At 58.5% G+C, this 47,309-nt stretch carries 41 protein-coding genes, 2 tRNA genes and 1 pseudogene; 24 read left to right on the top strand and 20 right to left on the bottom strand.

The window, feature by feature from the left end; translation table 11 throughout:
- Positions 1-218: 218 nt before the first annotated feature.
- Positions 219-509 (top strand): hypothetical protein, encoded by a 291-nt coding sequence (locus OKC43_RS07980; RefSeq protein ID WP_042082561.1) that lies wholly within the window; start codon positions 219-221, stop codon positions 507-509.
- On the opposite strand, the gene OKC43_RS07975 is transcribed toward OKC43_RS07980, so the two are convergent.
- Positions 483-3,926 carry an ATP-binding protein gene (locus OKC43_RS07975; RefSeq protein WP_236271625.1) on the bottom strand — a complete coding sequence of 1,148 codons (3,444 nt, stop codon included), beginning with the start codon at positions 3,924-3,926 and terminating at the stop codon, positions 483-485. The two genes, OKC43_RS07980 and OKC43_RS07975, sit on opposite strands and share 27 nt — an antisense overlap.
- A gap of 122 nt (positions 3,927-4,048) precedes the next feature.
- Here OKC43_RS07975 and OKC43_RS07970 point away from each other — a divergent pair, with 122 nt between their 5' ends.
- Positions 4,049-4,687 carry a response regulator gene (locus OKC43_RS07970; protein WP_236271624.1) on the top strand — a complete coding sequence of 213 codons (639 nt, stop codon included), beginning with the start codon at positions 4,049-4,051 and terminating at the stop codon, positions 4,685-4,687.
- Here the strand turns inward: OKC43_RS07970 and OKC43_RS07965 are convergent.
- The 4 genes from OKC43_RS07965 to OKC43_RS07950 all read right to left on the bottom strand — a co-directional run bounded on the left by OKC43_RS07965 (position 4,684) and on the right by OKC43_RS07950 (position 9,606).
- The gene (locus OKC43_RS07965; protein WP_236271623.1) at positions 4,684-5,889 is read right to left on the bottom strand and encodes a hypothetical protein; all 1,206 of its coding nucleotides are present in this window, start codon (positions 5,887-5,889) and stop codon (positions 4,684-4,686) included. The two genes, OKC43_RS07970 and OKC43_RS07965, sit on opposite strands and share 4 nt — an antisense overlap.
- Complete coding sequence (locus OKC43_RS07960; protein WP_103250810.1) at positions 5,876-8,293, bottom strand: TcfC E-set like domain-containing protein; 2,418 nt, start codon at positions 8,291-8,293, stop codon at positions 5,876-5,878. The genes OKC43_RS07965 and OKC43_RS07960 overlap by 14 nt, the downstream gene beginning before the upstream one ends.
- Positions 8,294-8,357: 64 nt before the next feature.
- Positions 8,358-8,855, bottom strand: coding sequence for a CS1 type fimbrial major subunit (locus OKC43_RS07955; protein ID WP_103250809.1), 498 nt, complete (start codon positions 8,853-8,855; stop codon positions 8,358-8,360).
- A gap of 46 nt (positions 8,856-8,901) precedes the next feature.
- Positions 8,902-9,606 (bottom strand): hypothetical protein, encoded by a 705-nt coding sequence (locus tag OKC43_RS07950; protein WP_236271622.1) that lies wholly within the window; start codon positions 9,604-9,606, stop codon positions 8,902-8,904.
- Positions 9,607-9,885: 279 nt separating this feature from the next.
- Here OKC43_RS07950 and OKC43_RS07945 point away from each other — a divergent pair, with 279 nt between their 5' ends.
- The 3 genes from OKC43_RS07945 (at position 9,886) to OKC43_RS07935 (ending at position 12,491) form a co-directional block, all read left to right on the top strand.
- The gene (locus tag OKC43_RS07945; protein WP_270804007.1) at positions 9,886-10,623 is read left to right on the top strand and encodes an EAL domain-containing protein; all 738 of its coding nucleotides are present in this window, start codon (positions 9,886-9,888) and stop codon (positions 10,621-10,623) included.
- A 256-nt stretch (positions 10,624-10,879) separates the two neighbouring features.
- A complete protein-coding gene (trhP, locus tag OKC43_RS07940; protein WP_270804006.1) occupies positions 10,880-12,241 on the top strand; it encodes a prephenate-dependent tRNA uridine(34) hydroxylase TrhP in 1,362 nt (453 codons plus the stop codon).
- Between the two features lies 1 nt (position 12,242).
- Positions 12,243-12,491 carry a YfhL family 4Fe-4S dicluster ferredoxin gene (locus tag OKC43_RS07935; RefSeq protein WP_005334896.1) on the top strand — a complete coding sequence of 83 codons (249 nt, stop codon included), beginning with the start codon at positions 12,243-12,245 and terminating at the stop codon, positions 12,489-12,491.
- A gap of 74 nt (positions 12,492-12,565) precedes the next feature.
- Here the strand turns inward: OKC43_RS07935 and OKC43_RS07930 are convergent, their stop codons facing one another.
- Positions 12,566-12,958: a DUF1090 domain-containing protein gene (locus OKC43_RS07930; protein WP_270804005.1), complete on the bottom strand. Its 393-nt coding sequence runs from the start codon at positions 12,956-12,958 to the stop codon at positions 12,566-12,568.
- Positions 12,959-13,116: 158 nt separating this feature from the next.
- Here OKC43_RS07930 and OKC43_RS07925 point away from each other — a divergent pair, with 158 nt between their 5' ends.
- Both OKC43_RS07925 and OKC43_RS07920 read left to right on the top strand, forming a co-directional pair.
- The gene (locus OKC43_RS07925; protein ID WP_005334901.1) at positions 13,117-13,470 is read left to right on the top strand and encodes a DsrE/DsrF/TusD sulfur relay family protein; all 354 of its coding nucleotides are present in this window, start codon (positions 13,117-13,119) and stop codon (positions 13,468-13,470) included.
- 175 nt (positions 13,471-13,645) lie between these two features.
- Complete coding sequence (locus OKC43_RS07920) at positions 13,646-14,728, top strand: diguanylate cyclase domain-containing protein (protein ID WP_270804004.1); 1,083 nt, start codon at positions 13,646-13,648, stop codon at positions 14,726-14,728.
- A gap of 34 nt (positions 14,729-14,762) precedes the next feature.
- Here OKC43_RS07920 and OKC43_RS07915 read toward each other — a convergent pair whose 3' ends face one another.
- Positions 14,763-15,986: an MFS transporter gene (locus tag OKC43_RS07915; RefSeq protein ID WP_270804003.1), complete on the bottom strand. Its 1,224-nt coding sequence runs from the start codon at positions 15,984-15,986 to the stop codon at positions 14,763-14,765.
- Positions 15,987-16,186: 200 nt separating this feature from the next.
- On the bottom strand, positions 16,187-17,194 hold the full coding sequence (gene sohB / locus OKC43_RS07910; protein WP_236271618.1) for a protease SohB: 1,008 nt from the start codon (positions 17,192-17,194) through the stop codon (positions 16,187-16,189).
- 222 nt (positions 17,195-17,416) lie between these two features.
- Here sohB and OKC43_RS07905 point away from each other — a divergent pair, with 222 nt between their 5' ends.
- Together OKC43_RS07905 and OKC43_RS07900 are read left to right on the top strand one after the other, a co-directional pair.
- Positions 17,417-18,172, top strand: coding sequence for a YciK family oxidoreductase (locus OKC43_RS07905; protein ID WP_005334909.1), 756 nt, complete (start codon positions 17,417-17,419; stop codon positions 18,170-18,172).
- A 127-nt stretch (positions 18,173-18,299) separates the two neighbouring features.
- Positions 18,300-19,214: a LysR family transcriptional regulator gene (locus OKC43_RS07900; RefSeq protein WP_139463475.1), complete on the top strand. Its 915-nt coding sequence runs from the start codon at positions 18,300-18,302 to the stop codon at positions 19,212-19,214.
- A 14-nt stretch (positions 19,215-19,228) separates the two neighbouring features.
- Here the strand turns inward: OKC43_RS07900 and OKC43_RS07895 are convergent, their stop codons facing one another.
- A complete protein-coding gene (locus OKC43_RS07895) occupies positions 19,229-20,401 on the bottom strand; it encodes an MFS transporter (RefSeq protein ID WP_064335729.1) in 1,173 nt (390 codons plus the stop codon).
- A gap of 182 nt (positions 20,402-20,583) precedes the next feature.
- Here OKC43_RS07895 and OKC43_RS07890 point away from each other — a divergent pair, with 182 nt between their 5' ends.
- Positions 20,584-21,726, top strand: coding sequence for a MalY/PatB family protein (locus OKC43_RS07890; protein WP_236271617.1), 1,143 nt, complete (start codon positions 20,584-20,586; stop codon positions 21,724-21,726).
- A gap of 81 nt (positions 21,727-21,807) precedes the next feature.
- Positions 21,808-23,232 carry a TAXI family TRAP transporter solute-binding subunit gene (locus OKC43_RS07885; protein ID WP_270804002.1) on the top strand — a complete coding sequence of 475 codons (1,425 nt, stop codon included), beginning with the start codon at positions 21,808-21,810 and terminating at the stop codon, positions 23,230-23,232.
- A 124-nt stretch (positions 23,233-23,356) separates the two neighbouring features.
- On the opposite strand, the gene OKC43_RS07880 is transcribed toward OKC43_RS07885, so the two are convergent.
- A complete protein-coding gene (locus tag OKC43_RS07880) occupies positions 23,357-24,271 on the bottom strand; it encodes a LysR family transcriptional regulator (protein WP_042658174.1) in 915 nt (304 codons plus the stop codon).
- Between the two features lie 170 nt (positions 24,272-24,441).
- Between OKC43_RS07880 and OKC43_RS07875 the strand changes: the two genes are divergently transcribed.
- The 4 genes from OKC43_RS07875 (at position 24,442) to ygjK (ending at position 29,919) form a co-directional block, all read left to right on the top strand.
- On the top strand, positions 24,442-25,698 hold the full coding sequence (locus OKC43_RS07875; protein ID WP_005347796.1) for an adenylosuccinate synthetase: 1,257 nt from the start codon (positions 24,442-24,444) through the stop codon (positions 25,696-25,698).
- 196 nt (positions 25,699-25,894) lie between these two features.
- Entirely contained in the window at positions 25,895-26,431 is a 537-nt protein-coding gene (locus OKC43_RS07870; RefSeq protein WP_270804001.1) for a YbhB/YbcL family Raf kinase inhibitor-like protein, read from the top strand.
- 11 nt (positions 26,432-26,442) lie between these two features.
- Complete coding sequence (locus OKC43_RS07865; RefSeq protein ID WP_270804000.1) at positions 26,443-27,243, top strand: helix-turn-helix transcriptional regulator; 801 nt, start codon at positions 26,443-26,445, stop codon at positions 27,241-27,243.
- Positions 27,244-27,438: 195 nt separating this feature from the next.
- Entirely contained in the window at positions 27,439-29,919 is a 2,481-nt protein-coding gene (gene ygjK / locus OKC43_RS07860; protein ID WP_270803998.1) for an alpha-glucosidase, read from the top strand.
- A gap of 100 nt (positions 29,920-30,019) precedes the next feature.
- Here ygjK and OKC43_RS07855 read toward each other — a convergent pair whose 3' ends face one another.
- The 3 genes from OKC43_RS07855 to OKC43_RS07845 form a co-directional block, all read right to left on the bottom strand.
- Entirely contained in the window at positions 30,020-30,571 is a 552-nt protein-coding gene (locus OKC43_RS07855) for a hemerythrin domain-containing protein (protein ID WP_100653200.1), read from the bottom strand.
- Positions 30,572-30,641: 70 nt separating this feature from the next.
- Positions 30,642-31,319, bottom strand: a complete 678-nt coding sequence (gene ung, locus OKC43_RS07850) for a uracil-DNA glycosylase (protein WP_005353881.1) — start codon at positions 31,317-31,319, stop codon at positions 30,642-30,644.
- Between the two features lie 69 nt (positions 31,320-31,388).
- On the bottom strand, positions 31,389-32,129 hold the full coding sequence (locus tag OKC43_RS07845; RefSeq protein ID WP_270803997.1) for a substrate-binding periplasmic protein: 741 nt from the start codon (positions 32,127-32,129) through the stop codon (positions 31,389-31,391).
- Between the two features lie 368 nt (positions 32,130-32,497).
- On the opposite strand from OKC43_RS07845, the gene grcA reads away from it, so the two are divergent.
- The gene (gene grcA / locus OKC43_RS07840) at positions 32,498-32,878 is read left to right on the top strand and encodes an autonomous glycyl radical cofactor GrcA (RefSeq protein ID WP_005334936.1); all 381 of its coding nucleotides are present in this window, start codon (positions 32,498-32,500) and stop codon (positions 32,876-32,878) included.
- A gap of 117 nt (positions 32,879-32,995) precedes the next feature.
- Here grcA and OKC43_RS07835 read toward each other — a convergent pair whose 3' ends face one another.
- The 7 genes from OKC43_RS07835 to hemA all read right to left on the bottom strand — a co-directional run bounded on the left by OKC43_RS07835 (position 32,996) and on the right by hemA (position 40,095).
- On the bottom strand, positions 32,996-34,276 hold the full coding sequence (locus tag OKC43_RS07835; RefSeq protein WP_204482816.1) for a dicarboxylate/amino acid:cation symporter: 1,281 nt from the start codon (positions 34,274-34,276) through the stop codon (positions 32,996-32,998).
- Between the two features lie 301 nt (positions 34,277-34,577).
- On the bottom strand, positions 34,578-35,432 hold the full coding sequence (gene kdsA, locus OKC43_RS07830) for a 3-deoxy-8-phosphooctulonate synthase (RefSeq protein WP_005334937.1): 855 nt from the start codon (positions 35,430-35,432) through the stop codon (positions 34,578-34,580).
- Between the two features lie 97 nt (positions 35,433-35,529).
- On the bottom strand, positions 35,530-36,330 hold the full coding sequence (locus OKC43_RS07825) for a SirB1 family protein (RefSeq protein ID WP_005362204.1): 801 nt from the start codon (positions 36,328-36,330) through the stop codon (positions 35,530-35,532).
- Positions 36,331-36,342: 12 nt separating this feature from the next.
- Positions 36,343-36,726, bottom strand: coding sequence for a SirB2 family protein (locus OKC43_RS07820; protein ID WP_236271613.1), 384 nt, complete (start codon positions 36,724-36,726; stop codon positions 36,343-36,345).
- A gap of 56 nt (positions 36,727-36,782) precedes the next feature.
- Positions 36,783-37,634, bottom strand: coding sequence for a peptide chain release factor N(5)-glutamine methyltransferase (prmC, locus tag OKC43_RS07815; protein ID WP_270803996.1), 852 nt, complete (start codon positions 37,632-37,634; stop codon positions 36,783-36,785).
- A 61-nt stretch (positions 37,635-37,695) separates the two neighbouring features.
- Positions 37,696-38,784 carry a peptide chain release factor 1 gene (gene prfA / locus OKC43_RS07810; RefSeq protein ID WP_042061304.1) on the bottom strand — a complete coding sequence of 363 codons (1,089 nt, stop codon included), beginning with the start codon at positions 38,782-38,784 and terminating at the stop codon, positions 37,696-37,698.
- Positions 38,785-38,835: 51 nt separating this feature from the next.
- Positions 38,836-40,095, bottom strand: coding sequence for a glutamyl-tRNA reductase (gene hemA / locus OKC43_RS07805; RefSeq protein ID WP_201946230.1), 1,260 nt, complete (start codon positions 40,093-40,095; stop codon positions 38,836-38,838).
- Between the two features lie 126 nt (positions 40,096-40,221).
- Between hemA and lolB the strand changes: the two genes are divergently transcribed.
- The 8 genes and pseudogenes from lolB (at position 40,222) to OKC43_RS07765 (ending at position 47,308) form a co-directional block, all read left to right on the top strand.
- Entirely contained in the window at positions 40,222-40,800 is a 579-nt protein-coding gene (gene lolB / locus OKC43_RS07800) for a lipoprotein insertase outer membrane protein LolB (RefSeq protein ID WP_201972942.1), read from the top strand.
- Positions 40,800-41,670 (top strand): annotated as a pseudogene (gene ispE, locus OKC43_RS07795) (4-(cytidine 5'-diphospho)-2-C-methyl-D-erythritol kinase). The gene lolB and the pseudogene ispE overlap by 1 nt, the downstream one beginning before the upstream one ends.
- Positions 41,650-41,724, top strand: a tRNA-Gln gene (locus tag OKC43_RS07790). The pseudogene ispE and the gene OKC43_RS07790 overlap by 21 nt, the downstream one beginning before the upstream one ends.
- 197 nt (positions 41,725-41,921) lie before the next feature.
- Positions 41,922-42,869, top strand: coding sequence for a ribose-phosphate pyrophosphokinase (locus tag OKC43_RS07785; protein ID WP_005343846.1), 948 nt, complete (start codon positions 41,922-41,924; stop codon positions 42,867-42,869).
- A gap of 116 nt (positions 42,870-42,985) precedes the next feature.
- Positions 42,986-44,974: a bifunctional metallophosphatase/5'-nucleotidase gene (locus OKC43_RS07780; protein ID WP_236271610.1), complete on the top strand. Its 1,989-nt coding sequence runs from the start codon at positions 42,986-42,988 to the stop codon at positions 44,972-44,974.
- 218 nt (positions 44,975-45,192) lie between these two features.
- Complete coding sequence (pth, locus tag OKC43_RS07775; RefSeq protein WP_058059203.1) at positions 45,193-45,789, top strand: aminoacyl-tRNA hydrolase; 597 nt, start codon at positions 45,193-45,195, stop codon at positions 45,787-45,789.
- A gap of 116 nt (positions 45,790-45,905) precedes the next feature.
- Positions 45,906-46,997, top strand: a complete 1,092-nt coding sequence (gene ychF, locus OKC43_RS07770) for a redox-regulated ATPase YchF (RefSeq protein WP_100653192.1) — start codon at positions 45,906-45,908, stop codon at positions 46,995-46,997.
- A gap of 234 nt (positions 46,998-47,231) precedes the next feature.
- A tRNA-Met gene (locus tag OKC43_RS07765) sits at positions 47,232-47,308 on the top strand.
- Position 47,309 lies beyond the last annotated feature (1 nt).

The following is a 47,309-nucleotide window of genomic DNA, read 5'->3' as shown; positions in this document are numbered from 1 at the left end:
CCCGAGCGGCCAAAGGGATCAGACTGTAAATCTGACGGCTCTGCCTTCGAAGGTTCGAATCCTTCTCCCTCCACCATCATTCAAGAAAACCCGGTCTCGCGCCGGGTTTTCGCTTTATGCCATTCTCATCACACTTTTCCGACCTTGTCAGATCTGACAGTTGCAATTGCATCCCATCTTGCTCATCGTGGCATCATCGACATCAGAGTGTTCACATCATGTTTGAAGTCTGGGACGAGCATGGTCACGCCACCGGTCTGACACTGCAGGCGCTCAAAGTCAGAATCAGCAACGACTATCAGGGTGATCTGATGGTGCGCTACAGCAACAAGCTGGGACTCCCCACGACCCTCTTTCTGACCATTCATCAGGGCGTTGCCTATCAACGCTTCAAAGCGGGCTCGCCAAAACTGGATTGGGAATGGCTGGCCACCGCAGGCAATGGCCACAGCCCCCGCAATTTTATGAGCGAACAGTTCCCCTTACTCCAGCTCTCCCTCGATAACTGAATGCCCCTCTCTTTCGCTCAATAACGTCAATTCATCGATGATTTGCTGTAATTGGGTACGAAAGCGTGTCAGCTCATCGGTACAAGCTGGCGATCCAAACTGACGGATTTTTTCTTCCAATCGCCATGCCTGTTCAGCCAATTCCGGCGCCATCATCATGCTGATGGTCCCCGCCTGACGATGCACCCAATTGGCCAATGCATTGTCATCAAGTGGCTCCTGCACCATCGACTGTTCAAGCTCCTGGCGAAATAGTGGAAACATCTGCTGCAACTTGTCACCATGACCAAAAAATGCCTCCATAGCTGCAATATCAATCAAGGTTGGCGCGGGTAAGATCTGCCACTTCTGCAACATCTGGTGCAGAGCATCCAGCAGCACCGGTTTGCCCAACAGATCGTCCATGCCCGCGGCAAAACAGCATTCAGCCTGTTCTGGCAACACATTGGCCGTCATGGCGATGATCAGCTGCCGCTCGCCTTTCTCTGCAGCCCGTATCCTGCGGGTGAACTCATAACCATCCATCACCGGCATCTGACAGTCACAGAGCACCAGCTCATAGGCATGCTGCGCGACCATCTCGAGAGCCTGCTGGCCATGCTCTGCCACATCGCAGTTCATCCCAAGTTGCCTGAGCTGGCGTATTACCAGCGACTGGTTGAGGGGATTATCCTCCACCAGCAATACCCGACAGGGCTGCATGGGTGCGCTCTTTCGCATCGCTTTCGTTGCCGTCCCATCGCTCAAGCCAAGCTGGTGATAGCAAACTTCCCGCACGGCATGCCAGGTCATGGGATTGCTGTTGAGGGTGCAACCCTCCTCATCACAACGATAACCGAGGGGGGTTGCCAGCGGCAGCACCCGGATGACCCTGTTGCCCGCCAACTCATGGTCTGTGAAACGCAACTGAGCATCACCAGACTCCGACGTTCGTGTTACCCCCAAGGCATCAAGTTGCAACAACAGGGTGTGGCACAGCTTCTCGTCATGGAGATCGATGTGGGCTTGCACGCCATTGAGACGAGGATCCGGCTCTCGCTGTGCCAGCACTGGCAACGTGACCGTCAGGCTGATGAAAGTGCCCAGCCCAGGGGCACTCTCCAGCCGGATCTCGCCACCCATCAAGGTGGCCAGGGTCTGGCAGATACTCAGGCCCAAGCCGGTACCACCATAACTGCGGGTGGTGGAGCTCTCTGCCTGTTCAAAGGCATTGAAGATCCGGCCAAGCGCCTCTGGGCTCATACCGATGCCGCTGTCGCGCACACCGAAGCACAATTGCTGTTGCCCCTCCCCCTGCGACAGCAGTTGCACCGAGATCTCGATAAAGCCCCGCTCGGTAAATTTGATGGCATTGCTGACAAAGTTGAAGAGGATCTGGCGCAGACGCAGCGTATCACCGCTCACCCGGGCCGCCACACCGGCATCCGCCCAGAGGTAGACGCGCAACCCCTTGCGATGTACTTCGCTCACCGTCATGGTCAGCACGCCGTCAAGCAGCTCCCGGACAAGAAACGGCGCTTCTTCGAGTTGCATCTTGCCCGCTTCCAGCTTGGCGAAGTCGAGCACGTTGTCGATCAGCGCATGCAACCCCTGGGCACCGCGGTTGATAACCTCCACCATCTGGCGCTGATCCTGGGTCAATTCGGTAAAGGTGAGCTGTTCCGCCATACCGATAATGCCATTCATGGGCGTGCGAATTTCGTGGCTCATGGTGGCCAGAAACTCTCCTTTCTGGGTGGCGGCAGACTCTGCTTTGGCCTTGGCTCTGGCCAATGCAGCCTCAACCTGATGACGACGAACTATCTCCTGACGCAGCCGCCAGTAAGCCACCGACAACACCAGAATAAAGAGCGTGATTGCCACCCCGGCGGGCAGCAGGGTTCGCACCAGTTTCGCTCTGGGGATACCTTCGCTGTAATTGAGCGCCAGCCAGCTGTTGCGTATCTGGCGCTTCTCCTTGTCGCTCATGCTGGCAAGCACCCGGTTGACCAAGGGTAGCAAGGGGACGTAAGGCTCACGTACCGCAACGGCCAACTCATCCTTGAAGGGGGTGGGCGCGGCAATATGAAGTCGGTCATCAAACTGCTCGGTGATAAGACGGGAGACCACCACCAGATTGCCGATATAGGCATCTCCCTGCCCCGCAGCGACACGAGCAAGCCCCTCGTTGGCACTCTTGGTCGTGATCAGTTTAAGGTCAGGCACCATTGCCCTCAGCTGGGGGATCAGCATGCTGTCGGTCAGCAACAGCTTTTTACCAGCCAGATCAGAGAGATCCCCGATCGGAATACTACCGCGCGCCGTCACCAGCACCATCGGGAATGATGCGAAGGGTTCGCTGGCATGCCAACCCACCAGCCGCTCGATAATGCGAGCGGGTAATACCGCCAGGTCGACTTCGTGATGCAGCAGTTGCTGTTGCAGGTCAGGCCAATCCTTTACCGATATTCGGCTGTAAGCCAACCCCAACTTCTCTTGCAACACCTTCAGATAATCCGCTATCAAGCCGACCGAATTGCCCTCCTCATCGAGATGGGAGAAGGGCACCCAGCCGGGGATCAGCCCCAGCTTGAGCGGTGGCAGCATCGAGAGCCAGCCACGCTCATCAGGACGCAGTAAAAAATGACTGTGCCCCATAAAGTTGGGCTCCAGGCTCTCCCCCAACCAGCGTTTCTCCAGTTCACTGCGCGCCTCGACCGTTAGCGACTGAATGGCAGTATCAAGCCGGATGGCAAGAGTGTGTTTCTGGCTGGCGACGCCAAGATGCAGGGTTTCCATCAACAAGGGAGACTGGGCAACCACCGCCAACGCCGGGTGACGCTCGATAAACAGATTGGCCACATGAAGGTTACCGATGTAGGCATCTGCCCGACCTTGCTCAACCGCCTGCAATGCACGGTGCGTATCGACAAAGAGTCGCGGTGTGACATTGGGATAGTGCAGCTTGACCAGCTTCTCGGTCAGAAAGCCTTTTTCGATGGCAATGCTGGCGGACTGCAACTGGCTCACATCCCGAAACAGGGGGCTGTCCTGGCGCACCACCACCACAGTCGGCGAAGTGTAGTAAGGTAGGCTATAGGTGACACACTGACGCACCTCAGAATTAAATGCATCGAGCAGGATATCCAGCTTGCCACGGCAGGCATCGGCATACATGGTTTTCCAGTCAGGGTAAACCTGCCAGGCAATCCGGTAGTCAAGCTTTTTGGCTATTTCCTCCATCAATTCAACACTGAATCCAGCGGCGACCTTGCCGTCCCACTGCTGGAATGGTCCCCATCCGCCAGCCAATATGCCCACTTCAATCGTTGGTACAGAATGTACCTCCGCCGAAAATACGGAAGGCGTCAAGGATAAAACAGCGACAATAATTATGAATCGTTTGATTAATGACATAAGCGAACAATATATAGACATAACGATTCACATATATTTATAAAAAGATATATGCACCTGAAAAAATAGGGTGCGCACGGTAGTATAGAAATGTAAGCTTTGATAGCCTGAATATTATTCACCGTTTTATAAGAGGCTCATCCATGTCCTTCCAGATTATTCTTGCCGATGACCACCCCTTGATTCTGACAGGGATCCGCAGCCTGATTGAACAGATAACCCCTAATTGCGAAGTGGTCGCCGAGGCATATCAGGTATCTGATTTGCTTAATTTATTACAGCAACATCATTGCGATCTGTTGATCACCGATTTCAACATGCCTGGAGATATCCGCTGCGATGGTATGGTCATGATCCAGCAGTTGCGTCGGGATTATCCCAATATGCCCATTATTGTGCTGACCCAAATCCAGAACAACGCCATATTGCAATCTCTTATTCAGGCCGGGATAAATGGCCTAATATTGAAAAAATCGGTCGTCACTGAATTGGCAGATGCCATTCGTCAAATATTGCTTGGCCATCGCTATATTGGCCCTGCGGTAAAAGTACTGCTGGCCAATGCAGGCCTCGCCCATCACGACAACATCAGCCCACTGACAGCCAAAGAGAGCGAAGTTGTACGCCTGCTGGCCAGCGGCATGTCGGTCACGCAGGTTGCCGACTACCTTCATCGCAGCGTCAAAACCATCAGCACCCAGAAAAAGAGCGCCATGATACGACTAGGTATTACCAGCGATAGCGCCCTCTTTGACTATGCCAAAAGCAGCGGACTCTATTAATCAATAGCCGCATCAAATATCAGGGTAACATCACCTTTAAAGGAGGAGCCAGGGTATTTCATCATCTCGGCGACCGTCCCACCCACAATCTGAAATCGAATCGCTCTGGCAGCATTGATAACCGGAATTCCCTGTACAGGAAGTACAAATCTGGTTTTATTTGTAGTCAACAGAAATATTTCATTTATGCTGTTAACATAGTGCGTTTTTAAAGGCACTGTTCGCCCCTTGCTATCTTTTAATGCGCACTCGCCACTAGTAGACCATTGATATTGGCAACGCAGTGAGACAGTAAATGGGGCACTAAACCATATTCGAAAAGGAAGATCTTGCTGCAATATGCTTGGCTCTCGCTTTCCACTATGAATCCAATTACTCCACCCACCTGGTGGCAATAAGGTTACTTGGCTATGGCCATCGCTATCTCCTTTGGGAAAATCAACTTTCAATTGATGACGGACTGTCAGTGTAAATTTAAGTTCATGCTCTGTTCCCCCAGAATAAGTTGCATCACCCAGGTCAATATCCTTATTACGCCCCACCATTATTTTTAAACTACCGGTATACTTTCCGTTTGACATAGTCAATGGATTAGGTGCTTTGATACGAAAGCCATAATTCAGCCAATCGACAGAGTATGATGTTCCATCACCAAGTTGGCTATTGTGATAGCACTCAGACGCACCATTTTGAGCTAAATCATTAATAGAATATAAAAAAAGTTGCCCAGTTACTACAGACCCGAACCACCCCCAAGTACTAAAGCTTTGATAGCAATCACCACCAATAGTATGCATGGGCCATCTATTATTATTGACAATTGGATACTCCATTTTTATTACCTTGGCACCTATATTGGTTGGAATAAACGCCAATTCATGGTGTTCTCCATTGTTGCTGTTCGTCAACGTCACTTTTTTAGGACCAGAAAGTCGATAGTAACTTAGGTAGTTCTGTTTACCCTTCGCCGAATTTATTGTTTTTGCTATCGACACTGGGAGTTTTACTATAACCGATGACTCTAGCGGCTTCTGTGGGTCACAATAAGAAATCGGTTGACCGACATCGCACGGAGTGGTGTTGATAAAACGCCCACCACTCACTTCATAGCTCTCAGGTTTATAGTCTGCAGTAATATTAATCACATCAGCCAAAGAAGAGTGACTAAACATCAGTAGAACTAATATTTTAATGGTTTTCATTTTTTACAGTCACACCTGGTGAACATATTAACTCTCCCAATATAATAATCTCCGATGCCTCCGTGCGGCTCTGCACTCCTGATGAGTTGTTGCAATGGAGGGTACCATTGTGTTCCACGCTAAATTGCGGCTGTCGTCGGCTCGCTTCCAGCGCAAAGAAGCCATCATTTTCGGTAAATGCCCGCCCTATAGGGTTACTGACCATGGCACCACGCAGCGGCTGGCTTTGCTCGTCCAGCAGGCGACCAATCACAGTAACGGTGCTCACAGCATTCACCTGGCCATAACCCACCCCGCCGCGATTAAGATGGTAGGGGAGCACGGTGGGCTTGATGGTGAGTGGCATCCCCTCGTGGTCGGCCATCTCCAGTTGCAAGGCGCCACTTTGCAAGGCTGGCACCGAGACCAGATGACGACCGGGCCCAAGGGTCTGTACGCTGCCCAGATCGTCGTTGACCCGGATCCGCGCTGCCTCATCATCGGCCGCAATATCGAGGATCATCGCCGCCTCATTGCCCATGCCGCCCGTATCGCGGAAACCGAGCGCCAGATCCCCTTCATGCCCCAGCGCCAGCACACTCTCCAGGTTGACGCCGCCGGTCACCTCTGCGTTATAGGAGGAGTGCTGGGCAAACAGGTCGCCACCCAACCAGGACGACGCGAAACGACCATAGCCGGATAGACCGGTACCATAGCTGTCATGGGTGCTGCCCACGCTGACCTGACGCAGCGGCCCCCAATCCACCTCCTGCTGGTAGTTGAGATAGGCGCTGCGCTGGGCACCGCCCGAGCGTGAGGTATTGCTGCCCAGCCCCAGCGACAACTGGCGATCATCTCCCCCCAAGTTGATAGTGAGACTCAGCGTGCTACCGCGATCCCGCTGCTGCGCCGTGCTCTCGCTGCCGGGACGATCGAACAGGGTCACCCCCCAGGTCACCCAACGCCCCCACAACCGATCGCTATAGTGCCACCCCACATCAGCACCATTGCCACGACCAGACTGGTGAGAAACATAGAGACTGAGGGAGCCCCACTTTTCCAGCGACTGTTGCAGTGACAGACTGGACACCGCAGTTGCTTCAACCTGCTTGCGCAGATTACGCGAATGGCTGGCCACCAGACTGCTGTTGCCATGCCAGTAGATCCCCTGCAGATCGTAGCCCCACCCCATGCCAACACTCTGATTGAGAGAGGCAAAGCCGTGAAGCTGACTGGTCGCCTCCCAGTCGAGCGAGAGGGAGTGCTGAGCCCGTCTGTCCACATACTGGCTACCCGCCCCCACCACCAACGAAGGAAGCAACAGGTGGTTCACCGCTACGCCGCCACTGGCCCCCTCCAAATCGCTATCACCTTGGCGTACCAGCCAGCGGGTCTGGCGTCCGGCAAACAGGTTGAAGCGCCACGGCTCCTCTGGCGTCTGCCAGTTGGAGGGTTTGTAGATCATCTCGCGCCAACGGCGGGTCTCCTGACCATCCTCCAGCAACCGCAGTTCTACCTCGTAGATACCTCCGGGCAGCGATCGGGTATCAAGTGCCTGCAAACCCGATACGACCGGCTGGGACTGGATCAGGTTGCCGTCACGATAGATCTCCACCATGCCCGGCCGGGCCGGAGCCACCCGGATCGGCGCCAGACTGGGTACACCGCGCTCCCGGCGCAGCAGATCCGAACTGCCCCACATCATCCCGAGCACGGTGGGGGTCGCGCCACTGTAGTAGTTCGGCTGACGTACCAACCCCTGAGCTGAGGGAAAGAAGAAACCAAGGCGATAAAAATTGGCCTCATGGAGTCGCTCGCCATAAAGCTGAGCCAGGCCCACTTCACTCGATTGCCCCTCCTGCCAAGTGGCATCCCCCTCCATAAAGGGGGTCCACTGCCCCAAGCTGCCCTCCAGCTGCAGGTTGTAGTGACCGTTGCGCTGACTGCCCTGTACCAGGTTCAGCTGGTTCTGGACCAGCAACCCCCTGCTCTCTTGAGGCAATGCTATAAAGCGCTGATCCCGTGCCTCCTGTTCTACCTCACCGGTCAGCACCGAGAGCTGGGACTCCTCCAGGCTGTATTGCAACCCCACTATGCCTTCAGGACAGGTCCGGCCACACTCGCCGAGCGGCTGCTGGGCTCCCAGCTTGCTCAACCAGCGTTCACGCGCCCCCTCGTCAAAATCGCTCTCCTGCACATCCACCAGTGAAAGCAGCTGTACCGAGTTATCCCGCCCGAGCAGCACTTCCCCATCCCCCAGCAGGCGACCGTCGACGGTCACCCGCACCATCAGGGGAACACCAAAAAAGTGCGCTTCAAACCCTTCTGGCAACTGCCGCGCCTGTTGCAGCAACAGTGCCGGGTCTGCCGCCGCCAGTGAGGCAGAGAGCAACGACCCGAGCAAGAGAAGAAGAGAACGAACCATGAAGAACAACCTGAATGCCTGGAATATCAATTAAAGGGGGCCTGATGACCCCCACATACTCATGTCAGCTGCCTTGAGCAGGCGGTGCCGGCGGTGCCTCCGATTCAAACATCATGCTGACAATCCCCTGATAGTTGCCGGGCTTGTAGCCACCGGTTGGCGCCGCGGCCGGAATAATCTCCAGCCCTACCTGTTTGCCAGTATTGGCATCTGCCTGATTCAGCAAGTCAGCAGATGTAGTGGTCAGCGCAACGCCTGCCACCTTGACCGTCAAGTCGATACTCTCCTTGCCGCTGGCCATGGTTGCGGGATAAACCAGATAACCCTTGATGGGACCAATGGTGCTCTTCATCTCCAGCTGCTTGGCCAAGGGATCCAGCTTTTGGCTAAAGGGGTTGAAGGTCAGTTTCTGTGGGGTACTCATCCAGTCACCCACGGGTTGCACATAAAAGTGTTCGGTCGGGATCTGCGCCGTTACCGTCACCGTATGCTCGATGCGCTCGGCCGCCATCAGCGATCCGCTCGCCAGCAACAGGGCGGGAAAAAGCGATACCATCTTCATAGTCACTCCTTAAGGTGTGATTGTCGTTCTTGTGATATATCGGGATTCAGAGCTTGAACTCCCTGAATGCCGATTTTTTCCCTTCGATCAGTTCAAAACGAACCGTCCGGGTTGCCTCTTGACTGACCCGCATTTTAACGCCGGGCAGCAGATGCATCTTCTGCGGTTGACTGCATGAGCTCTCTTTTTGGTCACACAGTTCCAGATAATCGAGAATAACGGTGGCATTGCCCCGGTTCTCCACATAGAGAACACCGTTTTTACGGTCAATACGGGTGTCATAACGGGTCTCTTTGGGGGCCACAAAGAGAATGGTGCCAAAACCGGTCATGATGCTGACCCCGGCGCTAATTTGTTGCTGTGGTGGTAATTCGGTTATTTCATCGTCCTGTGGTTTGACCGGCACAAAACGCACCCGAAAATAACGTTCTCGCTCCCGCACTCCCATATAGATAAAACGGGTAGCCTGCATACCACCTGCCGGAATAATCAACCGTGATGGACTTGTCACCAGCTGACGAACGCCCTCCTCCGGTAACTCCCGCTCCTTCGGCACGCCATCGGCACCATATATAATTTCGGCCAGCGTTATTTTGACAAAGGCCGTCTCATCACCAAGATTTCTAACCCGCTTGAGCAGCGTAGTTTTTTCTGCCGACATATAGTCATATAAGGTGCCAACGCTAATATCAGGCGATGCCAAGGCATTGCTGCTGAATATAAGCAGCAATACAGTAAAAATCTTATTCATGAATAATTATCACTCTGTAAAAACGATAGAGAGTGGTGCCTTCATTCATTGAAGGCTCCGAAAAATATACGAATTCCATATATGCAGATCGCCAGATGATCATATTTGGCTCGGCGATTCGTCATTGAGGCCAGTTTAGATAATCCACACAGCGGACTTAATCGGAATAATCTGATACTGCCAAAGTATTTTTTCTGCAAACAATCAGACAATTCCTACAGCCAGCTTTCAACATCCTCCCCTATTATCCGAAATCATCTCAGTCAGCAGGGAAGTGACATGTTTGCGTTTAAAGAAGAGTTTCCGGTCGGTGACGTGGCATCCCTGACGACAGCGGACATTGCCGTGCCATTTTATCAGCCAATCGTTGACCGGGATCGCCAGATCATCGGCTTTGAGGCGCTGGCCAGACGCTGGGAACCCCGCCAGCAGCGTTATCAGGGAATAGACTTTCCCTCTCTCAGCAGTGAAGAGTCCCTGCATGTGGATATCGTTATGCTCAGAGCGATTTGGAGTGATCTGACCGCGCTGGCACGCCATGCTCCTTGCTCCCTCTCGATAAACCTCAACCCCGCTTTTGAGAGCCCTACATATAAGAACCTGCTGTTACTCACCCTCTTGCAGGCCCGCAAGCTGGATATTGCAATCTGGTTCGAGGTGGTGGAGTACGCCCCGCTAGAGCGCAAGGAGTTGGCCCTGATCGAAGTACTGCGCAGCCACGGTGCCCATATCGCCTGCGATGACTTTGGCACCCAGGAGTGCAATTTTCAGCGAGTGATGGCGCTCCCCTACGAGGTCATCAAGCTGGATCGCTCTCTGCTGCTGCAAGCGACCAGGAGTAGCCATGCCTTGCGCATGCTGACCGGACTGGTGGAGTACCTGCAGCGACTCGGCATGAAGGTGGTGTGCGAAGGGGTGGAAAACCAGACCCATATCGAGATTGCCGATCAGCTCGGCTGTGACTATCAACAGGGTTACGTCTACGCCATGCCCTCCCCCCTCTCCCGTTGGGCCTGAGCGGCGGTTTCATTTCGGCATCCTGTCGGCTCGCGCAGCCAACAATGTCCTGCCAAATTGCATGATGACGTGGGGGCGAGTACAATCTCGCACCCCGAATATCCGGCGCATCTTCTGTAGATAGGCCCGGATATGCCGTCATCGGGTCGTGCTGCATTGAGCCTCCTCTCGGAGGGCATCTTGCACCACAACTCAACCACTACGATGCCATCAGGTGGCATCGTCCTGATTTGCAATCAGATATAAAGAGTCCGCCATGTTTAAACCAGAATTGCTCTCCCCCGCAGGTTCCCTCAAGAACATGCGTTACGCCTACGCCTATGGCGCCGATGCCGTCTATGCCGGCCAGCCCCGCTACAGCCTGCGGGTGCGCAACAACGAATTCGATCACGAAAACCTGCAGCTGGGCATCAACGAAGCCCATGCACTGGGCAAGCAGTTCTATGTGGTGGCCAACATCCAGCCCCACAACTCCAAGCTCAAGACCTTTATCCGCGACATGCGCCCTGTGGTGGAGATGAAGCCGGATGCGCTGATCATGTCCGACCCCGGCCTTATCATGATGATGCGTGAAGCCTTCCCGGATATGCCCATTCACCTCTCGGTGCAGGCCAACGCGGTCAACTGGGCCACGGTGAAGTTCTGGCATCAAATGGGCCTGACCCGCGCCATCCTCTCCCGCGAGCTGTCGCTGGACGAGATCGAGGAGATCCGCATGCAGGTGCCGGAGATGGAGCTGGAAGTGTTCGTTCACGGCGCGCTGTGCATGGCCTACTCCGGCCGCTGCCTGCTCTCCGGCTATATCAACAAGCGTGATCCCAACCAGGGCACCTGCACCAACTCCTGCCGCTGGGAGTACAAGGTGCACGAGGGTAAAGAAGATGACGTGGGCCAGATCGTCCACCGTCAGGAGCCCATCGCAGTGCGTCCGGACAACACGCTAGGCCTTGGCAAGCCGACCGATGCCCTTGTGCTGCTGGAAGAGTCCAACCGCCCGGGCGAGTACATGAGCGCGTTCGAGGACGAGCACGGCACCTACATCATGAACTCCAAGGACTTGCGCGCCGTCGAGCACGTCGAGCGACTGACCAAGATGGGCGTTCACTCCCTGAAAATCGAAGGACGCACCAAGTCTTTCTATTACTGCGCCCGTACCGCTCAGGTTTACCGCAAGGCCATCGATGATGCGGTGGCGGGTCGTCCGTTCGACCGCAGTCTGATGGGCACTCTCGAAAATCTGGCCCACCGCGGCTACACCGAGGGCTTCCTGCGCCGTCACAACCACAGCGAATACCAGAACTACGACTACGGCTACTCCGTCTCCGACACCCAACAGTTTGTCGGCGAGATCACCGGTCGCAAAGGTGACATGGTCGAGGTCGAGGTGAAGAACAAGTTCCTGGTGGGCAACAACCTGGAGCTGATGACCCCGCAGGGCAACGTCCGTTTCAATCTGGAGCAGATGGAGAACCGCAAAGGGGAGCTTATCGACACAGCGCCGGGCAACGGTCACGTGGTCTATGTGCCGGTTCCCAAAGATCTGGATGTGAACTTCGGTATCCTGCTGCGCAACCTCGGGGATCGCGAAGACACCCGCAACCCCCATACGGCGGCCTGAGATGGCGCTGCTCATCACCGACAAGTGCATCAACTGTGACATGTGCGATCCCGAGTGCCCCAACCAGGCTATCAGCTTGGGTGAGGAGATCTACGAGATCGACCCCAGTCGCTGCACCGAGTGCGTCGGTCACTATGAGAAGCCGACCTGCATCAGTGTCTGCCCTATCGACTGCATCATCTGGGATCCCGCTCATGTGGAGACCGAAGATCAGCTGATGGAGAAATTTGTGCGGATGCACCGGCAGTAGCGGATACACAGACCGTAAAACGAAAAAAGGCCGAGCAATCGGCCTTTTTTGATCCTGCGTGCAGCGGCTGGCCATCACTTGCCGACCAGCCGGATCAGTTTGTCCAGCTCACGCTGGGCCTCCAGCATCCGGGTCTGGGACTCCTCCAGCCTGGCCTGCCGCTTGGCAATCTTCTCCGGTTTGCCACTGACTCTCGCCTCCTGCAGTTCAAGGAGACGCTCATCCACCTCGCCACGCAGTTTGTTAACCCGCTCTTTCTGCTCCTTGACCAGACCTTCATCGGTACAGTTGGCCTTGATATTGCGCGCGGCCTGTTCCAGCCCGGCAATCTGCCCGGCGTTATTGTGTGCTTTGGCAAACACCAGCTGGTCATTGATGGCCTGCAGACGGGCCTTGCAACCGACCGCCTCACTGCCAAAGGCCTGACCCGCCAACAGCAGCAAGCCGGCTCCCAATACTTTCCACATCTCGATTCATCCGGTCTTGTTTGCGAGCTGACCATAAAAACCTCGATCGGAAGCAGGGTCAAGCAAGCGGGAAAAAGGTGCGACAGAAGTTGTGCAACATCACGCAATTGCCACCCTGTTGGTTCTACAATGGCGCTCTTTCCAATCGGGAGTCTGTTATGAATCAACAAATTGTGGTCATTGCCAACGGTGCCCCCTATGGCAGCGAATCCCTGTTCAACGCCCTGCGTCTCGCTATCGCCCTCAACGAACAGGGTGGTGCCAGCCTGAAGCTGTTCCTGATGTCCGATGCGGTGAGTGCAGCGCTGGCCGGTCAGGCACCGGCCGAGGGGTACAACCTGCGCCAGATGCTGGAGATCCTGCTGGCACAGGGCGTCACCATTCGCCTGTGCAAGACCTGCACCGATGCCCGTGGCATCACAGCCCTGCCGCTGATCGAGGGCATTGAGGTCGGCACCCTGCCGATGCTGGCCCAATGGACCCTGGCTGCCGACAAGGTGCTGACCTTCTGATCACCCCCTCCGGATCTCTTGCTCCTTTAGCTCTCATCTGACCCTCCATGGCCCCCGCCATACGGGGGCATTGCGCGCGCCGCCAGTCTCACTGACTACACTATCAGTTGCCACGCTTACTTGTTTGTCCCACCTCACGGACAGCGTAACGCCCAGTAATAAACCGAGGACGACGATGAATCCGACCGAACAGACCCTGCTTGAGCAGATGAGGATCACCGACTTCGAAATTGCCCATCGCAAGGAGTTATTGCTGCTCAATGAGCAGGATGTGGCGCGGCTGGCAAGTTATTGCAGCAAGATAGAACCACGGATCGACGCCCTGGTGGATCGCTTCTACCAGCAGCAGACGGCCATCACCGAAATCGCCCTGTTGATCGGGGATGCTGATACCCTCATACGGTTGCGCACCGCACAACGGCGCTATGTGCTCGATCTCTTCAGCGGCCATTACGATCTGGAGTACGTCAACAACCGGCTGCGGATCGGGCTGGTTCACAAGCGGATCGGGGTCGAACCCAAGCTCTATCTGGCCGCCATCAACACCCTCAAAGCCCTGCTGATCGAGGATATGTTCGAGCAGATCCGCGATGAACCGGAGCGCCTCGTCATGCTGGCCGCACTGGACAAACTCTTTCTGTTCGACATCACTCTGGTCTTCGAAACCTACATTCGCAGTCTGGTATCGGAAATAGAGTCATCCAGAGAGAAATCGGAGAACTATGCCAAGAGTCTGGAGCAGAAAGTACGCGAGCGTACCAAGCAACTGGAGGAGCTGAACCGCACCGATGCCCTGACCGGATTGCTCAACGTTCGCCACCTCAACGAGCAGTTGCTGCTAAGCCTGCGCACCTGTCAGCGCCGTGCCGAACCCATGGCCATCGCCTATCTCGATATCGACAACTTCAAGCAAATCAACGATACCGAAGGTCACCAGCGCGGAGACGAGATCCTGCGCATCGTTGGCCACTGCATCCGTCAGGTCTTTCGCGCCGAAGACAGCTGCTTTCGTTATGGGGGAGATGAGTTCTGCCTGATCCTGCCCAACTGCAACGAGAGTCAGGCCCGGGATATCTATCTCAAACGATTGGTCAACACCGTCAAGGAGCAGCTGGGCGATCTCACCCTCAGTATGGGCATAGTGCAGACCGGGCCGGAGCACTACGACGACGGGCTAAACCTGATCCGCCTCGCCGACGAGAGGATGTACGCAGCCAAGAAGGCGCTCAAAGAGAAGACGCCGGGTAGCACGCACTGAACATTCAGCATCACAGATCCCCGCATTAACCGGGTCAGCCCCGCTCAACCACAGACGTGGCCACTGCGGGACGCTGTACTCTGGCCCCCCACTCATAGAGCGCAAAAATCGCCACACAAAGCATCGCCATCAGCACATAGAGCCACTGACCGCTCCACTGCTCGAGGATCCAGCCTCCCAGCAGGGCGCCGGCGGCTCCTCCCAACCCGGCCAGTGCACTGGCGCCAAAATAGCTTCCCTTGAGGTGGGTGGGGGCCATCTGGTCGATCAGCACGTTGAGCAGGGGGAAGAGGATGGTCTCGCCAATGCTGAGCAGCAGCACGGCGCCAAACCAGTGGCTGCGCACCATCGGGTCCCCCAGCGCGAAGAGCAGTTGGGCCGCCAGAAAGAGCGCCATGCCGATATGAAGCCGCACCCGCACCGGCCAGCGCGACAACAAGCGCAGCAGCGGAAACTGCAGCAGCACCACGGTCAGGGCGTTGGTCGCCACCAGCAGGGCAACCAGCTCGGCCACCTGCGGCATACCGGCCCGGGTCAGGTACTGCACCAGCGGCGAGTGAAACTGGGAGTAAACCAGCACCATCAGGAGATTGGCCATCACCAGCAGCAGGAAGGCGCGATCCGCCAGCAACACCTTGATGGCATCCCGCAGTCCGGGGCCAGCAGCACCCGGCTTGCCTGTGCTGCCAGCCCGGCGAAATCCCCAGCCAAAGGCAAGCGCCAGCAGCAAATAGCTCACCACCAGAAACAGGAAGGTCTCCTGCTGGGCGTTGATCCCGAGGGTCACCCCGAGCAGCGGCCCCAACGCCGCCCCCAGGTTGAGCAGAAAATAGCGCAGGTGCAGTGCCAGCTCCCGCGCCTTGGCCGAGGCCAGACTGTCGGCCATCAACGCCTTGCCGGGGGCATCGATGAGCCCCGACGAGAGGCCGCTGCCCATCACCCCGACCCCGAGCCAGAACACCTCGTGCGAAAAACCTAGCAGGCCGAAACAGATCATCGCCACCAGACAACCGGCCAGCAGTATGCTGCGCCGCCCGAAGCGATCAGAGAGCCAGCCGCCGTAAAAGCTGACCAGGGTAGAGAGGGCCATTGAGCCCCCCAGCAACAGGCCGATGAAGGTGGCCGAAAGGTCATACTCCCGATAGAGCAGAATGGAGAGGAAGGGCCACACCATGTAGTAGCTGGTACGCACCATAAAGGTGCCCAGAATGACGATCCAGACCAGCGGGGTAAATTGCCTGAAGGTGCTCCATGACATCGCTTTGCTCCATGCCCCGCAGCTCTTACCACAAGATCCTGCCATAAACGGGGAAAGCATTCAGTTGTAACAGAGGGCCTCAATAGAAACAACCCTCGCTCACCGACAAGGTGCAACCGGATGCAAAAAGGCCAGCCGATGGGCATCGACTGGCCTTTTTATCGCGGGATTTCCCTCTGGCTAGCGCCAGAGGGCCAGGCTTAGCGCCAGGGGCTCTGCTGCCACAGCCGCCCAAGTCCTGCCTCGAGCGCCTGCGCGCCCTGCTGCCCCAGCTTCTGGGTCAGGCTTTTTGGCTTGCGATAGCTGATGCCGATCACCTTGTGGTGGCTGGCCTGCGCCAGCAGATAGTCATCACTGGTGCAGAGGGTATCCACCAGCCCCAGCCCCTTGGCCTGACTCGCCAGCCAGTGCTCACCGGTCGTGACCTGATCGATATCGAGTTGCGGGCGGTGTTCGGCCACAAAGGCCTTGAATCGCTCGTGGATCGCCGCCAGCTCCTCGCGAAACTTCTCGCGCCCCAGATCGTCGTTCTCGCCGAACATGGTGATAGTGCGCTTGTACTGACCGGCAGTGTGCATCTCGAATTCGATATCGTGCTTTTTCAACAACTTGTTGAAGTTCGGCATCTGGGCGATCACCCCGATGGAGCCGACGATGGCAAAGGGGGCAGCCAGGATCTGGTCTGCCACACAGGCCATCATGTAGCCACCGCTCGCCGCCACTTTGTCGATAGCCACGGTGAGCTTGATGTCACGATCGCGCAGTCGCTGCAACTGGGAAGCGGCCAAGCCATAGCCATGCACCACGCCGCCACCGGATTCGAGTCGCAGCAGCACTTCGTCGCCGGGCTGGGCGACGCCAATCACCGCGCTCACCTCTTCGCGCAGGGAGGCCACCTCTTTGGCATCCATGCTGCCGTTGAAATCGAGCACGAACAGGCGACTGCGCTCATCACCGGCCTTGGCGCGCTTTTTCTGCTCCTCTTTCTGCTGCTTTTCCATTACCTTGCGCTCGGCCTTGCTGGCAAGCGCGCTCTTGAGCGCAAACTGCCCCTGTTCCAGCTCGCTCGAGAGATCGGTCACCACCAGCTCACCCTTGCGCGCTTTCGGCTGGCGAGTGCTGACGATCATCAGGATGATGGCGCCGATGGCCAGCAGGAAGGTCACTGTCTTGGCCAGAAACAGGCCATATTCGGTCAGAAATGTCACGATGGACTCCAGAATGGATCGGTTTTCGTCACATTCTAGGGAGTTTGGTGAATGCGCGCAAAAAATCGCAGCCAGCGCCCGAAAAAACCAACCCGAGCATCACAACCTCTCTATTTTCTTCACATTTTTCTTGCCGCTGGCTGGTCAAACAGGCGCGCGGATCAGTACACTTGGCGCCGATTGCCATGCACTTATGGCCGGAATTTGTTAACAGGAGTTGTCATGCTCGATTATCAGGCACCCCGCGATCTGCTCAAGGATAAAGTCATTCTGGTCACCGGTGCCGGCGACGGGATCGGCCGCGAAGCCGCCCTCACCTACGCCGCTCATGGTGCCACCGTGATCCTGCTCGGCCGCACCAGCGCCAAACTCGAAGCCGTGTATGACCAGATTGAAGCGGCCGGTTATCCGCTGCCCGCCATCGTGCCGGTGGATCTGAAAGGGGCCACCGCTGCCCACTACCGCGGCATGGCCGAAACCTTCGCCCAGCAGTTTGGCCGCCTCGACGGCGTGCTGTTCAACGCCGGTCTGCTTGGAACCCTCTCTCCGTTTGAACATATTCAGGAGAAGGAGTGGGACGAGGTGATGCAGGTCAACGTCAAATCAGAATTCCTGCTGACCCAGGCGCTGCTGCCGCTGCTGCGCCAGACAGCCAAGGCGCAGGGCGATGCCTCCATCGTCTACACCTCCTCCAGCGTGGGACGCAAGGGGCGCGCCTACTGGGGCACCTATGCCATCTCCAAGTTCGCCATCGAGGGGATGATGGAAGTGCTGGCCGACGAGCTTGAGAACACAGGTGTGCGGGTCAATACCCTAAACCCGGGCGGTACTCGTACCAAGATGCGCGCCAGCGCCTTCCCGGCGGAAGATCCCATGAACCTCAAGACCCCGGCCGACCTGATGCCGCTCTACCTCTACCTGATGGGGTCGGACAGCCGCGGCAAAACCGGCCAGACCTTCGTGGCTCAGCCAAAATAAACAGGCGGCTCAGCCCAAATAAATCAATAAAATACCCAGAGTGTTGTGCGGCAGGGGTTAAATTGAATAGGGGGCACAGGCTCCCTGTTCGAACCACTGACCATCCTATCTCCAATCAGGTTGAACTATGTTTCGTCCCAAGAGCACGTTTGAGCAATGGCGGATCTTTCAGGCGGTGGTCGACTGCGGCGGCTACGCCCAGGCGGCCGAGGCGCTGAACAAGAGCCAGTCCTCCCTCAATCATGCGGTTGCGAAGTTGCAGCAGAGTCTGGGGGTGCCCTTGCTGGAGGTGCGAGGCCGCAAGGCGGTGCTGACCCCGGCGGGCGAGATCTTCCTCAAGCGGGCCCGTCAGTTGAGCCAACAGGTGGAAGAGCTGGAAAATCTGGCCAACAACCTGGAGCGGCAATGGGAGCCGCAGATCAACCTCTATGTTTCGGCGCTGCAGCCAAGGGATCGCCTCTATCGGGCGCTGGCCAGCTTCTATCCCCGCAGCCGGGGTTGCCGGGTCAACCTGCACGAACGCATTCACTGCCACTTCAACGCCCTGCAACCGGGGGATCTGATGCTCTCCGAGCACCTGCCCGGCGATCGCACCGGTCTGCTGCTGGACGAGGTGTGCCTGCTGCCCCTCTGCGCCGCCAGCCATCCGCTGGCGCAAGAGGAGGGGCCCATCCGCAGCGATGTATTGACCAGCCACAACCAGATCAGCCTTCATCCCCCCATTCACCGTTCGGTGGACTGGAACGATGCGGATGACACCGGCTGGAAGGCGACCCACTACCACGAAGTGCTCGCCATGCTGCGCCTCGGCCTCGGCTATGCCTGGCTGCCGCGCCATCTGGTAGAGCGGGAGCTGGCGGAAGGTTCACTCATACAGCTGGATCTGGAGAGCGGCAACGAGCGCCACCTCTACACCTACTTGCTGACTCTCTCCCCCGAATCTCTCGGCCCAGCGACCGAGCTGCTGCTGCGCTGCCTGCGTAACGAGTATCAGGGCGAGTCATCGCAGCTCCCGCACGCCCAGCCCCAACACGACAAATAACAGCCAGCCCCCTGTCAGACGTTGGGCACCCGCCAGCTGGCGGCCAGTGCCACCAGCGCCAATCCCAGCGCCACCATAAAGACCCCGTGGAAACTCCACACTTCCGCCACCACACCGGCGATGGCCCCTGCCATGATGGAGCCGGTGCGGATGCTGTTGGCAAACAGGGTAGTCGCCACCCCGGCTCTCCCCGGCATCAGATCCTGAAAGTAAGACATGCCGATCCCCGCCACGATACCGATGAAGATGGCGTTGAACAGCTGCAAGGCGATCAGGGCATATTGGTCGGTGAGGGTCACCAGACCTGTGTAAAAGGCCGCGCCAGCCAGCACCGCCAGCAACATCATGGGGCGCTTGCCAAAGCGCGCCGTGTAGTAACCCGCCAGCAGCATGAAGGGGATCTCCAGCGCCGCCGCCGTGCCCATCAGGATACCGGCAAGCTTCTCATCCATCCCGAGCTCCCGGGTGATGTAGAGCGGCATATTGATGAGGTACATGCTGTTGCAGGTCCACATCAGGGTGGAGGCAATAAATAGCGCCCGCACCGCCGGATCCCGCCAGCTGCTGACCCGCTCGCTCTCTTCGGCCAGCTTGGGCAACGGCAGCGAGGGCAGCCAGCGCCACACCACCAGGGCACAGAGCAAATAGGCCAGTGCCGAGGCCAAGTACATCAGCTCGAAGCCGTAGCCGATGGCCAGCGCGAAGGCGATGGGCGGGCCTATGACCCAGGCCAGCGAAAACTGGGCCCGCATCACCGAGCTGAACATGTCCGCCCGCCGGTTGCGGCTGTCGGAGTACTCCCGCGCCAGCGCAAACAGTTGGGGACTGGCAGTGGCCGCCAGCGCCGCCAGCATCACCCCCAGACTCGCCAACAGCCAGTAGTTTCGGTTCCAGGCAAACAGCAAGGAGAGCGCCACCCCGGCAAAGCAGCAGCGCAGGATCAGTCGCTTGCGATCCCCCTTGTTGTCGGAGCGATGGCCCAGCCACTGGCTGACCAGAATGCCCACCACAGCATTGATGGTATAGAAGAGCCCGACCAGAAAGGGGCGCACCTGCACCTCTTCGGCCAGAAACAGACTTAAGGTAGGCACCTGCAGTGCCACCGCGACGCCGGTCATAAAGGTCACGGCAAGAAATGAAAGAGAGACGGGGTCAGGGCGTTTGACCGCAGCTATCGACAAGCTCATAGGGTTACCACTGATTGGAGGGACGATACGGGCTAACGGGCGGCAGCCGTATGAAAATTCGGCGCCTATCTTATGTCACTATCAAGAGCGGGCTCAAGGATGGCATAAGCAGGTGTGCGCCTTGCGAGGGAGGCCGCGACCCCGTAGAGTGAAAGCCCATCCTGCCAGCACAAGGAGTTCGCATGTTTGATTTTGATCAGGAAGTAGACCGCAGTGGCACCATGAGCCTGAAATGGGACAAGTACAAGGGTCAGGATGTGCTGCCCATGTGGGTTGCCGATACCGACTTTGTCTCCCCCCCGTCCGTGATCGAGGCGTTGACCAAACGGGTCGCCCACGGCATTTTCGGCTATTCACGCCCCTCGCCGCGCCTGATCGAACTCATTATCGAACGGATGGCAACCCGCTATGGCTGGGCCATCGAGCCCGAATGGCTGGTATTCCTGCCCGGCGTGGTGCCGGGGCTCAACCTTGCCTGCAAGGCGTGGAGCCAGCATGGCCGCGGTATCATCACCCCCAAGCCGGTCTACTACCCCTTCCTGCAGGCGCCGGGCTTCAATGATCGTCCCCTGCTCACAGTGCCGATGATTGAAGAAGCCGGTCGCTGGGTGCTGGATCTGGCAGCGCTTGAGCGTCAGGCCCCCGCCGCAGATCTACTGCTGCTCTGCAACCCCCACAACCCGGGCGGCACCATCTTCACCCGTGACGAGCTGCTGGCCATCGATGCCATCGCCGCGCGCCACAATCTGGTGATCTGCTCCGATGAAATCCACTGCGATCTGCTGCTGGATAAAAACACCCGCCACATTCCCTACGGCGCCATCAGTGCGCAAGCGGCCGAGCGCTGCGCGGTGATGATGGCCCCGAGCAAGACCTTCAATATCGCCGGTCTCTGCTGCTCCTTCGCCATTATCCCCAACGCCCGTCTGCGCTTCAGGCTGCAACAGGCGATGCGCGGCATCAGCGCCGACGTCAACCTGCTGGGCTTTGTCGCCGCCGAAGCGGCCTATGAGGGTGGCGAACAGTGGCTGACCGAGCAACTCGACTATCTGGCGGCCAATCTGGCCCTGATCCAGCAGGCGGTTGCCCGCTGGCCCGGCGTCAAGCTGGCCAACCATCAGGCGACGTATCTGGCCTGGATTGATGTGAGCGCCCTTGGCCTTGCCGATCCCATCGCCTTCTTCGAGCAGGCCGGCGTTGGTCTCTCCCCAGGCGCCCAGTTTGGCGACGGTCAGTTCGTGCGGCTCAACTTCGGCTGCACCAGGGCACTGCTGACCGACGCGCTGGCGCGGATGGAGCGGGCAATCCTCAACAACAAGCCCTGATCAGCCAGCAACGGGATGGGCAAGCCCCATCCCTTTTTCCCTGTGTCATTAGCCAGCGGTCAACTCAGTCAACGGTCAATTATGTCTCTACGGATCTTGCATCACCTTCTGCTTCCCCTCTGTGCACTCTCTGCGCTGCTCCCCTTTGGCAGCCAGGCGCTGACTATCGGAACAGGCCCGCTCAATAGGGTCTACTACCCGACCGGTGGCGCCATCTGCCGGGTGCTCAATGCCGGCCATGCCCTGCATGGGGACAGCTGCTCCGTGCAGAGCACCCGTGGCTCGATGGCCAACCTCAAGGCACTCGACAAGGGGGACGTACAGCTGGCGCTGGTGCAATCCGATGTGTTGCACCACGCCCTGCACGGCACCGGTCCCTTCAGTGGGCAGGGGGCCAACAATGAGCTGCGCAGCCTGTTTCGCCTCTATCAAGAATCGCTGACCCTGCTGGCCGCCCCCAATAGCGGCATCACCACCCTGGCAGATATCGAAGGGAAGCGGGTCTATCCGGGCAACAAGGGCGCCGGTGAGCAGATCACCAGCCAGGCCCTGATGGCGGCCATGGGATGGCAACCCGTGCAGTTTGCTGCCTATCAGCTCAAGTCGGACAGCGAACCGCTGGAAGGGCTGTGCGATGGCTCGCTGGATGCCGCGTTTGTGGTTGCCGGTCACCCCAGTCTGGCGGTCGGCGATCTGATCAGCCGCTGCAAGGTGCGCCTTATTCCCATCGAAGGGGAGCAGATCGACACGCTGCTCAAACAACACCCCTACTACCAGCGCAGCCGCATCGCCGCCAACCTCTATCCGGGGCAGACCACCGCCATCAACAACATCGGGATGAGTGCCGAACTGGTGGCGCTGGCCAGCCTGCCGGACCCCATCGTCCGTACCGTGCGCGATACCCTGCTGGCCCGGGTCAAACAGTTCAGTCGGCTGCATCCCGCCCTTAGCAAGGTGACTCCCGAGCAGTTGCAGGCGCAAACCGAGCTGCCCCTCCATGCGGGAATGTCGGATCAACCGCCAGCTCCCTTGTCACTGACCCCCGAGCAGTTAACCGCGGAACAGCTGACGCCGGAGCCGTTAACACCAGCACCATCGACCTCGGAAGCGGTGCCCACGACAGAGCAGGTGAGTGCCGCCGACGGGACGACAACGCCCATTGAGGCGCCCTCCGACGCGACCGCCACCAGCAGTGCCGCAGTGGCAATAGAAGCCACAGAGGTTAATCCCTTGCCCGAAGAGGCGCTCGAGATCACCCCCGAGCTCACTGCCACGCCGACCACCGATGATGAGAGCGTGTCCCCTTCGGCCGCAGCGTCAACGGTTCCATCACCATCGGCTGCCGTGTCGACTCAGTTGCCACAAAGCGCCTCTGCAGCCACTGCGCCGCAAGAGCAGGCAACCCAGCCTGCCAGCAGTGCGGTTGCTGACGAAACCCCACCGCAGGATAAAACCGACACCCCTCCCGCCCCTGCCACCAGCGCAGCCACACCGCTGCAACCCTGAGTGGTCAGCGCCCACAAACGCATCAGGGCAGCCTCGGCTGCCCTGATTGTTTACGCGCGTTCGATAGTGACGCAATTGATGGCGGCACAGTCACCCCGATAGGCCTGCTCACCTTGCCGTACTGCTATGGCTCTATCACCCGGGTCAGATAGGGGTTGGGCTTCTGGATCTCCTCCTCCACCCAGTGCAGCAACTGCTTGATGGCCCGCGACAACACCTGATTCTGACGCACCACATAACCCAGACTAGTCCCGGGAAAGTCGCCGAGGCTGGTGACCGGCGCGGTGAGGTTGAGGCGCGGATGCAGGGAAAAGTCCGGCACGATGGCGACACCAAAGCCCGCCTCGGCCCAATCGAGCTGGGCGTCCACGCTGCCCACCTCCATGATGCGGCAGGGGGGCAAGGCCAGTAGCGGCAGGGACGGGTCGATCAGCGCCCGGGTGCGGGTGTCGTGACCGAGCAGGATCAGGGTCGGCTCGTCGAGGGGGTCGCTCTCCCCCGCCACCGCCCGCGCCTGCCAGCGGGCAAGGCCGTGACCCAGCGCGCACCAGGTTACCTGTTGCAGCTCGGTATAGAAGAGCGGCTCGCTGCGCTTTTGCGCCATGACAAAACCCAGATCCGCCTTGCCCGCCTTGACCAGCTCGGCGGCCTGATCCGAAGTGGTGTTGAACAGGGTAAGGTCGATGCCGGGGAACTCCCGCTTGAAGCGCTGGAACGGCTGGATCAGCAGCAGGCGGGAGATGATGTCGCTGGCGGCGATGGCCAGCGTCCCCTGACTGAGCTGGTTGAGGGCATTGAGATCGGACTGGCAGAGCTGCAACTCGGCGATGGTGCGCTCGGCGCTTTGCAGCAGCCGCTCCCCCGCCTGCGTCAGGCGAAACGGGCTGCGCTCGATCAGCCGCACCCGGGTCGCCTGCTCCAGCCGTTTGATATGCAGGCTGACATTGGGCTGGGTCATGTGCAGCTCGGTGGCGGTCTGGCCAAAATGTTGCAATCGGGCCAGTGTGACAAAGGTTTGCAGCCAGTGAATATCCAGCATAAGAGTCCCTCAACCCGCGAGGTGCGGGGCTTGCCAGGCAAAATCGGACGGTTTGCCGCTTAATTGACCATAATTATATGGTTCTCTTATCGGAATTATAAAGATAATTAATTTTTCTAATCCGCATCAGACTCCTAGGATGGACGCCTAACGTCTTAGGAGAAAGAGTCATGTCGTCTATCGTAGTCGTAGGTGCTAACTGGGGTGATGAAGGCAAAGGCCGCATCGTGGATTATCTGGCAGGTCAAGCTGGCGCCAGCATTCGCTTCCAGGGCGGCAACAACGCTGGCCACACCGTGGTCAACGACCTTGGCACCTTCAAGCTGCACCAGGTTCCGAGTGGCGTATTCAACCCGGATTGCCTGGTTGTCCTCGGCCCGGGCATGGTGATCAGCCCCGAGAAACTGACCGTCGAGCTCGAGGAAGTCAAAGCCTCCGGCGTGACTCCGAAGCTGGCCATCTCTGACCGCGCGACCCTCTGCCTGCCGCTGCACGCACTGGAAGATACCCTGGAAGAGCAACGTCTGGGTGACGGCGCCTATGGCTCCACCCGTCAGGGCATCGCCCCTGCCTACGGCGATCGCGTCATGAAGAAAGCGATCCTGGTTGGCTGGCTGAAACAGCCGGACGTGCTGGTCGAGCGCATCCAGTTCATGCTGGACTGGAAACTGCCGCAGATGAAGGCTATCTACCCCTCCTTCGAATTCACCCAGACTGCCCAGGAGATGGCCGACTGGCTGCTGGAAGTCTCTGCCCCCTGGATCGACGCAGTGTGCAACGTCAGCATGCCGCTCAAAGCGCTGCAGGCAGAAGGCAAGACCCTGCTGTTCGAAGCGCAGTTGGGCGCTGGCCGTGACCTGATCTACGGCGAATACCCCTGGGTGACCTCCTCCCACGTATCTGGCGCCTACGCCGGTATCGGTGGCGGTCTGCCGGGTCTGCGCCCGGAGCGCGTCATCGCTGTGGCCAAGGCATTCAGCTCCTCTGTCGGTACCGGCACCCTGCTGACCGCCATGGAGAACCAGGACGAGTTCCGCAAGATCACCAACGAGTTCGGTGCCACCACCGGCCGTCCCCGTGATGTCGGTTACTTCGACGCCGTCGCCACCAAGAACGGTGTCGAGCTGCAAGCCGCCACCGAAGTGGCACTGACCAAGCTGGACTGCCTGACCGGCCTGCCGGATCTGAAGATCTGCGTGGCTTACGAAGGTGCCCACACCGAGAACCCGATTTGGCCGCAAACCGCTGCCCTGAAGCCGGTTTACGAGCAGATGGAAAGCTGGAGCGAAGACATCACCGGTTGCCGCACTTTCGAAGAGCTGCCCCGCGCTGCCCAGCAGTACGTGCTGCGTATCGAAGAGCTGCTCGGCGTACCGGTTCCGATGGTTTCCGTCGGCCCGGGCCGTGACGAGATGATCCTGCGCTAAGCCGCACCTCTTATCGTCAAACAAAAAACCGGCATCCCTGATGCCGGTTTTTTTATGGCTGCCGTTTACCTTCTTGCCATAAAACCACCAAAAGGCTCAATTAACTCACCAATCGACCTCACATTGAGCCGTTCTGCAATAACATTCTACCCTGCCCTCGTTAAAGTGAACCCGTTACCACACGAGGAGTCACCCGATGAAATTGCTCAAACAGAGTGCCCTGTTGCCACTGCTCTGCCTGACGGCCATGCCAGTCTTTGCCATGACCCTGAAGAGCAGCGATATCCACGAAGGCCAGCTGATGGACAAACAGTTCAGCTTCAACGGCTTTGGCTGCAGCGGCGACAACCACTCGCCCCAACTTAGCTGGCAGGATCTGCCGGCAGGCACCAAGAGTGTTGCCATCACCGCCTATGACCCCGATGCCCCTACCGGCAGCGGTTGGTGGCACTGGCTGGTGGTTAACCTGCCTGCCACCCAGAGCGAGCTTGCCAGCAATGCCTCAGGCAAGCTCAAGCAGGGATTGGAGATCCGCACCGACTTTGGCAGCCAGGGTTACGGCGGCCCCTGCCCGCCCGCAGGTCACGGCATGCACCGCTATCAGTTCACCGCCTGGGCCCTGCCCCATGATCTCGAGGTGAAGGCTGATACCCCGCCGGCTATGGTAGGCTACATGCTCAACAGCATGGCGCTCGGCAAAGCCACCCTGACCGCCACCTTCGTCACCCCCTAGGAGCCAACCGGATGAGCACTCCCCTGCTGCAACAGAGCCACTATCTCGGGATCCGCCAGCAGCCCCTGCATCGGGTGCTCATCTACGCCTCGACCCTCATCTGGGTCACCCAGGGGAGCAAGCAACTGTGGTGGCGCGAGCGACGTCTGTCGTTTGACAGGGAGCGGTGGCTGCTGATCCCGGCAGGCCACCAGCTCACCTTCGTCAATCAACCTGATCAGGGCAAGTTTCGCTCCCACGCCATCACGCTGCTGACCCCACCACCGCCGGAGTGGCTGGCGGAGTCAGCCCCTTCCCACGCCGACCTGGAGGAACCCGCCGTCAAGATCACCCCCGGGCTCGCCTTCTGCTTTGAGCTCATCAGCACCATGGCCGAACGGGGACTGAGCGAAGCAACCCAGGCCGAACTGCTGCGCGGCTTCTATGCCGAGCTACGGGCCGCCAACGCCCTCGGATTGCTCTTTCCCGCCAGCACCATGACCCTCGCAGAGCGGTTGGCACGCTACCTGGCGGTGGAACCCGGCATGGACCACACCCTGGAGGCGGTGGCCCCCCACTTCTCCATGAGCCGCGCCTCCATGGTGCGCAAGCTGGCCGCCGAAGGTCGCAGCTTTCGCCAGTTGCTGGCTCAGGTACGCATGAGCCACGCCCTCAACCTGTTGCAACAGGGCCTGACCCCGCTGGAGGTCGCCCTCGCCTGCGGTTATGACTCCCCCAGCCGCTTTGCCGCCCGCTTCAAACAGGAGTTTGGCCTGACGCCCCACCAATACCTGCACACCTGCCCTGCCAGATTGGCGAGCAACGAAAAGTAAAATATTACTTAAAGACCATTCTATGTAACCTGATGTAACCCGGTGATCCCGCTCACATTGCCGCCTCTTCAGAGTGTGATCTCGCGCCAACGCTCCCTTTCCCCTTGCCATACAATGGCTACTGAACACCTTTTCACTAAAAACAAGCGTAAAAAATCTTCCTTTTAACCTACATAAACGGAATTGGAGCGAGAAATGTTTCGTAAAACTTTACTCTCGGTAGCCCTCGGCACCGCCCTGTTCGGACTGACTGCCTGCAACGATAACCAGACAGAGAGCAGCACAGTCGCCAAACCGGAGCAGGCCATCCAGTACAAGGACGTGATCGACCGTCGGGGAACACCGACCCAATTCCGAGACTTTGACAGCTACTCCAACCTCAAATACAACCCGCTGCTCGATCTGGGGGCATGGCACGGTTTCCTGCTGCCTGGCAGCGACAAGGAGTGGGGGGGCTTTACCGGCCCCATGGTCATCTCGGAGGAGTACAGCCTCTTCTTTGCCAGCGAGCTGGACAAGCTCACCCTGAGCGATGCGAGCGGCCGCCCGTTCCCGCTCACCAGCGCCCGCAAGCAGGAGGTGTACGCGATTCCGGGCGCACTGGTGCAACGCTTCGAGTTCGAGCCCTTTACGCTGGAGCTGGAGCTGCGTTATGGCGATGCCCGCACCGCCCTTATCCGCACCCGACTAATCAACCAGACCGATGCACCGCTCACCCTCAACCTCAACTGGCAGGGCGAGTTGCTCAATCAATGGGATGCCAAGGATACGATTGCCAGCAAATATCCAGGCTGGACTCGCACCATCAGCGAGAGCGACAAAGGAATCGAATTCCAGTTCGGCAAACTGCGCAGCACCTGGAACATCATGCAGAGCGGCGGCGCCCGCTATCGCATCGACCGTACCCTGCCAAGTCGCACCACCCTCGACCAGAAGACACTGGGCTACCAAAGCGACGCCAGCATTACCCTGGCCGCCAAGGGGAGCGAAGATATCTACACCCTGCAGAGCTATCTCCACTCCGCAGATGACGCCAGCCGCCATCAGCAGAGCCGTCAAGCCCTGCTGGCCAACCCGGCCAGCTATTTTGCCGACTCCATCCGCCGCTGGGAGAGCTACCTTGCCAAGGGTCTCTCCAATCAGGGGATCCCCGAGTCGGAGCGTCGCATCGCCGTCAAGGCGATGGAGACCCTCAATGGCAACTGGCGCTCCCCGGCTGGCGCCATCCTCCACGACGGGGTAACCCCCTCCAATACAGCACGCTGGTTCGACGGCGTCTGGGCCTGGGACAGCTGGAAGCACGCCTATGCCATGGCGCACTTCAACCCTGAGGTAGCCAAGAACAACGTGCGCGCCATGTATGACTATCAGGTACAGCCGGATGATCCGGTACGACCGCAGGATGCGGGCATGGTGATCGATGCCGTCTTCTACAACAAGCTGGCGGATCGCGGTGGCGATGGCGGCAACTGGAACGAGCGCGACACCAAGCCGCCCCTTTCCGCCTGGGCTATCTGGGAAATCTACAGTGCCACCAAGGACAAGGCCTTTATCGCCGAGATGTATCCCAAGCTGCAGGCCTACCACGACTGGTGGTACCGCGCGCGGGACAACAACCGCAACGGCATCATCGAATATGGCGCCACCAAGCATGTGGAGCACAATGACGAGTACGGCAATATCACCTTCAAGGTGCAGTACTCCAACGGTATTCCCGCCGGGCTGGATCTCTCCAGCTGTACCAGTGAGGGGGATGGCTGGTATGCCTGCGCCGGTATGCCGCTCTATCAACAGGTGTTGAACGTGGGCGGTTACAGCGACATGGATATCGGTGCCCAGCACGGCGCCGGTTGGGAGTCCGGCATGGACAACGCCGCCCGTTTCGGCTTTATCGAACCGAGCCAGCTGCAACGCTATGCCGACAAGACCTATGGCGGAGATTTGGCCAAGGCGCGTCAGGACTGGAACGTCGCCTTCTTTGAAAACCATCAGGACAATGGCGATTTGATCGGTTTCTCCATCGATCAGGAGTCGGTGGAGCTCAACGCCTTCCTCGCCAAGGAGAAACGCATTCTGGCCGACATGGCCGACCTGCTTGGCAAGCCGGACGACGCGAGCCGCTACCGCGATGGCGCGACCCAGCTGGCTGGTTACATCAATAGCTGCATGTTCGATGAGGCATCAGGCTTCTATTACGATCGCCAGATTGCTCAGGGGGATGTTGCTGACGGCAACGGCTGCGTCGGCAAATTGCTGACCGCTCGCGGCCGTGGTCCGGAAGGGTGGAGCCCGCTCTGGGCAGAGGTCGCAGACAAGGAGAAAGCGGCGCGGGTGCGCGAGGTCATGCTCAACGCCCAGGAGTTCAACACGAAGATCCCGCTGGGCACAGCCGCGCTGACCAACCCGGCCTACGACCCCAATATCTACTGGCGCGGCCGGGTATGGCTCGATCAGTTCTACTTCGGGGTGAAGGGGCTCGAAAACTACGGCTATCGCAGCGATGCCGAGGCTCTGGTCAACAAGCTGTTCAACAACGCTGAAGGGTTGGCAGGCAGCGGCCCCATCCGCGAAAACTACAATCCGGAGACCGGCGCCATGCAGGGTGCCAGCAACTTCAGCTGGAGCTCGGCCCACCTCTATATGCTCTATCGCAACTTCCTGAAACCACAGGCGTAAGCTTGCTCCATTATGCAAAAGGCCTCCGGATGGAGGCCTTTCTGTTTTCACTCAAGTTGCACTCACACAATACCCGCCACACGGCAGGTACGGGCTCGTCTTAGCCGGTCTTGAGCGGCAGAGAGAGGCGTTTGGCCAGTGCCTGGAAGTGCTGGCTCACCTCGGCCCCGAACAGGGGGTCGCCAATGGCGCGGTTTTGCCAGTTTTGCTCCAGATGACGCCAGTCATCCTCGGTCAGGGAGTCACGCAGATGGGGGAAGATCACCCCCTCTTCATAGTTCATGTGTGCCTCTTGCAGCTCCACGAAGCGCTCCAGCTTGGTGGTGAACTGATCGAGGGGGATCACCGCATCCATCAGGATCATCTCCACCATCTCCTTGAGATCGGCCCCGGCCTCCAGCAGCTTGACGTGCTCCTCCTGCAGGCGGTTGGCGACCTCCCCCTCCACCACCCGATATTTCAGGTAGTAGTCATAGATGAGGTCTTCCTTGGGATGGTGGTACTTGTCAGAGACCTCCCGCAGGTAGTCGATGACATCGCGCACCAGAAAATAGCTGATGGGCTCTTCGGCACGGATGGCTGCCAGCTTGTGCTTGAGCAGCTCCAAAAGTCGGGCGATGTTGAGATGATCCTTGTGCAGACTGGATAACATGGGCACTCCTTGGCTCTGAATTAATCTTATGTCCCTGAGTATACGGTCATTTGTCGCCCGAACTTTGCACTCAATCAAGTGGGATGCAGACAGATTTCCACTCTATCGGACTCTTGCCCTGTTGTTCCAGCAAGCGATTGGTCTCGCTAAAGTGACCGCAACCGATGAAACCGCGGTGGGCAGAGAGGGGGCTCGGGTGCGGCGCGGTCAGCACATAGTGGCGCTGGCGGTCGATGAAACGTCCCTTCTTCTGGGCGTGGGCGCCCCACAGCAGGAACACCACGCCCTGACAGCTGGCATTGATCTGCTCGATGACCCGATCGGTAAAGGTCTCCCATCCCAGATGGGCATGGGAATGGGCCTGACCGGCTTGCACCGTCAGTACAGTGTTGAGCAGCAAGACACCTTGTTTGGCCCAGGATTCGAGAAAGCCGTGATTGGGTGTGACGAAACCTGGCAGGTCACGCTGCATCTCTTTATAGATGTTGACCAGTGAGGGGGGCGTACGCACGCCGGGCAGAACGGAGAAACAGAGACCGTGCGCCTGATTGGGGCCGTGGTAGGGATCCTGGCCCAGGATCACCACCTTGACCTGATCCAGCTCGGTCAGCTTGAAGGCATTGAACACATCGGTGGCTGGCGGGTAGATCACCTTGCCCGCTTCCCGCTCGGCTCTGACGGTTGCCAGCGTACTCTTGAAATAGTCCTGCTCTTTCTCAGAGCCAATCACATCACTCCAGGTCAGCACCCCGGCCTCCTCACTTGATACGGCGAAGGGTTCAGGATAGGGGGCCAGCCCGCAAGACGCAACCGTGGTTCACGCTTTCCAGAGTCTGGCGAGGCGCCCCGAGCGCTCCAGCTTGCGCAGCCCGGTATTGAACAGCAGCATCAGACGGCGCGCCTCGGGATCGGCCTTGCGCATCAGCAGGTATCCCGGTTGCGACCAGATGGGGTCGGCGGCACCGGTCAGTGACAGCGATTGGGGATGACGAACGAGCGCCTGCTGGAACAGAGTCTGTGCTACCTGCTCATCCATCACCAGATAGTGGACTCGCCCGTCAAGCAGCTTACCCATGCTCTCTTCATCAGAATCTGACCACTCGAGGGTGAGCCCGGCTTGGCGGGCGGCAAAACCATCGCCATAGAAGTAGCCACGGGTCACCCCGACCGGCTCGTGTTTCAGCTCACCCAGATTGACCGCGGGCGTACCGGTCAGCGTCATCAGGCGAGTGGTGAAATGGCCGAGCGAGGCGGAGAGATAGAAAAGCTGCTCCCGCTCGCGGGAGCGAAACCAGGGCATGGTGACCACATAGCGCCCCTCCAGAGTCAGTCGGTAAGCCTCGGCCCAGGAATAGAAGTGAAAGCTGACATCGAGCCCCTCTTCGGCAAAGGCCTGGCGCACCACCTCACAGAGAAAGCCCTGATTGGGCAGCGCCTCACTGATATAGGGCGGCCACTCGCCCACAGCAATACGCACCGTCTCGGCCCGCACCGCAACACTGCTTGCCCAGCAACAGAACAGGGCCAGCCATGCCCACTTTCGCCACCCATTATTCACCCGGCACTCTCCTCGCTTTTTTAGCTGAGTGTAGCCAACCCCTCAATTAACCTCAGAAAAAGCCGAAAAGATGTAGTTAAATTACTAGATTGGCGAGATAAAAGATGCATAATTTGGATATCTTACAAAATCAGAAAAATGACCTATTTTTGATTCAACTCAAGAATTTAATCCCATTGAAATGGCATTTTGTCGGATTTTCTTGACCCAGATCAATTTTGGTAATATTGCCACCGTGGTATATATGACCCCATCAAAGAAAAGGTGTAAGGCAAGGGCCCTTTAAGTCATCGCCATAGACGGTAGCTTAAATACATCAGGGTAATTTCCTTACAGTTGGATTCGCGTTCCCATTGAGGAGTCATACCATGATCAAAGGCATTCAAATCACCCAGGCCGCCAACACCGCTCTGCTGAACTCTTTCTGGCTGCTGGACGAAGAGAAGCAACAAGCTCGCTGCATCTGCGTCAAAGGCGATGCTTTCGCTGCCGATCAAGAAGTGCAACTGGCTGACCTGGGTCAGTTCGAATACCGCGAACTGCCGGTTCAGGCTGAACCTGCTGTTGAAGGTGGCCAGCACCTGAACGTCAACGTGCTGCGTCGCGAAACTCTGGAAGATGCTATCGAAAACCCGGAGAAGTACCCGCAGCTGACCATCCGTGTATCTGGCTACGCAGTGCGTTTCAACGCCCTGACCCCGGAACAGCAGCGTGACGTGGTTACCCGTACTTTCACCCAGAGCCTGTAATCAGCGCCCTGCAGTGAAGAGCTGATACTTGCGGTATCAGCAATAAAAAAACGGCCGATTGGCCGTTTTTTTATTGCCCCCGCACCAGCCAACGCGGCCGTGCGGGGGAAACAGCGCTTACGCCCTGTCCGCTTCCAGTTGCCCGACCTTGCCGCCGAGCACTGCATCCATTTTCTTCTCGTCCAGCTGCTTGCAGTATTTGGCGACCACCACGGTGGCAACCCCGTTACCGATCAGGTTGGTCAACGCCCGCGCTTCGGACATAAAACGGTCGATCCCCAGGATCAGCGCCAAACCAGCCAGTGGCAGATGGCCCACCGCCGAAATAGTCGCCGCCAGCACGATAAAGCCACTACCAGTCACCCCTGCCGCCCCTTTCGAGGAGATCAGCAGTACCACCAGCAGGGTGATCTGTTGGAACAGATCCAGCGGCGTATTGGTAGCTTGGGCGATAAAAATCGCCGCCATAGTCAGATAGATGGAGGTACCATCCAGGTTAAAGGAGTAGCCGGTCGGAATGACCAGCCCCACCACCGATTTCTGGCAACCCAGCTTCTCCATCTTGTCCAGCATCCGCGGCAGTACCGACTCGGAAGAGGAGGTCCCCAGCACGATCAGCAGCTCCTCGCGAATGTAGGAGATGAAACGCAGGATGCTAAAACCTGAGGCTTTAGCGATGCTGCCCAGCACAATGAAGATAAAGAAGAGGCAGGTGAGATAGAAGCAGGCAATAAGCTGGCCCAGTTGTACCAGTGAACCTACTCCATATTTGCCGATGGTAAATGCCATTGCCCCGAATGCACCGACCGGCGCCAGTTTCATTATCATATTGATAATGCCAAATATGACTTTGGAGAAACTGTCGATGACGCCGAAAATAACCTGTCCCTTTTCACCGATATGATGCAGGGAGAAGCCAAACAGCACCGCAAACAGTAACACCTGCAAGATATTACCGCTGGCAAAGGCACCGATCACACTGCCCGGAATAATATCCAGCAAAAAGGCGATAATGCCCTGGGACTTGGCCTGCTCCGCATAGGCGGAGATGGCGCTGGCATCCAGCGCAGCCGGATCGACGTTCATACCGGCACCCGGTTGCAGCAGGTTGACCACACACAGCCCGATGATCAAGGCGATAGTGCTGACCACCTCGAAGTAGAGCAGAGCAATGGCGCCGGTCTTGCCGACCGCCTTCATGCTCTCCATCCCGGCAATGCCGGTAACCACGGTACAGAAAATAACGGGGGCGATGATCATCTTGATCAATTTGACGAAGCCATCACCGAGGGGCTTCATATCGGCGCCCAGTTCCGGATAGACATGCCCCAGAAATACCCCGAGGGTAATCGCGAGCAATACTTGAAAATAGAGGCTGCTAAATAGTTTTTTTCGCATTATTAACGTCCTGTTAATTTAATTGCACATTGTTATGGCAGCAATAAACATGCAGATAGCCGGACGAGATATCTGCGTACCTCACCCGATCCATGCTGTTTCTGCATTACTACGGTGACCACTTTACATGTAATGAAAAACAATTAAGAGACATTAATCACACAACAAAATTAACACCATTAACACCACAGCAACCGATAATTGTTTGCTCGTGGATTAATTTGAGTCTTCAACTAAATATGGCAGATATAAAAATACCCCGCATTGCGGGGCATTTTCATCAGGCATGACAGCGTCGGGATCAGGCCGAGGTATCGAGGGGTTCGAAGCCCTTGATCAGGTCATCGATGGCCTTCATCTGTTTGAGGAAACCTTCCAGCTTCTCCAGCGGCAGGGCACTCGGGCCATCGCAGCGAGCAATTTTCGGATCCGGGTGGGATTCGATAAAGAGACCGGCCAGACCGACTGCCATGCCGGCACGTGCCAGCTCGGTCACCTGCTCGCGACGACCACCGGAGGCGGCACCCAGCGGATCACGGCACTGCAGGGAGTGGGTCACGTCAAAGATCACCGGATAGCCACCGGTGCTCTTCTTCATCACGCCCAGACCCAGCATGTCCACCACCAGGTTGTCGTAGCCGAAGTTGGCACCGCGCTCGCACAGGATCAGCTGGTCGTTGCCGCACTCCTCGAACTTGTCGGTGATGTTCTTCATCTGGCTTGGGCTGAGGAACTGCGGCTTCTTGATGTTGATAACGTTGCCGGTGCGGGCCATCGCCTCCACCAGATCGGTCTGGCGCGCCAGGAAAGCGGGCAGCTGGATAACGTCCACCACCTCGGCGACCGGCTTGGCCTGATGGGGTTCGTGCAGATCGGAGATGACCGGCATGCCGAAGGTCGCTTTCAGCTCCTGGAAAATCTTCATCCCCTCTTCCAGGCCCGGACCGCGGTAGGAGTGGATGGAGGAGCGGTTGGCCTTGTCCCAGCTCGCCTTGAAGACAAACGGGATGCCCAGCTTGCTGGTCACTTCCACGTACTTCTCGCACACAGCCATCGCCATATCGCGGGATTCCAGCACGTTCATGCCGCCAAACAGCACGAACGGTTTGTCGTTGGCAACGTCGATCTGGTTGATCTTGATATTCTTCTGTTCCATCTAAGACATCCTTAATAAAAGGGCCTGAAGCCAAGTTACTCCGTTGCAGCCGAGCGCAGCGGCCTTGATATTCTTCTGTTTCAGTTTCAAGCCGCCCTTAATGGAGGGGCTTGGGGCTCAGATCCAGCGCGGCCAGCTGCACTTTCAGCACATCGGCCACCGGATCGTCCGGGCATTGTTCAATAAAATATTCAAAATCGTCGGCGGCCTGGCGCGGGCAATCGAGCTGCTCGTAGATAAAGCCGCGATCCCGCGTCTCCAGCGGATCGCCGGGCTTCATCCGCAGCAACAACTCGCTGCAGCGTAGTGCCTCGGGCATACGATCTTCCCGCAGCAGGGCCCCCTTGCTGACGTTGAGCAGCCGTTCGATGATCTCCCACTGGCCGGAGGGCTGCAGGTAGTCGGGAGTGAGGGTCGCCAAGTCCCCCAGCGCACCGCGCAGTAGCAGCTCGATGCGGGCCAGACTCAGCTCGTCGCCAGTAAAGGGGTCGACATAGACCTCCCCCTCGCCACCGGCAAAGCTCACCAGGAAGTGGCCGGGGAAGCAGATCCCCTCCACATCGAGCCCAAGCTTGCGCCCCAGCTGGATGATGAGGATGCCGAGACTGACCGGGATCCCCTTGCGCTGCACCAGCACCTGATTGAGGTCACAGTTGTTGGCAGAGAAATAGTCCTGCCAGTCGCCATGAAAACCGAGGCTGTGGTAGAAGCCTTGCAGCAACTGCTGGCGCACCTCGTCGCAGGTGCCCTCTTCGATCTGCTCATCCAGCCACTCGTCCAGCAGGTTCAACTCGCGGATCCCCTCCTCGACCGAGCCATAAATTTCGTCACTGACCGACAACGCCAGCTCGGTGATGTCGTGGGCTTCGAAATCGGTCCATTCGTCTATGTGTAACATTCTCTTCATGCCTTAGCCGAACACACTCGTCTGTTTGAGCACTGCCAACTTGGCAATAAAGTAGATCCAGCCAAGCGCCCCCAGAAAGGAGCACCAGCGCACCAGATTGCTTTTGGCCAGCCGCAGCGCCATCGCCGCCAGAAATACCAGCACCAGAATGGCCATCAGCTTCTCGCTGAGCCAGGGAATTCCGTTATTGAGCGGGTTGAGATCCAGCACCATGCAGAGCAATACGCCGGAGAGCACCACCAGACCGTTGAGCCAGCCGCTGACCTTCATCACCGGCGCGCTGTAGGCACGGCCAGTAGCGGTCTGTACCCAGTAGAAGCGGAGCATAAACATCAGCACGGCCCCGGCAATCAGGGTGAGGTGCAGGTGTTTGAGCACAAAAACCATATTCAATCCTTGCATGGGGGCGCACAGGCAACCCGCCGTGTAACAGTGAGGAACCGTCAGCGCAGCGGGCAGAGGCCCAGCGTCACCCTGTCGTTATCCCCGTAATCACGCACCGTGGCTACCTCGCGGTAGCCGCCATCACGCAGCAACTGACGCACCGCCTTCCCCTGATCCCAGCCATGCTCCAGCAGCAACCAGCCATCGGTCAGCAGATAAGCGGGGGCATGGGCCACGATGTGGCGGATATCGGCCAGCCCGGCGTCATCGGCAACCAGCGCCGAGCGGGGTTCAAAGCGCACATCACCCTGCTCGAGATGGGGATCGGCGCCATCAATATAGGGGGGATTGGAGACAATCACCGCAAAACGTGGCGTATTGTCGCGATCCGACTCGCCAAGGGGCTCGAACCAGCTGCCGTCGCGCACCTCGATGGGCAATCCCAGCGCGGTGCTGTTCTCGCGGGCCAGCGCCGCGGCATCGGCCATCCGATCCACCGCCCACACATCGATTTCGGGCCGCTCGGACTTGAGCGCCAGCGCGATGGCGCCGGTGCCGGTGCCCAGATCCAGCACGGCGCACGGCCCCTGCGGGATTCTGGTCAGCGCCTGCTCGACCAGCACCTCGGTATCGGGGCGCGGGATCAGGGTCGCCGGGCTCACCTTGAGGGGCAGCGACCAGAACTCCCGCTCCCCCACCAGATGGGCGATGGGTTCGCCATTGAGACGACGAGCCAGCCACGTCTGCAGGGTGGCCTGCTGGGCGGCATCCAGCTCACGCTCGGGCCAGGTCATCAGATAGCTGCGACGACACCCGAGCAGATGACAGAGCAGTACATCGGCATCGGCGCGGGGGGACTCCCCCCCGGCCAACACAGTCATGATATGGGCGCGGGCCTGCTGGATCTGCATCAGTGCCACTCCACCTTATGAGCACAACACTTAATGCGAGCTTGCCGGGTCACCATTTGCATCAGTTGTTCTCGGCCAGCGAGGCGAGCTGATCGGCCTGATACTCTTGCACCAGCGGGGTGATGACGCAGTCCAGATCCCCTTCCAAAATTTCGGAGAGGCGATAGAGGGTCAGGTTGATGCGGTGCTCGGAGAGGCGGCCCTGCGGGTAGTTGTAGGTACGAATGCGCTCGGAGCGATCACCGGAGCCCACCAGATTGCGGCGGGTACTCTGCTCGGCGGCGCGGTGGCGCTCATCCTCGGCCGCTTGAAGGCGGGCGGAGAGCACCGACATTGCCTTGGCGCGGTTCTTGTGCTGGGAGCGCTCGTCCTGACACTCCACCACCAGACCGGTCGGCAGGTGGGTGATGCGGATGGCCGAGTCGGTCTTGTTGACGTGCTGACCGCCGGCACCGGAGGCGCGGAAGGTGTCGATCTTCAGATCGGAAGGGTTGATCTCGATCTGCTCGGCTTCCGGCACTTCCGGCAGCACGGCGACGGTACAGGCGGATGTGTGCACCCGGCCCTGGGATTCGGTCTCCGGCACCCGCTGTACCCGGTGACCACCGGATTCAAACTTGAGACGGCCATAGACGCGCTCGCCGTCGATCTTGGCGATCACCTCCTTGTAGCCACCATATTCACCGTCGTTGCAGCTGACGATGGAGACGCGCCAGCCCTGACGCTCGGCAAACCGTGAATACATGCGGAACAGGTCACCGGCAAAGATGGCCGCTTCATCGCCACCGGCACCGGCGCGGATCTCCAGATAGCAGTTGTTGTCATCCTTGGGATCCTTGGGCAGCAACATCAGTTGCAGCTCCTGCTCCAGCGCCTCCAGATTGGCCTTGGCCAGCGGCAGCTCCTCCTGCGCCATCTCGCGCAGGTCGGCATCCTCCTCCTCCAGCATCATCTGGGTGGTCTCCAGATCATCCTGAGCCTGACGGTAACGCTGGAAGGCGTGAACGATATCTTCCAGCTGGGCATATTCGCGGGTCAGGGCGCGGTAGCGATCCTGATCCGAGACCACGTCTGGCTCGCCGAGCATGGCCTGTACTTCTTCGTGGCGCTCGATGAGGCCTTCCAGCTTTCTGATCAGTGACGGATTCATAACTCTTGCATTCTCAATGGAGGACGGGACAACCGGCAGGTTGCCCGAAAATTATGGCTCTTGTGACAACCCCAGCGCCTGCCGCAAGCGGGAGAGCTCGCTCTGATCCCCCTGGGAGGCAGCCTGGCGCAACGCCTGGGTCGGCGCGTGGATCAATTTGTTGGTGAGGCGATGGGCCATCGCCTTGAGCGCCTGTTCGGCACTCTCGCCCTGCGCCAATGCCAGCAGGGCCCGTTGCAACTCTTCATCAGCCACTTGCTGTGACTGATGGCGGTAATCGCGAATGAGGTCGACCGAGCTCTGGCCGCGATACCAGCCCATAAACTCGTCGCGCTCTTCCTGCACGATCACTTCCGCCTGTGCGGCAGCCCGTTTACGGGTTTCGAGGTTCTGCTCGATGATCCCCTGCAAATCATCCACCGTGTAGAGATAGGCATCGGAGAGCTCATCGACTTCGGCTTCGATGTCGCGCGGCACGGCAATATCCACCAGAAACATGGGTTTGAAGCGGCGGGCCTTCAGCGCGCGCTCCACCATCCCCTTGCCGATGATGGGCAGGGGGCTGGCGGTCGAGCTGATGACAATATCCGCCTCGTGCAGATAGTCGGGGATCTCTTCGAGCGTCATCACCTGGGCGCCGAATTCGGCTGCCAGGGTCTGAGCCCGTTGCAGAGTCCGGTTGGCCACCATCATCTGGGTCACGTTCTGTTCGCGCAGATGGCGAGCCACCAGTTCGATGGTCTCCCCCGCCCCGACCAAGAGCACCTTGGTCTGGGAGAGATCGGAGAAGATCCGCCGACCCAGGCTGACGGCGGCAAACGCCACCGACACGGCACTGGCGCCAATCTCGGTATCGGTGCGCACTCTTTTTGCCACCGAGAAAGATTTCTGGAACAGCCGCTCCAGCGCCCCCTTCACCGACTCCGCCTGCTGGGCGTGGGCATAGGATTGCTTGATCTGCCCCAGGATCTGCGGCTCCCCCAACACCAGCGAGTCGAGCCCGCACGCCACCCGCATCAGGTGGCGCACCGCCTCTTCATCGTGATGCTGATAGATGGCAGTGACCAGTTCGGCCGCGTCCAGCCCGTGGAACTGTTGCAGCCAGCGCAGCACTTGCTCCTGCCGCGCCTCCTCCAGATTGCAATAGAGTTCGGTCCGGTTGCAGGTGGAGACGATCACCGCCTCGCTGACACCGGGTTGGCTCACCAGCTCACGCAAGGCGCGATCGATGCAGTCCGGGCCAAAGGCGACCCGTTCCCGCAAGGCGACACTGGCGGTGTTGTGGTTGATTCCGAGGGCAAGCAAACTCATGAGTGGGCGACGATCATTTCATACGCTGGGTGCAAAGGCTGCCAATTGTACGAGAAAGGGTAAGTCTTTAAAAGCAATACGGCCGCCCCGTATACTGTGGCAAATTCCTCTCTCTGGAGCCGTCTCTTGCTGCTACGTATTTTTACCCTCACCTGCCTGCTGTTGCTGGCCGGTTGTGCCACCACCCAGCCCCAGCGTGACCAGGTGAACTGGAACCAGGAGCGGACCCGTCTCGAGCAGCTGACCCACTGGCAGCTATCCGGCAAGATGGCCATCATCACCCCCCAGCAAAAGGGCAGTGCCCGCCTCAACTGGCAGCAGGATGGCGATGATTATCGCCTCAACCTCACCAGCCTGATTGGCACCAGCATTCTGGAGCTCTCCCGCAGCAAGGGGGAGATCACCCTGCTCGACAGCGACGGCAATCGCCACCAGAGCCAGGATGCCGAAGCGCTCATCTATCAACTGACCGGCTGGAATATTCCGGTTGCGGGATTGCCAGAGTGGATCAAGGGACTGCCGGGTCAGGCGGAGTTTGAACTCAACCCCGACAGCAGTCTGGCCAGCGTGCGCGACGGCCAGTGGCAGATCGTCTATGGCGATTATCGGGATCAGGATGGCTACCGCCTGCCGCACCAGCTGACCATGACCGGCCAGAACAGCCGCCTCAAGCTTCAGATCAACCAATGGACTCTTGCACGTTAATGGCTTCCACACGCTGGCCGGCACCGGCCAAACTCAACCTGTTTCTACACGTCAATGGCCGTCGTCCCGATGGCTATCACGAGCTGCAGACCCTGTTTATCTTCCTCAACCACAGCGACTGGCTCGAGTTCGAGGTGATACCGAATAGCGACACACTCACCCTGAGCCCGGCCATTCCCGGGGTGCCGGATGAGCAGAATCTGATTATCCGCGCGGCACGGCTGCTGCAGGCAACTCTGCCGAGCCCGCAAGGTGCCCATATCCGGCTGGAGAAAGTGCTGCCCATGGGGGGCGGCATTGGCGGCGGTTCGTCCGATGCAGCGACCACGCTGGTGGCGCTTAACCACCTCTGGCAAGCAGGTTTGAGCGAAGATGAACTGGCAGCGCTCGGCGTCCAGTTGGGGGCCGATGTGCCGGTGTTTGTCCGTGGCCGGGCGGCCTTTGCAGAAGGAGTGGGCGAGCGGCTGCAACCGGTCGAACTGCCCGATGCCTGGTATCTGGTGCTCAAGCCCGATTGCCATGTAGCGACCGCTGCCGTATTCCAGGATCCGGACCTGCCGAGAGCCACGCCGAAAATGTCGCTGGACAACCTGCTGGAAGGCGAGTGGAAAAACGATTGCGAATCACTGGTGAAAAAGCGCCACCCCGAGGTTGCCAATGCGCTCGGCTGGTTGCTAGAATACGCGCCGTCAAGAATGACGGGCACAGGAGCCTGCGTCTTTGCTCAATTTGAAGACGAAGTGACTGCTCGGGAAGTGTTGGCCTGCGTGCCGAAGGGACTTGATGGGTTTGTCGCCAAGGGCGAGAACATATCACCTCTCTTCTCCACATTGCAACAGTTCAAATGATTGGGGTATCGCCAAGCGGTAAGGCAGCGGGTTTTGATCTCGCCATTCCTAGGTTCGAATCCTAGTACCCCAGCCAATTCCCAAGTATCAATGATGCGTTGTGATAAACGTGGCCGGTTTTGCACTCGGCCACGGATTCGGGTTACCGGTATCATCAGAATCATTGGGCAGCAGACACCCTGTACGTTATCTTGATAAATCGTTTGCCCCAAAACGATAGGGTCTGATTTCAGACTCCCCCACATACTGGATGCAACCCCGAGGTTTCAAACCGTGCCTGACATGAAGCTGTTTGCTGGTAACGCAACGCCGGAACTAGCCCAGAAGATCGCAGATCGCCTGTTTATCAAACTCGGCAATGCTGCCGTAGGTCGCTTTAGCGACGGCGAGATCAGCGTACAGATCAATGAGAATGTACGTGGTGGCGATATCTTCATCATTCAATCCACCTGTGCCCCGACCAACGACAATTTGATGGAATTGATCGTCATGGTGGATGCTCTGCGTCGTGCTTCAGCTGGCCGTATCACTGCCGTTATCCCCTACTTTGGTTATGCCCGTCAGGACCGTCGCGTCCGCTCCGCCCGCGTACCCATCACCGCCAAGGTTGTCGCTGACTTCCTCTCCAGCGTCGGTGTGGACCGCGTGCTGACCGTTGACCTGCATGCCGAGCAAATTCAAGGTTTCTTCGACGTTCCGGTAGACAACGTGTTCGGTAGCCCGGTGCTGCTGGAAGACATGAAGTCCAAGAACCTCGAGTCTCCTGTCGTTGTCTCCCCGGACATCGGTGGCGTCGTGCGTGCCCGCGCCATCGCCAAGCTGCTGGATGACACCGACATCGCCATCATCGACAAGCGCCGTCCCCGCCCGAACGTCTCCCAGGTCATGCACCTGATCGGTGACGTTGCCGGCCGCGACTGCATCATCGTTGATGACATGATCGATACCGGCGGCACCCTGTGCAAAGCTGCAGAAGCCCTGAAAGAGCGCGGTGCCAAGCGTGTATTCGCTTACGCTACTCACCCGGTCTTCTCCGGTTCTGCCGTCGAGAACATCAAGAACTCCGTGATCGATGAACTGATCATCACCGACTCAATCCCGCTCACTGCGGAGATGAAAGCGGTAGGCAAGGTCAAGCAGCTGACGCTGTCAACTGTACTGGCCGAAGCCATTCGTCGCATCAGCAACGAAGAGTCCATCTCTGCCATGTTTGAGCATTGATAGATTCAGCAATAACGAAAACCGCCATCAGGCGGTTTTCGTCTTTCTGGACCTTCTCTTTCCAACTTTCTGCTATCTGGTACGACCCTGCCCCCGGCAGGCTTAAGGATTTACCCATGAATTGCTTGCGTCCCCTCCTGCTCGCGACCCTCACCTCCGCCCTGTTCGCCTGTCAGCCCGCCAAAGAGAACCCACCCTTTGTGCTGACCTTGGCTCACATGAACGACACCCACTCCCAGTTTGATCCGGTCAATGCCGAGATCAAAGGGCAGATCTTTGCCCAGCAGGGGGAAACGGACACCCTCTATACCCGCTTTGGCGGTTACCCGCGCCTGCTGACCATGGCGAAAGCCTATCAGGCCGAGGCGCTGGCCAAGAACCAGCCCTTGCTGCTGCTGCACGGTGGCGATGCCTGGCAGGGCAGCGGCTACTTCAAACTGAACGAGGGGATGGCCAACGCCGAGTTGCTGAGCCAGTTCGGCCTCGATGCCATGGCACTGGGCAACCACGAGTTCGATCTGGATAACCAGAAGCTGGCCCGCTTCATCGAGGGGGTCAACTTCCCGGTGCTGGCCGCCAACCTCGACACCAAGGCCGATCCAGCCCTCAGCAAGGCTGACAACCTCAAGCCCTTCGTGGTCTACGCCTTTGACGGCAACCAGAAGAGCCCGGTCACCGATCTCGACAACCTGCCGCAAGGCAAACAGCTGGTCGCCGTCATCGGTCTGGTACTGGAAGACATGGGTAATATCGCCCCCAACGTCGGCAAGCTGCGCTTTGGCAAGGAGGTCGCCTCGGCTCAGGCCACGGTCGACATGCTGCAAGCCAAGGGGATCCACCAGATTGTGGCGCTCACCCACATCGGCAACGAGCGGGATCTGGCGCTGGCCGCCAAGGTAAACGGCCTCGATGCCATCGTCGGCGGCCACTCCCACAGCCTGCTCGGCGATTTTCGCAACATTGGCTGGGGCAAGACCGGCGATTACGCCAAGCTGGTGACCAATCCGGATGGCATCGGCAAGACCTGCGTGGTGCAGGCGGGCTCCTACGCCCAGGCCATCGGTCTGGCACAGGTGACCTTTGACAGCCAGGGTCAGGTGACAGACTGCCAGGGCCACAACAGCCTGCTGGCCAGCCGCGACTTCTTCGCCGATGCGGCGCGCAAGCAGGCGCTCGACGAGACCCGCAGCAAAGAGGCGAGCCAGTTTGTCGACAACCAGCCCAATCTAGTGACCGTGGATGAAGACCCGCGCCTGCGCGGCATCATCGACAGCCACTACAAACCGGCGCTGGAGAAAGCTTATGGCCCAGTGATCGGCACCATCCCCGAGCAACTGCAAAATGCCCGTCGTCCCGGTGACAACGGCAGCGACAGCCACGGCTCAGATGTAGCGCCGCTGGTTGCCGAAGGGGAGTTCTACTGGGCCAATACCCCGGCCGTTCAGGCCCTGACCGGTGGCCCGGTCGATTTTTCTCTGGTGGCGGTTGGGGGCGTGCGCGCCGACCTGCCTGCTGGCGAATGGCGCGAGGGGGATAGTGCCCTCACCCTGCTGCCGTTCAAGAACCAGCTCTCGGTGCTGACCCTGACTGGCGCCGAGGTGCGCGCCCTGCTGACCGAAACCATCACCGCCACCCTGCCCGCCAGCGCCCATGCCGGCAAGTTCCCCTATGGCGGCCACCTGCGTTACACCTTCCAGGAGACCGACGCAGGCAAAGCGGGCACCCTGACCCAATTGCAGCGCAAGACCGCAAGCGGCGAGTGGCAAGATCTGGTGGATAGCCAGCACTATCGGGTAGTGATGAACGCCTACAGCGCCAACGGCAACGATGGCTGGCAAGCACTGGCCAATGCCCAGCGTCAGAAGAGCGAGCGGGTCGATATCGCCAGCGTCAATGGCAAGTTGACCGCCTTCCCGGTGCTCAAAGTGGCACAAAACGGCGAACTGCTGAGCGCCGTCTATGCCCCGGGCCAGCCCCTCGATTGCAAAGCCAGCGGCGTGGATTGCGGCACCGATGCAGCCTCTTTCGTGGAGTATGTCCGCGATGCCCGTCCCACCCTGACCGCACTGGATGAAGAGACCGTCACCCTGCTGCGTGCCAAATAACGACGGTAGTCAACCGGGCACAATCCATCGGTAAGCTGAAACGGGCCTCATGCAAGAGGCCCGTTTGCCCACCGTTAGCCACCCATTGGCCGCAATAATGCTGCAAATCCCGCCATAACATGCGCATTGGTTGAGTGATCGCCACTCGGCGGCTAGAATATTGCGTCCTATTGCCCTGGGTAGTGTGCCCACGGCAGCTGCGAGTGAAGACATCAAGCGTGACAAGCGAAATCAAACTGATCGTCGGACTGGGCAACCCCGGCCCGGAATATGCCAAGACCCGCCACAACGCGGGCGCCTGGTATGTGGAGCAACTGGCCCGCTGGCACAATGTCAGCCTGCGTGAAGAACCCAAGTTCTTCGGCCATACTGCCCGCATCCTGGTCGAGGGGCAGGATGTGCGGCTGCTCATCCCGAACACCTATATGAACCTCTCTGGCAAGGCGGTGGCCGCACTGGCGCGTTTTTATCAGATTGAGCCGGAAGCGATTCTGGTGGCCCATGATGAACTGGATCTGCCGCCAGGCATCGCCAAGTTCAAGCAGGGTGGTGGTCACGGTGGCCATAACGGCCTCAAGGACATCATCGCCAAGATGGGCAACAACAATAACTTCTTCCGGCTGCGTCTCGGGATCGGCCATCCCGGCAGCAAAGAGCAGGTGGCTGGCTTCGTCCTGACCAAGGCCCCCAGCAGTGAACAGAACCTGATCGACGCCGCGCTGGACGAGTCTCTGCGCGCCACCGACATCCTGTTCAAACAAGATATGACCAAGGCCATGAATCGCTTGCACAGCTTCAAGGCGGAAAAGGGTTAGGTCGGTTTGACCCTGTACGGGCATTGTGCCGGTACATGAGCAACGACCAGAACAAGCATGACATGGGCCGCCTGCGGGCGACCCCCAACAGCATCCATCAAGTAAGGTAACAATCCATGGGTTTTAAATGCGGTATCGTGGGCCTGCCCAATGTAGGCAAATCCACCCTGTTCAACGCGCTGACCAAGGCCGGTATCGAAGCCGCCAACTTCCCGTTCTGCACCATCGAGCCGAACACAGGTGTGGTGCCGATGCCGGATCCTCGCCTCGATCAGCTGGCTGCCATCATCAATCCGCAGCGCGTTGTGCCGACCACCATGGAATTTGTGGATATCGCCGGTCTGGTTGCCGGTGCCTCCAAGGGCGAAGGTCTGGGTAACCAGTTCCTGGCCAACATCCGTGAAACCGAAGCGATCGGCCATGTAGTGCGCTGCTTCGACGACGAGAACATCATTCACGTTGCCGGCAAGGTCTCTCCCGCTGACGATATCGAAGTGATCAACACCGAGCTGGCCCTGTCGGATCTGGACGCCTGCGAGCGAGCCATTCACCGTCAGTCCAAGCGTGCCAAAGGCGGCGACAAGGATGCCAAGCTGGAAGTGGAAGTGCTTGAGAAGATCAAGATTGCGCTGGAAAACGGCCAGATGATCCGCGGCATGAAGCTGGATAAAGAAGAGCTGGCCGCCGTGAGCCACCTCAACTTCCTGACCCTGAAACCCACCATGTATATCGCCAACGTGGCGGAAGATGGCTTCGAGAACAACCCCTATCTGGACAAGGTGCGTGAAATCGCCGCCGCCGAGAACGCGGTCGTGGTCGTGGTCTGCTGCGCCATCGAAGCCGACATCGCCGAACTGGACGATGAAGATCGCGCCGAGTTCATGGCAGACCTGGGCATCGAAGAGCCGGGCCTGAACCGCGTTATCCGCTCCGGCTACCAGCTGCTCAACCTGCAGACCTACTTCACCGCCGGTGTGAAAGAGGTGCGCGCCTGGACTATTCCGGTCGGTGCCACCGCCCCGCAAGCGGCTGGCAAGATCCACACTGACTTTGAAAAAGGCTTTATTCGCGCCCAAACCATCGCCTTTGAAGACTTTATCAACTACAAGGGTGAGCAAGGCGCCAAGGAAGCGGGCAAGATGCGCGCTGAAGGGAAAGATTACATCGTCAAAGATGGCGATATCATGAATTTCCTGTTCAACGTCTAATCCCATGACAGGCCAGCATTTGCTGGCCTGTTTTTTATCTGCCATTGCCCGGGCAATCATGGCAATGTCGTAAAAAAAAGCAGATTGTTGGGCTTTTGCGCAACAGAGACCAATAACTGGTCAAACGCACTCAAATTGCGTTTTTCTGGCAAAAAAAGGGTTGACGCCCCAGAGCCAGATACGCATAATTCGGCCCGCACGGTGACGAGGTAACGACTCACCGGAAGCAAGGTTGGCTATGTAGCTCAGTTGGTTAGAGCATCGCACTCATAATGCGGGGGTCACAGGTTCGAATCCCGTCATAGCCACCAT

The organism is Aeromonas sp. Y289-2 (genome assembly GCF_027705925.1).
Lineage (GTDB): Bacteria > Pseudomonadota > Gammaproteobacteria > Enterobacterales > Aeromonadaceae > Aeromonas > Aeromonas veronii.
The sequence above is the reverse complement of the archived record's forward strand: the minus strand, read 5'-3'. Positions and strand labels throughout refer to the sequence as shown.

Coding starts and splice junctions, on each gene's coding strand:
- OKC43_RS07880 (WP_042658174.1), bottom strand. CDS start 24,271: ATGCTGGATATTCACTGGCTGCAAACCTTTGTCACACTGGCCCGATTG.
- OKC43_RS07855 (WP_100653200.1), bottom strand. CDS start 30,571: ATGTTATCCAGTCTGCACAAGGATCATCTCAACATCGCCCGACTTTTG.
- OKC43_RS07975 (WP_236271625.1), bottom strand. CDS start 3,926: ATGTCTATATATTGTTCGCTTATGTCATTAATCAAACGATTCATAATT.
- hemA (WP_201946230.1), bottom strand. CDS start 40,095: ATGAGTTTGCTTGCCCTCGGAATCAACCACAACACCGCCAGTGTCGCC.
- prfA (WP_042061304.1), bottom strand. CDS start 38,784: ATGAATCCGTCACTGATCAGAAAGCTGGAAGGCCTCATCGAGCGCCAC.
- OKC43_RS07890 (WP_236271617.1), top strand. CDS start 20,584: ATGTTTGATTTTGATCAGGAAGTAGACCGCAGTGGCACCATGAGCCTG.
- OKC43_RS07780 (WP_236271610.1), top strand. CDS start 42,986: ATGAATTGCTTGCGTCCCCTCCTGCTCGCGACCCTCACCTCCGCCCTG.
- OKC43_RS07965 (WP_236271623.1), bottom strand. CDS start 5,889: ATGAAAACCATTAAAATATTAGTTCTACTGATGTTTAGTCACTCTTCT.
- OKC43_RS07865 (WP_270804000.1), top strand. CDS start 26,443: ATGAGCACTCCCCTGCTGCAACAGAGCCACTATCTCGGGATCCGCCAG.
- OKC43_RS07900 (WP_139463475.1), top strand. CDS start 18,300: ATGTTTCGTCCCAAGAGCACGTTTGAGCAATGGCGGATCTTTCAGGCG.
- OKC43_RS07950 (WP_236271622.1), bottom strand. CDS start 9,606: ATGAATAAGATTTTTACTGTATTGCTGCTTATATTCAGCAGCAATGCC.
- OKC43_RS07930 (WP_270804005.1), bottom strand. CDS start 12,958: ATGTGGAAAGTATTGGGAGCCGGCTTGCTGCTGTTGGCGGGTCAGGCC.
- trhP (WP_270804006.1), top strand. CDS start 10,880: ATGTTTAAACCAGAATTGCTCTCCCCCGCAGGTTCCCTCAAGAACATG.
- OKC43_RS07820 (WP_236271613.1), bottom strand. CDS start 36,726: ATGGTTTTTGTGCTCAAACACCTGCACCTCACCCTGATTGCCGGGGCC.
- OKC43_RS07825 (WP_005362204.1), bottom strand. CDS start 36,330: ATGTTACACATAGACGAATGGACCGATTTCGAAGCCCACGACATCACC.
- ychF (WP_100653192.1), top strand. CDS start 45,906: ATGGGTTTTAAATGCGGTATCGTGGGCCTGCCCAATGTAGGCAAATCC.
- OKC43_RS07925 (WP_005334901.1), top strand. CDS start 13,117: ATGAATCAACAAATTGTGGTCATTGCCAACGGTGCCCCCTATGGCAGC.
- OKC43_RS07960 (WP_103250810.1), bottom strand. CDS start 8,293: ATGGTTCGTTCTCTTCTTCTCTTGCTCGGGTCGTTGCTCTCTGCCTCA.
- OKC43_RS07885 (WP_270804002.1), top strand. CDS start 21,808: ATGTCTCTACGGATCTTGCATCACCTTCTGCTTCCCCTCTGTGCACTC.
- OKC43_RS07835 (WP_204482816.1), bottom strand. CDS start 34,276: ATGCGAAAAAAACTATTTAGCAGCCTCTATTTTCAAGTATTGCTCGCG.
- OKC43_RS07875 (WP_005347796.1), top strand. CDS start 24,442: ATGTCGTCTATCGTAGTCGTAGGTGCTAACTGGGGTGATGAAGGCAAA.
- OKC43_RS07895 (WP_064335729.1), bottom strand. CDS start 20,401: ATGAGCTTGTCGATAGCTGCGGTCAAACGCCCTGACCCCGTCTCTCTT.
- prmC (WP_270803996.1), bottom strand. CDS start 37,634: ATGCAGATCCAGCAGGCCCGCGCCCATATCATGACTGTGTTGGCCGGG.
- OKC43_RS07980 (WP_042082561.1), top strand. CDS start 219: ATGTTTGAAGTCTGGGACGAGCATGGTCACGCCACCGGTCTGACACTG.
- OKC43_RS07920 (WP_270804004.1), top strand. CDS start 13,646: ATGAATCCGACCGAACAGACCCTGCTTGAGCAGATGAGGATCACCGAC.
- OKC43_RS07955 (WP_103250809.1), bottom strand. CDS start 8,855: ATGAAGATGGTATCGCTTTTTCCCGCCCTGTTGCTGGCGAGCGGATCG.
- ygjK (WP_270803998.1), top strand. CDS start 27,439: ATGTTTCGTAAAACTTTACTCTCGGTAGCCCTCGGCACCGCCCTGTTC.
- kdsA (WP_005334937.1), bottom strand. CDS start 35,432: ATGGAACAGAAGAATATCAAGATCAACCAGATCGACGTTGCCAACGAC.
- OKC43_RS07915 (WP_270804003.1), bottom strand. CDS start 15,986: ATGTCATGGAGCACCTTCAGGCAATTTACCCCGCTGGTCTGGATCGTC.
- OKC43_RS07870 (WP_270804001.1), top strand. CDS start 25,895: ATGAAATTGCTCAAACAGAGTGCCCTGTTGCCACTGCTCTGCCTGACG.
- OKC43_RS07970 (WP_236271624.1), top strand. CDS start 4,049: ATGTCCTTCCAGATTATTCTTGCCGATGACCACCCCTTGATTCTGACA.
- OKC43_RS07945 (WP_270804007.1), top strand. CDS start 9,886: ATGTTTGCGTTTAAAGAAGAGTTTCCGGTCGGTGACGTGGCATCCCTG.
- grcA (WP_005334936.1), top strand. CDS start 32,498: ATGATCAAAGGCATTCAAATCACCCAGGCCGCCAACACCGCTCTGCTG.
- OKC43_RS07935 (WP_005334896.1), top strand. CDS start 12,243: ATGGCGCTGCTCATCACCGACAAGTGCATCAACTGTGACATGTGCGAT.
- OKC43_RS07905 (WP_005334909.1), top strand. CDS start 17,417: ATGCTCGATTATCAGGCACCCCGCGATCTGCTCAAGGATAAAGTCATT.